At 62.7% G+C, this 48,463-nt stretch carries 36 protein-coding genes and 1 pseudogene (1 of these 37 running past the window's edge); 8 read left to right on the plus strand and 29 right to left on the minus strand.

Going from position 1 to position 48,463, the window contains the following annotated elements; all coding sequences use genetic code 11:
* The 3 genes in view from BLP99_RS20460 to BLP99_RS20470 are tightly spaced (each overlapping or abutting the next) and all read right to left on the minus strand, a layout consistent with a single transcriptional unit that may run on beyond the window.
* Positions 1–221, minus strand: partial view of an efflux RND transporter permease subunit gene (locus BLP99_RS20460; RefSeq protein ID WP_072397683.1) — the start only. The gene continues 2,860 nt to the left of window position 1, outside the view; 221 of the gene's 3,081 nt are visible here — the first part of the coding sequence; it begins with the start codon at positions 219–221; its stop codon lies off the left edge, out of view.
* Positions 218–1,282: an efflux RND transporter periplasmic adaptor subunit gene (locus tag BLP99_RS20465; protein WP_072397667.1), complete on the minus strand. Its 1,065-nt coding sequence runs from the start codon at positions 1,280–1,282 to the stop codon at positions 218–220. Before BLP99_RS20465 ends, BLP99_RS20460 begins: the two co-directional genes overlap by 4 nt.
* Positions 1,279–2,382 carry an efflux RND transporter periplasmic adaptor subunit gene (locus tag BLP99_RS20470; protein WP_072397665.1) on the minus strand — a complete coding sequence of 368 codons (1,104 nt, stop codon included), beginning with the start codon at positions 2,380–2,382 and terminating at the stop codon, positions 1,279–1,281. Before BLP99_RS20470 ends, BLP99_RS20465 begins: the two co-directional genes overlap by 4 nt.
* 182 nt (positions 2,383–2,564) lie before the next feature.
* On the opposite strand from BLP99_RS20470, the gene BLP99_RS20475 reads away from it, so the two are divergent.
* The gene (locus BLP99_RS20475; RefSeq protein ID WP_072397663.1) at positions 2,565–3,725 is read left to right on the plus strand and encodes an AAA family ATPase; all 1,161 of its coding nucleotides are present in this window, start codon (positions 2,565–2,567) and stop codon (positions 3,723–3,725) included.
* A 310-nt stretch (positions 3,726–4,035) separates the two neighbouring features.
* Here BLP99_RS20475 and BLP99_RS20480 read toward each other — a convergent pair whose 3' ends face one another.
* From BLP99_RS20480 to BLP99_RS20505, 6 genes and pseudogenes are all read right to left on the minus strand, one after another.
* Positions 4,036–4,818 (minus strand): MetQ/NlpA family ABC transporter substrate-binding protein, encoded by a 783-nt coding sequence (locus tag BLP99_RS20480; protein WP_072397661.1) that lies wholly within the window; start codon positions 4,816–4,818, stop codon positions 4,036–4,038.
* A gap of 176 nt (positions 4,819–4,994) precedes the next feature.
* Positions 4,995–9,731: an RHS repeat domain-containing protein gene (locus tag BLP99_RS20485; RefSeq protein WP_092181566.1), complete on the minus strand. Its 4,737-nt coding sequence runs from the start codon at positions 9,729–9,731 to the stop codon at positions 4,995–4,997.
* A 25-nt stretch (positions 9,732–9,756) separates the two neighbouring features.
* Positions 9,757–10,710, minus strand: coding sequence for a hypothetical protein (locus BLP99_RS20490; RefSeq protein WP_072397657.1), 954 nt, complete (start codon positions 10,708–10,710; stop codon positions 9,757–9,759).
* Positions 10,711–11,066: 356 nt separating this feature from the next.
* Positions 11,067–11,882: pseudogene (locus BLP99_RS20495) on the minus strand (sigma 54-interacting transcriptional regulator); the annotation flags it as partial.
* Between the two features lie 55 nt (positions 11,883–11,937).
* A complete protein-coding gene (locus tag BLP99_RS20500; protein ID WP_072397655.1) occupies positions 11,938–12,519 on the minus strand; it encodes an alpha/beta hydrolase in 582 nt (193 codons plus the stop codon).
* A gap of 151 nt (positions 12,520–12,670) precedes the next feature.
* Complete coding sequence (locus BLP99_RS20505) at positions 12,671–12,916, minus strand: DUF2789 domain-containing protein (protein WP_072397653.1); 246 nt, start codon at positions 12,914–12,916, stop codon at positions 12,671–12,673.
* A 223-nt stretch (positions 12,917–13,139) separates the two neighbouring features.
* On the opposite strand from BLP99_RS20505, the gene BLP99_RS20510 reads away from it, so the two are divergent.
* Together BLP99_RS20510 and BLP99_RS20515 are read left to right on the plus strand one after the other, a co-directional pair.
* A complete protein-coding gene (locus tag BLP99_RS20510; RefSeq protein ID WP_076405765.1) occupies positions 13,140–13,667 on the plus strand; it encodes an NfeD family protein in 528 nt (175 codons plus the stop codon).
* A gap of 1 nt (position 13,668) precedes the next feature.
* Positions 13,669–14,430, plus strand: coding sequence for a slipin family protein (locus BLP99_RS20515; RefSeq protein WP_072397649.1), 762 nt, complete (start codon positions 13,669–13,671; stop codon positions 14,428–14,430).
* Here BLP99_RS20515 and BLP99_RS20520 read toward each other — a convergent pair whose 3' ends face one another.
* The 5 genes from BLP99_RS20520 to BLP99_RS20540 are packed head-to-tail and all read right to left on the minus strand — an operon-like array spanning position 14,431 to position 24,935.
* Complete coding sequence (locus BLP99_RS20520) at positions 14,431–15,384, minus strand: sulfotransferase family protein (protein ID WP_072397647.1); 954 nt, start codon at positions 15,382–15,384, stop codon at positions 14,431–14,433.
* A complete protein-coding gene (locus BLP99_RS20525; RefSeq protein WP_072397645.1) occupies positions 15,372–16,157 on the minus strand; it encodes an aspartyl/asparaginyl beta-hydroxylase domain-containing protein in 786 nt (261 codons plus the stop codon). Before BLP99_RS20525 ends, BLP99_RS20520 begins: the two co-directional genes overlap by 13 nt.
* An 11-nt stretch (positions 16,158–16,168) precedes the next feature.
* Positions 16,169–17,680 (minus strand): TolC family protein, encoded by a 1,512-nt coding sequence (locus tag BLP99_RS20530; protein WP_072397643.1) that lies wholly within the window; start codon positions 17,678–17,680, stop codon positions 16,169–16,171.
* A gap of 42 nt (positions 17,681–17,722) precedes the next feature.
* Positions 17,723–24,046, minus strand: a complete 6,324-nt coding sequence (locus BLP99_RS20535; RefSeq protein ID WP_072397641.1) for an Ig-like domain-containing protein — start codon at positions 24,044–24,046, stop codon at positions 17,723–17,725.
* A gap of 52 nt (positions 24,047–24,098) precedes the next feature.
* A complete protein-coding gene (locus BLP99_RS20540; RefSeq protein ID WP_053148110.1) occupies positions 24,099–24,935 on the minus strand; it encodes a sulfotransferase family protein in 837 nt (278 codons plus the stop codon).
* A gap of 311 nt (positions 24,936–25,246) precedes the next feature.
* On the opposite strand from BLP99_RS20540, the gene BLP99_RS20545 reads away from it, so the two are divergent.
* Both BLP99_RS20545 and BLP99_RS20550 read left to right on the plus strand, forming a co-directional pair.
* Positions 25,247–25,834 (plus strand): phage tail protein, encoded by a 588-nt coding sequence (locus BLP99_RS20545; RefSeq protein WP_072397639.1) that lies wholly within the window; start codon positions 25,247–25,249, stop codon positions 25,832–25,834.
* Between the two features lie 46 nt (positions 25,835–25,880).
* A complete protein-coding gene (locus tag BLP99_RS20550; RefSeq protein ID WP_072397637.1) occupies positions 25,881–26,192 on the plus strand; it encodes a DUF6916 family protein in 312 nt (103 codons plus the stop codon).
* Between the two features lie 120 nt (positions 26,193–26,312).
* Here the strand turns inward: BLP99_RS20550 and BLP99_RS20555 are convergent, their stop codons facing one another.
* Genes BLP99_RS20555 through BLP99_RS20570 form a run of 4 tightly spaced genes read right to left on the minus strand, consistent with a single transcriptional unit; the run spans position 26,313 to position 31,039 of the window.
* Positions 26,313–26,804, minus strand: coding sequence for a GNAT family N-acetyltransferase (locus BLP99_RS20555; RefSeq protein ID WP_072397635.1), 492 nt, complete (start codon positions 26,802–26,804; stop codon positions 26,313–26,315).
* A 32-nt stretch (positions 26,805–26,836) separates the two neighbouring features.
* Complete coding sequence (locus BLP99_RS20560) at positions 26,837–28,942, minus strand: site-2 protease family protein (RefSeq protein WP_092181569.1); 2,106 nt, start codon at positions 28,940–28,942, stop codon at positions 26,837–26,839.
* A 1-nt stretch (position 28,943) separates the two neighbouring features.
* Positions 28,944–30,263 carry an efflux RND transporter periplasmic adaptor subunit gene (locus BLP99_RS20565; protein WP_072459142.1) on the minus strand — a complete coding sequence of 440 codons (1,320 nt, stop codon included), beginning with the start codon at positions 30,261–30,263 and terminating at the stop codon, positions 28,944–28,946.
* The gene (locus tag BLP99_RS20570) at positions 30,260–31,039 is read right to left on the minus strand and encodes an efflux RND transporter periplasmic adaptor subunit (protein ID WP_072397629.1); all 780 of its coding nucleotides are present in this window, start codon (positions 31,037–31,039) and stop codon (positions 30,260–30,262) included. The genes BLP99_RS20565 and BLP99_RS20570 overlap by 4 nt, the downstream gene beginning before the upstream one ends.
* A 479-nt stretch (positions 31,040–31,518) precedes the next feature.
* On the opposite strand from BLP99_RS20570, the gene BLP99_RS20575 reads away from it, so the two are divergent.
* Positions 31,519–32,208, plus strand: coding sequence for an NYN domain-containing protein (locus BLP99_RS20575; RefSeq protein WP_072459141.1), 690 nt, complete (start codon positions 31,519–31,521; stop codon positions 32,206–32,208).
* Here BLP99_RS20575 and BLP99_RS20580 read toward each other — a convergent pair.
* The 4 genes from BLP99_RS20580 to BLP99_RS20595 all read right to left on the minus strand — a co-directional run bounded on the left by BLP99_RS20580 (position 32,189) and on the right by BLP99_RS20595 (position 37,360).
* Complete coding sequence (locus BLP99_RS20580; RefSeq protein WP_256327882.1) at positions 32,189–33,664, minus strand: efflux transporter outer membrane subunit; 1,476 nt, start codon at positions 33,662–33,664, stop codon at positions 32,189–32,191. The two genes, BLP99_RS20575 and BLP99_RS20580, sit on opposite strands and share 20 nt — an antisense overlap.
* Positions 33,661–34,722: an HlyD family secretion protein gene (locus BLP99_RS20585; RefSeq protein WP_072459140.1), complete on the minus strand. Its 1,062-nt coding sequence runs from the start codon at positions 34,720–34,722 to the stop codon at positions 33,661–33,663. Before BLP99_RS20585 ends, BLP99_RS20580 begins: the two co-directional genes overlap by 4 nt.
* 12 nt (positions 34,723–34,734) lie before the next feature.
* A complete protein-coding gene (locus tag BLP99_RS20590) occupies positions 34,735–36,258 on the minus strand; it encodes an MFS transporter (RefSeq protein ID WP_092181573.1) in 1,524 nt (507 codons plus the stop codon).
* A gap of 181 nt (positions 36,259–36,439) precedes the next feature.
* Positions 36,440–37,360 carry a LysR family transcriptional regulator gene (locus BLP99_RS20595; protein WP_072397619.1) on the minus strand — a complete coding sequence of 307 codons (921 nt, stop codon included), beginning with the start codon at positions 37,358–37,360 and terminating at the stop codon, positions 36,440–36,442.
* 434 nt (positions 37,361–37,794) lie between these two features.
* Between BLP99_RS20595 and BLP99_RS20600 the strand changes: the two genes are divergently transcribed.
* Complete coding sequence (locus BLP99_RS20600) at positions 37,795–38,163, plus strand: DUF6124 family protein (protein WP_072397617.1); 369 nt, start codon at positions 37,795–37,797, stop codon at positions 38,161–38,163.
* Between the two features lie 125 nt (positions 38,164–38,288).
* On the opposite strand, the gene BLP99_RS20605 is transcribed toward BLP99_RS20600, so the two are convergent.
* The 7 genes from BLP99_RS20605 to BLP99_RS20635 form a co-directional block, all read right to left on the minus strand.
* Entirely contained in the window at positions 38,289–39,155 is an 867-nt protein-coding gene (locus BLP99_RS20605) for an ABC transporter permease (RefSeq protein ID WP_072431790.1), read from the minus strand.
* Positions 39,156–39,165: 10 nt separating this feature from the next.
* Positions 39,166–40,026, minus strand: a complete 861-nt coding sequence (locus BLP99_RS20610) for an ABC transporter ATP-binding protein (RefSeq protein ID WP_092181576.1) — start codon at positions 40,024–40,026, stop codon at positions 39,166–39,168.
* Positions 40,027–40,031: 5 nt separating this feature from the next.
* Positions 40,032–41,057: an ABC transporter substrate-binding protein gene (locus BLP99_RS20615; protein ID WP_092181579.1), complete on the minus strand. Its 1,026-nt coding sequence runs from the start codon at positions 41,055–41,057 to the stop codon at positions 40,032–40,034.
* Positions 41,058–41,094: 37 nt separating this feature from the next.
* Positions 41,095–42,006, minus strand: a complete 912-nt coding sequence (locus BLP99_RS20620) for a TauD/TfdA dioxygenase family protein (protein WP_092181582.1) — start codon at positions 42,004–42,006, stop codon at positions 41,095–41,097.
* 255 nt (positions 42,007–42,261) lie between these two features.
* Positions 42,262–43,629, minus strand: a complete 1,368-nt coding sequence (locus tag BLP99_RS20625) for an HlyD family type I secretion periplasmic adaptor subunit (RefSeq protein WP_072431791.1) — start codon at positions 43,627–43,629, stop codon at positions 42,262–42,264.
* Positions 43,619–45,775: a type I secretion system permease/ATPase gene (locus BLP99_RS20630; RefSeq protein WP_072397596.1), complete on the minus strand. Its 2,157-nt coding sequence runs from the start codon at positions 45,773–45,775 to the stop codon at positions 43,619–43,621. Before BLP99_RS20630 ends, BLP99_RS20625 begins: the two co-directional genes overlap by 11 nt.
* Before the next feature lie 38 nt (positions 45,776–45,813).
* Positions 45,814–47,163, minus strand: a complete 1,350-nt coding sequence (locus tag BLP99_RS20635; RefSeq protein WP_072397594.1) for a TolC family outer membrane protein — start codon at positions 47,161–47,163, stop codon at positions 45,814–45,816.
* A gap of 359 nt (positions 47,164–47,522) precedes the next feature.
* On the opposite strand from BLP99_RS20635, the gene BLP99_RS20640 reads away from it, so the two are divergent.
* Positions 47,523–48,463 (plus strand): retention module-containing protein (locus BLP99_RS20640; protein ID WP_092181585.1); only part of this gene is annotated, 941 nt, incomplete at its 3' end.

Genomic DNA, 48,463 nt, shown 5'->3' on the forward strand with positions numbered 1-48,463 from the left:
TTTTTTTCGATGCGGTCGGTGACCTGCCTGAGCGTTTCCTCCTGGGTCGCGCCGGGCCAGCGCGTCTGGATGATCATGGTCTTGATGGTGAACGAAGGATCCTCCTCGCGCCCCAGGTTCATGTACGAGAACACGCCCATCAGCAGCGCGACGAACATCAGGTACCAGACAAACGACTGATGCCGCAGGGCCCATTCGGAAAGATTGAAAGGCCCTTTCATCGTGCGTCCTCGTCGAGTTTCACTTTCTGCCCCGGTTGGAGGCTGTTCACACCGGCGCTGACCACGCGGTCGCCGGCCTTGATGCCATTGGCCACCAGCACCGCATCCGCCGAACGTTCGAGAATGCGCACGTCACGGGGAGAAACGGTCTGGCTTTGCGGGTCGACCAGCCAGATCCGTGCCTTGCCGTCGACCTCTTGCAGCGCGCTGAGCGGCAGCTCGATGCGCGGCTCGATGGCCGAGCTCAACGTCACGCCGATGGCCGTGCCCAGGCGCAGGCCCGGCGGCGTATCGGCCAGCGTCAGGCGGGCGCGACGGGTACGGGTAGCACTCTGGGCCTGGGGTTCGATCTCGCGTACGGTCGCGGTGGTGCGGGTGGCCGGGTCCAGTTGCGCAGACACTTCGAACACCACGTCCGGGGGCAGGCGCTCGGCCAGTCCGGCCGGCAGGTCGATCACCGCTTCCTTGATGTCCGGGCGCGCCAGGGTCACCACTTGCTGGCCGGCGGTGACCACTTGCCCGGCCTCGGCATGCCAGGCGGTGACAACCGCGTCGTGGTCGGTGCGCAGCTCGCTGTAGTTGAGCTGGTCACGGGCTTGTTCCACCGCAGCCCGGGCTTGCTCAAGGGATGCTCCGGTGGTCTTCAGGTCGGTCTGGGCGATGTCCAGCTGCGCCTGGGCACCGACACCGCGATCGAACAGCTGTTGCTGGCGACGGGCATTGGCCTGGGCATTGATGTATTGCGCCTCGATCCGCGCCAGGTCGCCCTGGGCGGCCCGCAACTGGTTCTGTTGGTCGGTGGGGTCGAGGGTGGCCAGCAGATCGCCTTTCTTCACCTCGGCGCCGACATCGACATTGCGGCGAGCGATACGCCCGGCTACGCGAAACCCCACATTGCTTTCGTAACGTGCCTGGATATTGCCGGCGAACCGCCCCAGGGCCTGCTGGTCCAGGGCCCGCACTTCGATGGACAGTACCGGGCGCACGGGCTCGGGCGGCGCTTCCTCCTTCGAACAGGCTGCCAGCGCCAGGCCGGCCAGGACCATCCACAAGCGCTTCATGGTTGGGCTCCTGTGGTTTTCTGTTCGGTGGGATGTTCAGCAATTTCAACATGCACGCCGGGGTGCAACAACTGGCCTCCCGCCGTGATGACTTTCTCGCCTCCCTTGAGCCCATCGCTGACGATCACCTTGCCGGTCAGGTAGCGGCCAACGGTGACGGTTCGCAATTGGGCCTTGCCTTCGTCGTCCACCAGCCATACGGCGGGCTCGCTGAGGTTCTTGGTCAAGGCCGACCACGGCAGCTCCACGGCGGTCTTGCCGGCGGACTTGGCGGTGGCGCTGACCACCGATCCCAGGCGCATGCCTTCGGGCAGGCTATCGAGGGCGACCTTGACCTGCACGGTACCGGTCTCGGCGGACACCGCGGGCGTGATCTCGCGCACCTTGCCGGAGGTCTGGATGGCCGGGTTGTCCAACAGGCTGATCACGATGGCCGGATCCGCGGACGGCTCGCTGAGCAGGGATTCGTAGATGTTGAACACCGCATCGCGCTCACCGTCCCGGGCGAGGCTGAAGATCGGCTCCGTGGCCTGCACCACCTGGCCAACCTCCGCCTGGCGCGCCGTGATGATGCCCGGCGCCTCGGCGATCAGCGCGGTATAGCTCAGTTGTTCGCGGGCATTGGCGAGCTGGGCCTGGGCGGCGCTCAATGCACTCTGGCTGCTGCGCAGTTGCGCCTGGGCCGCGTCATATTCGCTCTGGCTGGTGTAGCCCTTGGGCAAGAGTTTCTGCTGGCGCGTGAACGCTGCCGCGCTCTGCTTGACCCGCGCCTGCTCGGCGGCCACCTGGGCCTCGGCGGAATCGACATTGGTCTGCAAGTCCCGGGGGTCGAGCCGCGCCAGCACCTGCCGGGCCGAGACTCGATCGCCCACATCGACCTTGCGCTCGATGATCTTGCCGCTCACGCGAAACGACAGGTCAGTCTGCACGCGAGCCTGGACATCGCCGGTCAGGGTCACCGAAGCCGCGTATTCGCTGGGCGTGGCTTGCTGCACGAAAACCCGCGGCAGCGCTTTCTCCACGGCCTTTTCCTCACCGCATCCCGCCAACAACGCACATAAACCCAAGCCAACAACCAGTTCGATTCGGGGACCAGCCATGCAGACTCCTTTGCGTTGTACGGACGTGCCAGTGACGATACGACTGTGAGCTTAGAGCAGGGTTCAGTGCTTGCAACAGAATCACAATGCACACGCCGATCAGGCAAACTGCCCTTTTTGCACAGGCAACGGCAAGCCAAGCGAGTCGGCGCCTGCAAGTCCAGCCAGCAGGACAACCTCTCATGCTCAAGACCCTTGCGGTGGCCAACTACCGATCCATCAATGAACTGGTCATTCCCCTCGGCCGCCTGAACCTGATCACCGGCCCCAACGGCAGCGGAAAATCCAACCTGTACCGCGCCCTGCGGCTGTTGGCGGAAACGGCCCAAGGCGGGGTCGTCAACGCCCTGGCCCGTGAAGGCGGACTGGATTCGACCTTCTGGGCCGGGCCGGAGCACATCAGCCGACGCATGCGCAACGGCGAGGTACCCGTCCAGGGCAACGTGCGCCAGGCCAGAAAACGCCTGCGCCTGGGATTCGCCGCCGAAGATTTCTCCTATTCGATCGCCCTGGGCCTGCCGGAACCCAGTCTTTCCGCGTTTTCGCTGGATCCGCAGATCAAGCGCGAAACCATCTGGGCCGGGCCGGTCTTTCGTCCCGCCAGCCTGCTGGTGGACCGCAACGGGCCGATGGTGCGCGCCCGAGAGGGTCGCTCATGGGATGTCCTGGCCCAGCACACCCCCACCTTCGACAGCCTGTTCGACCAGGTGGGCAGCCTGCGTACGTCCCCGGAGGTCTTGCAGATGCGCGAGTTCATCCGTCGCTGGCGCTTCTACGATCATTTTCGCAGCGACGCCGAGGCCCCGGTGCGCCAGCCGCAACTGGGCACCCGCACGCCGGTGCTGCACCACGACGGCCGCGACCTGGCGGCCGCCCTGCAGACCATCCTTGAAATCGGCGACTTCCAGGCGCTGCATGCCGCCATCGGCGATGCATTTCCCGGCGCCCGCCTGGACATCGAAAAACTCCAGGGCGGACGTTTCGCCATCGCATTCCAGCAGCATGGCCTGCTGCGTCCGCTATCCGCCGCCGAGCTGTCGGACGGCACCCTGCGCTATCTGCTGCTGGTGGCCGCCCTGCTCACGCCGCGACCGCCCTCGCTGATGGTGCTCAACGAGCCGGAAACCAGCCTGCACCCGGACCTGTTGCCTGCCTTGGCGCGGTTGATCATCCGGGCTTCGGCCAATTGCCAGGTCTGGGTCGTATCCCACGCCACGCGCCTGATCGCCGCCTTGCAGCAGGACGATGATTGCAATTGCATCATGCTGGAGAAAGACCTGGGCCAGACCGGCGTAGTGGGCCAGGGCATGCTGGATGCCCCCGCGTGGAACTGGCCGGATTGACTGACGGTATTTGCAGAGGCCGAGTAAGAAGGCTATTTTCCTTTGCGCTGTAGGAAGGGTCTAATTTTCCAGCAACCTCTCCAAGGAACCGCAGCTCAAGGCCAGACTCCATGGCTTCCATCACAAGGACGATAAAAAATGGCTGACGTGAAAGCCCCGCAACCCCTCGACCCACAAGATATCGTCAAGCTGCTGGTGGCCCTGCGCCGGGCATTGAAGGCACGACCTGCGTAACGCAATGGCAGGCAATAAAAAACGCCGACGCTGGCCAAGCCGTCGGCGTTGAAAGTTTCAAGCACGCGTTGCTCGATCAGAACGCCGGCAGTACCGCACCGCTGTATTTCTGCTCGATGAAAGCCTTCACTTGCGGGCTGGTCAGGGCCTTGGCCAGCTTCTGCATGGCGGCGCTGTCCTTGTTGTCCGGGCGAGCCACCAGGAAGTTCACATAGGGCGAATCCGAACCTTCGATCACCAGGGCATCCTTGGCCGGGTTGAGACCCGCTTCCAGCGCATAGTTGGTGTTGATCATGTCCAGGTCCACCTGGTCCAGCACCCGCGGCAGCATGGCCGACTCCAGTTCCTTGAACTTGAAGTTGTGCGGGTTCCTGGCGATGTCCTTGGGCGTGGCCAGGGCGTTTTTCGGATCCTTGAGTTCGATCAGTCCAGCCTTCTGCAGCAGGATCAGGGCACGGCCGCTGTTGCTGCCTTCGTTGGGGATGGCGATGGTCGCGCCATCCTTGAGCTCGGCCAGGCTCTTGACCTTCTTCGAGTACCCGCCAAACGGTTCGACGTGTACGCCGATCACGGTCACCAGGTTGGTGCCCTTGCCCTCGTTGAAGCTCTTGAGGTACGGCAAGGTCTGGAAGTAGTTGGCGTCCAGACGCTTCTGATCGACCTGTACGTTGGGCTGGACGTAGTCGGTAAAGACCTTGATCTGCAGGTCCACGCCTTCCTTGGCCAGGGCTGGCTTGATCAGCTCGAGGATTTCAGCGTGGGGCACCGGCGTCGCCGCCACCACCAGTTTTTCCGCCGCCTGGGCCAGGCCCGAAGCCAGGGCTGCCGCCAATGCGGTGAACAACAGAACCTTTTTCATGCAGTGTCCTTATCGAATATCACTGTCGTCATGGACGACGGCCAACGTTGGGTGCCAGCGAAGTGCTATCGCTGGCGTGGTACGGAAGATACCGATATTTTTTATGCCTTAACAATATCTTTTATCTAAATGTATATATCGATAATTCATATATGAATAACCCTTTCGCGTGCCCTTCATGCGAATCGGATTTGCGCGCTTCGCTCCCTGATGTCTCCGTAGATATCGTCAGGTGCCTCGCCATGCCGGGGACCACTGGATCTTTCCCCTGCCAACCCCAGAAACCCTTGGGCTTTTTCGATGTACTTGTCCCTGTCGATGACGTAGGTGCCCCCCTTGAGCGGGTAATGGGCATAACTGGTCACGTCCTTGGCGGTCAGCACATCTCGAAGGTCGTTTTGCAAGGCAACGAGGTTGCGCCGCCCGCCGCCTCTGACCAGAGGGCTCGCCGCCCTGGCGTAGCCACCGATGCGTGTCCCGCGCAAGGCGTTGCTGCGGCCCAGCGTCACGGCGTCACCGAGGGACTCGACCGTATTGCGCAGGGCCACCGATGTCCCTCTGCCCAGCAGCTTCCCTGTCAGGGAAGCGCCGCCGGACACGACGCCCAAGGCCAGGCTGGCATAGCTCAGCACCTGGGTCGCGACGGCGTCCGGAGCCGCCTCCTCCAGCACGATGGACGCGATCGAGGCCGTACCTGACACCACCTCCAGCGTCAAGGCCGTTGCCGCCGAAAACGAGATGCCTATCAAGGGCGCGGATGCCCCCAGGGTCGCCAGGGTGAACGCAACGGAGGCGATGGCGAAAGCAGCGGTAATGCCAATCTTGATCCAGCCCCAGGTAGAGATATGGCCGGTGGGATCGCTCAGATTGATGGGGTCGCCCAGGCAATAGGCATAAGGATTGAGACCTCCCCCATCGAACGGACTCCAGTCGTCTGGCCGGTGAAATCGCATCAGTACCGGATCGTAGGCCCGATAGCCGTTGCCCAGCAGATAACAGCCGGTCAGCGGATCCTGCGGCTCGCCACCGAGACCGAACAGACTGCCCGGTCCCTCTGCCGCCGCGCGTTGCCCATAGGGCGAATAGTCATGCCGGAGACTGTCGCCGCCGGAAAGAGCCTGCAGGACATTGCCACAACCATCCGTCCTGTACAGCACCGTTTCCTGGCCCTGGGACAACGCCAGCAGCTGCCGCTCTTCATGCATGAAGCTGCGGCTATCCTGCCCCGCGACTTCGCTGCACAACTGCTCGTCGCGGTAGAAGCGCCGACAGGGCTTGTGTCCTGCCAGCTCAACGGCATGAAGGCGGTCAGAGGCATCGTACCGATAACGCGCCAATATCGACTTCGAGTCAGCCGAAGCCACACTTTCCAACCGCCCCAGTTCGTCGTAGATCAACTGATGCCCACGGCAATCGTTGAGCAGATTGCCGTCGGCGTCGTAGCGAAAGGTCGAATCGGCGGATGCATAGTCGGGGTGACTGTGGCTGACGCCGCTGAGTTGGGTTTTATCGACCAGGTCATACCGATACGTTGCCGTGTTCACGCCGCCTGGGAAATGCGTGACGACCTGGCGGATGTTGTCCAGCGCGTCATAGGTGAAGTCCTGCGAGACGATGGCCTTGCCCTGGGCATCCACTGGCGCCTGCGGTCCTTGGCAGGCGTAACGCGTCAATCGACCCCGCAGGTCATAGGCAAACGTCTCGACACGCACGGCTGCGTTGGACTTGAGCGTACGCTGGCTGAGCCTGTCGCCCGGGCCGAACGACTGGCTCACCTCGACGACATCATTTCCCTGGGAGGAGCGCCGGAGGATTTCGCGACCAAATTCGTCGTAGTCCAGTTCGGTGACCAGCGAAAGGCCCGATCGGGGATCGGTGACGGTGATGCACTTGACTTGCTCCCGGGCGTCGTAGGAGTACGTTGCACTGATGCGCTCCTGAACAGGGAGAGCAGCAGGGCCTTGGGTGATGCCCACCAGGCGTCCGGTCGGATCATAGAGGCAGGTGCGAACCGTGCCGCTGACGTCCGTGTAGCCAATCGGCTTGCCCATCAGCGAACAGGTTTGCCCGCTGTCGAACCGGTCGAGGGCCGTGACCCACGATTCCCGGCTGAGACGGCCGGAGGGACAATACTCCATGCGCCGCTGTACCAACGAGTTGGCCGATTCCTGGAGCAAACCTGTACGGGGGTCGAACCGATGGCTGGCAGCGACGGACGCCTGGCTGCCGGAGCGACTGGTGACGTCATCGGCGAGCAACGGATCGAGGGTGAACCGCAAGGTTTTTCCAGACGCGGTGCTCTTTTGCGTGGGGTTCCTGCCGGAACCCTCGTAGACCATCCGTTCGGTACGACCACCCGCCTGGTTGTGGGTCACGCGCATCAGCCCGTCGTAGGTGCGGGTTCCCAGTGCATAGCCGTTGGCGCTGATCTGTGTGGGGTAGTCCCCCTGGCTCTGGGCGGCATATTTCTTCTCGACCAGGGTACCGTCGGGCAAGGTGGTATTCAGCACGCGGCCGGCCAGATCGTAGGTGTAGCAGGTCACCCCTCCGTCGGCGGCTGTCTGCTGGATGCACCGTCTCAGGCCATCGTATTCGTAAAGGGTCACCTCTCCCACGACGCCGGAACGGTCCACGCGCTCGACCCGCGATGGCTTTTCCAGGGCGTTAATGAAGGTACGGGTCTTGCCGCCGCCCTCCTTCCACTCGGTACGGGTGCGCGCCACCGGATCGATCTCGTCATGAGTGACTTCGCGCCCGCGGCGGATGGTGCGGTTCTGATGGCCCCACTCGTCATATTCGTAGTGGGTGTCGAGGGTTTTCGGCTCGCCGTCGAACCAGTCGGTCTGTGCATCCGCCTGCAGGCGTCCCAGGCCATCGTAACTGGCCTCGTAGATCACGCGCATGGGTGCGCCGGGCATGTCGACGTCCTGCTTCTCGACCTTCACGGTACGACCCAGCCCGTCGCTGCGGGTGACGGTCAGGACGCCGCGGGCATCCTTGACGGTGACGCTGGCAAGGCCATCATCGGAGGCAGCACCGGCCTGGTAGGTGAACTGGCGCGACGCCGCATGGCCCGTGTCGGGCATCACGGTTTCACGGGTCAGTTGCCCCAGTGAGTCATATTCCATGCTGACGGTATTGCCCCCGCAATCGCAGGTCTTGACCAGCCACCCGCACACATCATGCCACTCCTGCCTCAGGTGGCTCAGCCCTTCGGCGCGGAAGGTCTGGTCGGTGCGAACGTTTTCGTCTTCATGCCGGTACGCATAGTGATGCTTGCGGCGCACGCCGCCTACGGTTTCTACCTTGCTTTGCAGACGTCCATGAAAGGCGTCCTTGACGTTGTTCACATACTTCAATCGACACGCCACCCGAGGCTCGGCGACGCCCTCCTCGCAGAGCGTCTCGCTGGCGAGCCGGACACAGCGGTGACCCGCCAGCAGCGACGGCAATTGGCTGTAGGTGTAGCGCACCACGGTGGTCGGCGCTGCGGCGAACTCGGCCGAGGCGATGATCCACTTCTGTTTCAGAAAACAAGGCACGCCTATGGGGCTGGCAGGGCAATCCGCGCTCCCTTGCGCCGGAAAATACTCATAGACTTCCCGTACGCCACCCGGGCTGGTTTTTTCCAGCAGATTGCCATGTTCGTCGTAGGAGGTATGGGTGGTCTCGACCCGACTTTTTACGGGAGTCGCGCGAGTATCGAAGAAGCTGTCGCGCACGATGCGCTGCATCTGGAACTGCGCAGGCTGATCCCTGAAAGCCCGATTGGGCACATCGTAGTATACGATTTCCCGCAACTGCATCTTGCTGCCACTGATCGTCCGTTGGGAAATCATCGAGTGGAAGCGATTGTAGGTACGTATGACCCGGGAAGACTCACGCGGCCCGCCTTTACCAGGGGCCATCTGAATCTGGGTGCAGGAGTATTCGTAATGACCGCTGACGTCATACAGCACATCACGCTCGGCAGACCAGCGTACCCCCGCGCCATGCCCTAGGAAATTACTCACGGAATATTCATACAAGGTGATGATCGCTGGCTGGCCCCCGCCAGGGGCCATGATGGATTGAGATACAACAGGCAGGTAGGGCACCGGTGCCCCGGCGGGAAGCCTGTGACCCTCGGCCTGGTACCGAAGCGTCTGCCGGGCCCCGCTTGGCTGGCTGATTTCGGTCATCAGCAGAAAACCATTGATACGCGCGTAGTCGAAGGTCCAGGTCAATGGAAGTTTTTCGGCAGTGATCAGCCTGATGTGTTGGAGCGTTCCGTTGCGCAGGACAAACAGGTACTGGAGTTTCCTTGAAGGTACGTCCGGCCACAGGGTGATGGTCGTTGCCGTCGACCTGGCTCGGGCGTAGTCGACTTTCAGGATGCGGCGATCCTGCCGGTAAACCGCCACCAGTTGCAGGCGGCCCGCGACAGGACGGTACTCGTAAAGCGTTTCCTTGCCCTCGGGGCTGTACTCCCGTGCAAGCAGCCATTCGTGGAATGTCGCACCGGGGCGCGACAGCACGTCGACTCTTCCATCGATGTACTCGATGAAAAGTTCATTGCCTTGCATCGTGACGCGCAAGTTATCGAGTTTCTTATCCTGGAAAGCCACCTGGTTTCCATCGGTGTAGAGCTGGTAGGTTTCTCCGCTCGTCAGCGTCAACTTTCGTCGGCGCTGGTCATAACTGCAGGTGCGCAAGGCCCAACCGGCGCCGAAACCCAGGTCCTGATCATTGAAGCAATCGTATGCCAGGGTCGCTGATACGCTAGATCCGACGGCGGCGTCATCCGGCGCCGCGTCCAGCGCCACGCTGCAATTGCAGCTACCCGTGCGCGGGTCCACGCCCGAACGAACAAAACTGTCGAACTTGAAGGCCGCCGAGGTCAACTGACCTTGGAGGGGTGAAGAGGTATTCATCGGTTCTTCCTTGAACGAAATGACTTTAGATTCTGGTCACGCGAACCGTCAGCGGATCATCAGACATCTCCACGCGTAAAGCATGAGGATTTCCGTACATGTCGGTCAGTTCCAGCGAAGTGCTCTTGAGAGAGCTTCTCACCCAGACCGGTCCGAGCTTCCCGTAGGCCAGAACCAATGCGACACGCCCGTTTTCGCTATGATGCCTTCCCATTGCATCCGGCCGCTCCCAAGGCACTTGAGCATTTGTATGTATAGGTCGACCATTCCCGTAGCCAATAAGGTAGTAACCCGAATAGCGCTTATCCGAACTTCCCATTCGCAATTGATAGTTCATCCAAAAACCGTCATAGAACCTCATTAGCTGTTGATCAACTACCAGATCCAACATCAGAACCTCGACCTTCTCGATATCTCCCTTCGCGCTGTAGTAGTCGAATTTGGTTCGACTAATCGAATACTGCTCGGACCTATAGACCGCCGGTTGAAGTGGGACCAACGTAAGCGTGCCCAACTCATCCTGCTTTCTGGATAGAAAGGTTTCGCCGTCTGCCCGGGTGATGCGCAACTGCAGTTCGATCGGTTTATCGGAGCTGGACGTAACGTAGAAATCCTTGGTATAGACAAACTCCCCAGACGGTACCGAGCCCCGCACGGGCAGGTTGGGAGGAAGCTGGCGGAAGCGGGCATCCTGCTGGTCGGTGTATTTCCATGCGCCGACATCACCACGATTCCTGTCCTTGATGAGCTCGGACCCTGTATGCCCATCAACCAGGACAATGGAATCGATTTCAGACTGGGTCAGGGGAAGGCTGCTGGCCAGCCAACTCTGAACCTGGACAAATACCCTTACCATCAATTGTTGATTACCGTTGCTATATAACTGGTTGCCCCCCGTCACGGAAAAAACTCCAAAATTCTCCAACCTGTGCCATCCCGATGGTTGCGTCGCGACAGGCGTATTGGTTTCGTACTTCATTTAAATCCTCATCACTCAAGTTAATTGATTCACGACCAGCACAACTCGACTGACCGCGTTGCTTTCGCCCATTCAATTAACAATTTCGAGGCATCTGCAATCAAGCGCTAAAACCACACAAATTATTTGTACAAGACACTTAAAATTCGCACATACAAAAGCAATATCTGAAAAGACGGATTTAATGCTCACATAACAAAAACCCCGACAACTCGAAAGTCGTCAGGGCAAAATATCCGGAAACTTTTTTATATGCTAAAACCGAGACCTGCAAAACACTCCAATCAATCGCCCGTTTACCCCGCTCGATAAACTTGTAGCTCTTTATCTAGTCCTTATTGAACATGCGTTAAACGCGGCAGATTAAGATGCTCCGGCAGGATGTAATCGCCTACGCTCACCAGCAATGCGAAATGAATGACGTTCTCCAGCTCCCGGGTATTGCCCGGCCAGCTGTGCTGTTCCAGCGCACGCTGTGCCGCTTCGCTGATCAGTGGCACCGCCAGGCCGAGGCGTTGGCTGTAGATGCCCAGGAAGTATTCGGCCAGAGACAGGATATCGCCCACCCGTTCGCGCAAGGGCGGCAACTCGAGCCGGCCCTCACCGAGGTAGTGATACAACCGGTCATGAAATTTCCCGGCGGCCACCGCCTGCGCCAGATCGATGCTGGTGGCCGCCACCAAGCGCACGTCCACGGGGCTGGGCTGGTGGGCGCCGACGCGGGTGACTTCGTGATTTTCCAGGGCAGCCAGCAACTTGACCTGGATCGGCAGCGGCAGGTCCCCAATCTCATCCAGGTACAGCGTGCCGCCATTGGCCGAGCCGAACCAACCGGCCCGGCTGCTGGCTGAACCGCTATGGTTGCCGGCGGCGTAACCGAACAATTCGGCATCGGCATAGGTCGGGCTGATGGCGCCGCAATTGACCGAGACGAACAACCCACCGCGATTGCTCTCGCGATGGATGTGACGGGCCAGCAATTCCTTGCCGGTGCCGGTTTCACCGCGAATCAGCACCGCGACCGAGCGCGGTGCCAGCGCTTCCAGCTCCTGGCGCAACTGTCGCGACCGTGGATCGACAAACACCAGCGCCTTGGCGCGGATGCTCAGGGGGCTTTTTTCCGCATCGGGAAAGGTCAGCAACGACTGACCGAAATGTTCATGCGAACTCATGACGACTCCCACCCTGCACCGCCGGTAAGACGCAAGGGCACTGACAAAAGGTGATTCAGGCGCGACGCAGTGCGTGATGCTGCATTCGGCTTTGCAGGCGATAGAGATACGCGAACCCCTGCTCCCAACGCTGGTGGCCGGACTTCACATTGATATGCCCCGCCCCGGCCAGGATTCCGGCCTCGGCGCCCCAGTGGCGCGCCAGCTCCAAGGCACGCGGCGCGCTCACCGCCTCGTCGTTGTCGGAACCGACTACCTGGCTTGGGAACGGCAACAGTCCGCGGGGAATCGGCGCGAAATTGCGCAATGCCGGCGCGCAGCTCGGGCGCTCCACATCCGCCGGTGCCACCAGCAATGCACCACGCACCTGCCGCAGCAATTGCAACGGCGCAGTGGCGGCCCAATGGGCAACGGTGATGCAACCCAGGCTGTGGGCGATGAGGATCACCGGTGTGCTATCGGCGGCAATGGCCTCGGCCAGGGCGGCGACCCAGTCTTCGCGCCGCGGTGTCAGCCAGTCGGCCTGCTCGACCCGGGCACTGTTGGGCAAGCTGTTGTGCCAGTGAGTCTGCCAATGATTTTCCGGCGATCCTTGCCAGCCTGGCACGATCAGGTAGCGAATCGATTCGTTGCGCATGGGTGCTCTCCTGCGTGTCTGTTCACGGAGGAGTATAGGGAGGAGTGTTATATAAGCTAAGGAATAAGAAGCTATTTATTAATTCTATTTTGAAATAACGCACGCGCTCAGCCACGCCAACCTAAGCCGGCCAGAGGGCCAACACGCCGCATCATTCGTTTCGTCCTTTGCGCAGAAACACATCCAGTTGATCCACCACCACCGCCCAATCCGCGTCTTCGAGGATTTCGTCCCGCAGCAGCTGCCGCTGGCCCTCGCTCCAGAAAAAGGCGTCCGCCAGATGCAGGCCAGGCTTGAGGGGCGAATGGCTGGCGATGAATTTATCGATGCTCTCGGCATCATCCGGCAGGCCCAGTTGCTTGAACAGCGCCGGAAGGGTGTGGATCGGGTTTTCCATGGGGGCTCCTGGCGTAGGCGGATGGCTGGGTTTCTACAGTCTAGGCGCTGTACGAAAAGCCTTGATACTCGTTCATGTTGCGTTGAAAACGTGCCTCACGTTTCAAGACTTTCCGTACAGAGTCTAGCCCGTTGCATCACCGTCGAACTGATCAAAATTCATTCAGCCCCCGGCTCGACTAGACTCAAGGTAACGTCACCACGCATGCAATGCGGAGGTTCCAGTGAACATTCGCGGCTTGACGGTCGCACTGCTACTGACCCTGGGCGGTCCGGCCCTCGCAAGCGAAGGCTTTACGCTAGCCGCTGCCGACACCTTGGGTTTCTGGCTGATTGCCCTGGGCGTGGGATTGCTGATCGCCGAGGCAGCCTTGCCCAACTACGGCGTCGCCGGGCTGGGCGGCATCATTTTGTGTGTCGTCGGCGCAATCATCCTGACCGATACCCATGTGCCTGCTCCCTTGATGATCGGACTGGGCCTGGCCAGCGGCTTGTTGCTGGTCGCCCTGCTGATTCGCGCCTTGAAAACCCGGCCGCGCCGGGCCGTCAGCGGCGATGCCGCCTTGTTGGGGAGCGTCACCACGATCACCGGGCTCCAGGCCGGCAACCCTCACCATGGCTGGGTCTGGCTGGAAGGCGAGCGCTGGCAGGTGGCATGCGCGACACCGATGCGAGCTGGGCAAGCCGTGCGGGTGACCGCCCGCAAGGGCCTGTTGCTGGAAGTGGCCCCCGCTGATTCACAAGGAGCATGAGATGGGTATGCAAATCGGTTTTGCACTACTGCTGCTGATACTGATCGCACTGGCGGCGTCGACATTCCGGATCCTGCGTGAGTATGAACGCGCGGTGGTGTTCCAGCTCGGGCGCTTCTGGCAGGTCAAGGGACCGGGGCTGATCCTGCTGATCCCGGTGGTACAGCAGATGATTCGTGTCGACCTGCGCACCATCGTGCTCGACGTACCGCCCCAGGACGTGATCACCCGCGACAACGTCTCGGTGAAGGTCAATGCGGTGTTGTATTTCCGCGTCCTCGACCCGCAGAAGGCAATCATCCAGGTGGAAAACTACCTCATGGCCACCAGTCAATTGGCGCAGACCACCCTGCGCGCCGTCCTCGGCAAGCACGACCTGGACCAGCTGCTGGCCGAACGCGAGCAATTGAACGGCGACATCCAGCAAGTGCTGGACGCCCAGACCGATGCCTGGGGCATCAAGGTGGCGAACGTCGAGATCAAGCATGTGGACCTCAACGAATCGATGATCCGCGCCATCGCCCGGCAGGCCGAGGCCGAACGGGAGCGACGAGCCAAGGTGATCCACGCCGAAGGCGAACTGCAGGCGTCGGAGAAGCTCATGCAGGCCGCTGAAATGCTCGGGCGCCAGCCAGGCGCCATGCAACTGCGCTACATGCAGACGCTCAGTTCCATTGCCGGAGACAAAAGCTCCACCATCGTTTTTCCGTTGCCCATCGAATTGCTCAAGGGAATGGCGGATTTGTCGCCGACCAAACCCTGATCAGTCTGTCCGTTGGCTGCGCAGCGCTTCCAGGGCTTCATACGGCCCATGGGCCCATTGCAGCACACGTTCACGCAGCATCGGCGAAGCCTCCCGGCGCTTGTCCTCGCTGTCGCCGGTAAATGCCTGCACCGGCTGCTTGGCATGCCGCCCCGCCGCGCTGAACGCTTGCCGGGACTGGGCCTCATCGAGGCAAAAAAGCGTCGCCAGCCTGCCCGCCATCGCCTCGGGCAGCTCGCTGTAGTTGACCGGTCTGCCGGAAAAGGCCTGGCAATGCTCCAGCCCCGCTTGCAATAGCCGTCCCAGCCGACGCGAAACGAAGTCCTCGGAGCCTGCGAAGGGCCGCCCATCGTCCAGCACGCTGGCGCCGATCATCCCCGGGACCATGTGCATGCCGGGACGACGCAGATGGGAGACGGCGATCTCCACGGGATCGCGGTACACGAACAGCCAAGGCGTATCGGCGAAGCACTGGCGCAACAACGGCAACTCACCGATATTCCAGGCGTCGAGCTTGATCACCAGGCGTCGCTCGACACCTCGGCGGCGTTGTCCATAAGCCGAAAGCAGCCCCTTGAGTGCCGCACAGCGTTCGGTGTGGGGCAAGTCGCTACGCAGCAGGCTGTCCAGGGGCGGCGCTTCGCAGATGACGATATGGTCGTCCAGTTGCGCCAGCATCTGGCTGATCAAAGTCGAGCCACAGCGCGAGGCATGGAAAATGAACACGTCGGGTTCAAGGCCAGGGCTTTGCCGTTGCCAATGCTCAAGGCTGCCCAAGGGCGTCTGGCGACGAAACGCCTGGTTGAAGGGCAGGCGCAGGGCATCTTCCACCGCGTCGCCGAAAAACGGTTGCGACAACCGTCGGTCACCGAACCAGCACCAATCGACCCGCCACTGCCCGCCCTCCTGCCACACGCGGATCGGCAGCCAACCCTCCAGGTTCAAGCCTTCCATTGCTCACTCCATTGGCGACGTCCGTCGCGCATGGCCGTGCGCAGTTCCTCGCGAGTGAAATGCAGCCCCTGCCGGGCCCCCGCCTCCAAGGCGCAGTCGATGAAGGCCTCCACCTCCTGCAGGCCCTGCAAGGTACGGGCGAGTTGGGGATCGGCTTCCACTTGCCGTTGAAAACGCATGAAATCGCTCTGCCCGCCGCGAGCGGCCGGCGTGGTGGGCAGCCCTTCGCATATCAGCTGTTCCAGCCAGGGGCCAGGCCGGCAGTCGAGTACCAGATGAACGCGTGGCAGCGTATCTCGATTGTCGACGCGATGGGGTCGTGACAAATCGAGATACCAGCACTCACCGGCGGTCATGGGGATACGTTGTCCATCCAGCCAGAAGTCCACTTCAGGCGGACTGAGCAACGGCACGTGCAGGCGCAGGTCGCCGTCCGGCCCACCCAGATCGTAGTCACGGTGTTCATGGATCTGTGCGCCGGGCCCCAGGCGCAACAGCCGGGCCGCGGCGATGTCCAGGGGCCAGTCACGCAACGCCTCCTGCCAGCGTCCATCCCTTGACCAAGGCAGGCGACACAAGGGCTGGCCACGGCCGGGCGCCAGTTCGGTCAGGGCATCGGCCGCTGAAATCAGCGCCACGCCGCTCCAGTCACCCTTGTAATAGGCGCTGTTGAAATGCCCCTGCCAGCGCTCTTCCTCAATGGCCGCCAACGCTTGCAACAGCAAGGGCAGGTTCACGGCCACCGGCAGCCGGGAAAAAGCCGGGCGCGCCATGACGCTACCTGTCAGTGCGCTGCCGCCGTCCTTGGCACCGTGATATCGCCCTGGGCCCAGGCCGCTTCACGGTTGGCCAGCGCCGTGGCGATCGACTGCACCTGGGTCGACTGTACTTCGTCAGGCAACGGGTCGAGACCGGCACTGGCGAAGATCTGGCCATAGGCGTTGCGCAGATCGGCATAGGACAGGTCCCGCCGCAGATCGGCCTGCAAGGTGTTGAGCTCACCCTGGATCAGGTCCAGCTCGCCGATGCCGGCGGCCTGATGACGGCTGCGCAACTGCCCGACGATTTGTCCATCGATATCCGACAGTTGCTGGTTGGTCTTGAACTGACGCAGTGCATCGCGGTAGTTGGCATTGGCGACATACAGTTGCGCCAGCACGGCGATCGACATGGCCTGACGCCGCGCCGCCGCCACTTCTTCACCGGCCTTGGCCACATCGATGGCCGCCGGGGCGGAGATCACATTGAACAGGTTCCAGGTGACCTTCACGCCATAGTCTGCCCAGCCCTGCTCCACCAGAAACGAGTTGCTGTCGTAGTGCCCGCCCGCGGAGAACTCCAGCCCCGGCAACAGGCGCAGCATGGCCTTGCGGGTCTCGGCAGCGGTAATGCGCGTCTGGTAATCCTGCTCGCGCAGTTCAGGACGGCTGGCCAGGGCTTCCTGTTCCAGCCGGGCCATGTCGACCTTGAGTTCGGGGATCTCGTACTGATCCGGAGTTGCCAGGGTCAGTTCGGTGCCCAGCGGCAGATTGATCAGGGTCGCCAGTTCGGTCTTGGCCAGGGACAACGCCCGCCGTTGTTCTTCGAGCTGGCGAGTCGCCTGGATCAGCGAACGCTGGTACCCCAGGGCCTGCACCGGGTCACCGATGCGCTGTTCGCTCATGCTCTGGCTGTTGTTGCGCGCAGCCTCCACCCGAGCCATCAGGCTGTCGATCTGCTTGAGCAGGCGCTCGGCAGCCATGGCGCGCCAATAGGCCGAACGCACGTCCTGGACGATGGTGTTGATCACCTTGCGCCGGCGCTCCTGCACGATCAGGCGCTGGTCGCCGGCCTGCTTGGCGCTGATGTAGCTGACGCCAAAATCGAGCACGTTCCAGACCATGGTGAGGTCGGCCACTTCGCGATCGCGGTCCTGGGAAGTCGACGGCTCCAGGGACTGGGTACCGGTCTCCACGCTCTGGCTGCTGGAGGCGTTGACGTTATTGCGCCCTACGTAGCCGGCGTCCAGGGCCATGCGCGGCAGCATGTCGAAACTGGCCAGGTCCAGCTGTCGCTTGGCCAGGGCTTCCTCCATGACCTTCAATCGGCCTTCCAGGTTGTACTTCACCGCCCGGGCCATGGCCTGGTGCAAGGTCAACGGGCCGTTGAGAGGCTCCTGATCCTTGTACATATTCTGCCGATCGGTCCTGGCGCGTTCCTCGCTGACACTGCGATCGATCGGCTCGCTGGTCACCGCACACCCGCTGACCACCAATGCCAGCAGACTCATACCGAATAACTTCTGACTTCTATTCATTCCCTGGATTGCCCCTGGCTGCCGCTCATTTTTTTAAGTTGTTCAGGCCGGTACCTGGCTGATGCCGACCTGTTGCAAAGCCTTCGCCAGGCTGTCGACCTGACGCTGTTCAGTGTCTTTGATCTGCTGCAGCTGCTGACCCAGGGTCGGAGCGCCAAATACCCCTCGCACGCCCTGGGACACATCACCGCCCTGCATGGAGCGGTCGTCGAAGGCGTCCATCGACTCGCCTTCGGCCCCCGAATCCTGGTTGAACAGGCTCGACAGGGTGCTGCTGCCAAAGACTCCGCCATCCCCTCCGCCAAAACCGAGGAAGCCCTGGCCCGAACCGTCACCCGTAGCATCGTTGCCGAAGACCTGGGCGATGTAGCTTGGCGCCAGCGCCCCACGGTTGATGAAGATATCGCCGATGGGCCGCAGGCCGCCGCCCACGTCCCGTTGTTCGAACAAAGGCGGGAAGCCCAGCGGCGAACCCAGGTCCCCCGTTGGCGGTGTGAAGACTATCGGCTGCAACGGCACCTCGGAGACCGGGATGACCGTCACGGGATCCGTCGTCAGGAATTCCGGCGGCGGCTTCACGTCGTTGGGCACCACGGTGTCGATGGCATAGTTGTTGGACACCGCCACGCTGGATCCGGCGTTACCCGCCAGGTCGGTGACGTTGCTGGTGTCCAGGGCGATGAAGTTGCTCGGATCGGTCAGGTTCACCGTCGGGGTGAACGTCGCGGTCCAGGTCCTGCCACCGTCGGTGGTGGTCAGGTTGCTCAGTTCACCGTTGGTGACGCTGAGGTCCGACAGGTCGAAATCGGTCACCGCCTCGCTGAAGGTGAAGGTCACCTGGGTAGTCTGGCCAACACCCAGGCTCGGGTTGGCAACGACGATGGTCGCGGTCGGCCGGGTGGCGTCGAGTGCGTAGTTGCCGGAGATGGCAATGCCAACCCCCGCGTTGCCAGCGACATCCTGCACGGTGCTGGCGTCCAGCAGGATCAGGTTGGTGGTGTCGCTGACACCCGCCGTCGGCGTCAGGGTCGCGGTCCAGGTCAGGCCGCCATCGCTGCTGGCCAGGTTGGACAGCACACCGTTGGCGACGCTGAGGTCCGACAGATCGAACCCGGTCACCGCCTCGGTGAAGCTGATGGTCACGGTGGTGGTCTGGCCGATGCCCAGGGTGCTGTCGCTCACCACGATGGTCGCGCCCGGACGCACGGTGTCGATCGCATAGTTATTGGAGTCCACCACGCCAGCACCACTGTTGCCCGACACGTTGGTCACGCCGCTGGTGTCCAGGCTGATGAGGTTGCTGGTGTCGCTGACATTGGTGCCCGGCGTGAAGGTGGCCGTCCAGGTCACGCCGCCGTCGGTCGATGACACGTTGCTCAAGGTGCCGTTGCTCACGCTCAGGTCGCTGTTGTCGAAACCGCTCACCGCCTCCGAGAACGTGATGGTCACCAACGACGTCTCCCCGGCCTTGAGGGCATTGTCAGCCACGACGACCGTAGCGGTAGGCAGTCGGGTCTCGACTGCATAGTTGGCCGAATTGGTCGTACCGGCCCCGGCGTTGCCGGCGGCGTCGCTCACCCCGCTGTTGTCCAGGGTGATGAGGTTGGTGGCATCGCTCACACCCACCGTCGGTGTGAAGGTAGCCGTCCAGGTCAGACCGCCGTCGCTGCTGCTGACGGCACTCAGGGTACCGTTGGCAACGCTCAGGTCGTCATTGCTCAAGCCCGTCACCGCCTCACTGAAGGTGATAGTCACCTGGGCGGTTTCCCCGGGCCTCAGCGTCGAGTCGCTCAGCACGACAGTGGCCGTGGGGCGAAGGCTGTCGACACTGTAGCTGTTGGAATTGGTCGTGCCGCTGCCGACGTTGCCCGCCAGGTCGGCAATGCCGCCATTGGCGAGGGTGATGATGTTGCTGGTGTCGGTGACCCCGTTGGTGGGTGTGAAGGTGGCGGTCCAGGTAATGCCGCCATCGCTGGTGCTCAGCCCGGTGAGCGTGCCGTTGGCGACTGTCAGGTCGGCGCTGGTGAAGCCGGCCACCGCCTCGCTGAAGGTGATGGTCACCAGCGAGGTTTCGCCAGCGGCGATGGCCGTGTCGGCCACCACGATGGTCGCGGTGGGACGCACGGTATCGACCGCATAGTTGTTGGAGTCGGTGGTGCCCACGCCGGCGTTGTTCGCGCCATTGCGCACCCCGGTGTTGTCCAGGGTGATGACGTTGCTGGTATCGGAGATACCGACACTCGGGGTGAATGTCGCCGTCCAGGTAACGCCTCCATCGATGGACGAGACATTGCTCAGCGTCCCGTTGCGGATCGTCAGGTCGCTGTTGTCGAACCCATTCACCGCTTCATTGAAGGTGATGGTCACCGTCGTGGTTTCACCGATGCTCAGCGACGAGTCGGCGATGACCACGGTCGCCGTCGGCACGTTGGTGTCGACCTGGTAGTTGTTCGAATTGGTGGTACCGGTACCGGTGTTGCCCGCCGCGTCGCTGACGCCGGTATTGGCCAGTACGATGACGTTGCTGGCGTCGACGACCCCGAGGGCGGGCGTGAAGGTGGCGGTCCAGGTGATGCCGCCGTCGCTGCTGCTGACCGCGCTCAGGGTACCGTTGGTCACGGTCAGGTCCGAATTGTCGAAGCCGCTTACCGCCTCGCTGAAGGTGATGGTCACCAGCGAGGTTTCGCCGACACTCAGCGAGGTGTCCGCAACCACGATGGTGGCGGTGGGACGCAGCGTATCGACGACGTAGTTGTTGGAATCGGTGCTGCCGCTGCCGGCGTTGCCCGCCACGTCCGTGACGCCGGAGTTGCCCAAGGTAATCAGGTTGCTGGCGTCGGAAACACCGACCGACGGTGTGAAAGTGGCGGTATAGGTGATGTTGTCGCTGGTGCTCAGCCCGCTCAGGCTGCCGTTGGCAACGGTCAGGTCCGCCAGGGTGAAACCGGTCACCGCCTCGCTGAACGTGATGGTGACCACCGAGGTTTCGCCCGCGCCCAGGGTGTTGTCGGCCACCACGATGCTTGCGGTGGGTCGCTGGGTGTCGATGGCGTAGTTGTTGGAGTCGGTGGTTCCGCTGCCGGCGTTGCCCGCCGCATCGCTCACACCGGTGTTGTCCAGGGTGATGAGGTTGGAGGTGTCCGTGATGTTGGTCGCCGGCGTGAAGGTCGCGGTCCAGGTAATGCCGCCATCGCCGCTGCTCAAGCCGATGAGCGTGCCGTTGGTGACCGTCAGGTCGGCGGCGGTGAAGCCGGTCACGGCTTCGTTGAAGGTGATGGTCACCAGGGAGGTTTCGCCGATCCTCAAGGCGTTGTCGGCCACGACGATGGTAGCGGTCGGACGCTGGGTGTCGACGGCATAGTTGTTGGAGCTGGTGGTACCGGTGCCGGCGTTGCCTGCCAGGTCCAGCACCCCGGTATTGGCCAGCACGACCAGGTTGGTCGCGTCGCTGATACTGGAGCTCGGCGTCAGGGTAGCGGTCCAGGTGATGCCGCCATCGCTGCTGCTCAGGCCACTCAGGGAGCCGTTGGCAACGGTCAGGTCCGCCAGGGTGAAACCGGTCACGGCCTCGCTGAAGGTGATGGTCACCAGGGACGTTTCGCCGGCGCTCAGCGCCGTATCGGCCACCACGATGGTAGCCGTCGGGCGCAGCGTATCGATCGCATAGTTGTTGGAATCGGTCGTGCCGGTATTCACGTTTCCGGACAGGTCGGCAATGCTGCCACTGTTCAACGAGACCAGGTTAGTGGTGTCGCTGATGCTGGCGCTCGGGGTCAATGTCCCGGTCCAGGTGATGCCGCCATCGCTGCTGCTCAGGCCGGTTATCGTGCCGTTGGCGACGGTCAGGTCGGCGGTGGTGAAGCCGGTCACGGCCTCGCTGAAGGTAATGGTCACCAGGGAAGTTTCACCGACGCTCAGCGCTGTATCCGTCACCACGATAGTGGCGGTTGGACGGGCGGTGTCGATGGCATAGTTGTTCGAGTTGGTCGTTCCCGTACCCGCGTTGCCGGACAGGTCGGCAACGCCGGTATTGTCCAGGGTCACCAGGTTGCTGGTGTCGGTGACGCTGGCGTCCGGGGTCAGGGTGGCCGTCCAGGTGATACCGCCGTCGGCACTGCTCAGGCCGGTGAGCGTGCCGTTGGCGACCGTCAGGTCGGCCGTGGTGAGACCGGTTACCGCTTCGCTGAAGGTGATGGTCACCAGGGAGGTTTCACCGGCCCTGAGTGCGGTGTCGGACACCACGATGGAAGCGGTGGGAAGCACGGTGTCGTTGACCGCGTAGTTGTTCGAATCGGTGGTGCCCACGCCGGCGTTGCCGGCCAGGTCCGAGACCCCGGTGTTGTTCAGGGTGATGAGGTTGGTGGTATCGGTGATGTTGCTGGCCGCGGTCAGGGTGCCGGTCCAGGTGACACCGCCGTCGCCGCTGGTCAGCGTACCGATGGTGCCGTTCTGCACCGTCAGGTCCGAGGCGCTCAGGCCCGTCACGGCTTCGGAGAAGGTGATGGTCACCAGCGACGTGGCGCCGGAGTTCAAGCTGGTGTTAGCGACCACGATGGTCGCGGTAGGTGGGGTTTCGTCCGGTACATAGTTGGTATTGATGGTACCGCCGTCGCCATAGACATTGGCCACCGACGCCGGAGTGACACCGGCCGTGCCGGCACTCGTCCCGCCAATGCCGCTGCCGCCGGCGTTGCCGCTCATCGCCGCGAAGTTGGCAGCGGTGATCAGCACCGCCCCCCTGTTCCAGATCGCGCCGACACCGACGCCGCCCGCGCCGCCCGCCTGGGTGTAGCCCCCGCCGGCACCACCACCGCCACCACCGCCGCCTGCGCCGACGTTGTTGGAGATGACCGAGTTGCCGATGATCCGCAGGGTCGCGCCGGTGTCGTTGTAGATACCGCCGACCGCGCCACCGCCGGCACCGCCGATGTCGTTATAACCGTCGCCGCCGCCACCACCACCAATGGACAACCCGGCGCTGGAGGCCGAGCCACCGGCAGAACCGGTGCTGTAGCCGGGATAGGCAGCGCCGCCGGCACCGCCGGTAGAAGAGCCGCCACGGCCGCCGATATTGAAGAAGCCACCACCGGCACCGCCCTGGTTGGTCGAGCCAAGGGAGCCCGAGGAATTGAGCGTATCGCCACCGCGACCGCCGATCCCTCCGCCGACCGCGCCGCCGCCACCGCCGCCGCCACCGGCGTATTCCGGCGTCACACCGCCACCGCCACCGCCGCCTGCCGCCACGTTGGCAGTGACCGTGACGTTACGCAGGGTCAAGGTGCCGGCGTTGTAGATCCCGCCGCCCTTGGCCACCAGCGCATCGTCGCCGCCATTACCACCATTGCCCGAGACGATGCCACGGGTAATCACCAGGCCGTCGAGGGTGGCCGTGGTACCAGACGTCACGCTGATGACCTGGGTACGGAACTGGCCATCCAGGGTGACATCGGCAACGTTGTCATTGTTGAGGTCGCCATCGATGGTGACGTTCCTGTTCACCACCAGTACCTGGGTCAGGGCGACGGTCATGCTGCTGTTGAAGGTGACGATGTCGCCGTTCTGCGCAGAACCCAAGGCCGCGCGCAAGGAGCCCACGCCGGAATTGGCGTTGTTGGTGGCGGTCCAGGTGGCCAGGCCCCACTGGTATTCGCTCATGGCCTTGGCCGACAGCACATTGGCGCTTTCGATGTTGCCGGTGGCGATTTCCAGGTCCCAGTCACCGCCCAGGCCCGTGCGGTCGTTGGATGCCGCCACGTCGCGGCCGGTCAACTGCGCCAGGGAATCCACCAGGCTCAGGCCGCGATCACCTTCGGCGGTGTAGCAGCCATAGATCAGGATATCGCCGCCAACATTCATGTCCTGGCCGATCTGCGCCAGCACTTCGCTGCGGGCCTGGACGTTATCCGCCGACAGGTAGCTGTTGCCCAGCCACAAGTCCCCGGCATTACCGTGGGCGATGATCTGCACCGAGCTGATGCCCTGGTGGGTGTCCAGGTAATCGGCGATCTGTTGCAGGCCATCCTTGCCGGCATCCAGCTGCACCACCTGGGTGCCGGGCGCCACGCCTTGCAGCAGGTTGGCGGCATCCTTGACCCGAGAATCGACAAACACCACTGACTTGCCCGGAACGGCGGCCTGGGTGGCATCCACCTGGCCCTGGGGCGCATGGCTGCTATCGGCCGACTGGTCGGCGGTGGGCGTCTTGGCGGCTTCGGCCGTGGGCTGGGCGTCCGGCTGCGCCGCGTCGGCCACGGTGGCGGCCACCGCGCCGTCGAACAGCATTCGCGGCTCCAGGGACATGATCATTGGCGATGCCAGGGCCTGTGCACCCTCGGTTACCCGCGATTTACCTTTGCTCCACCACATGACGATCACCTGGACTCGAACTTCTTGAATACGCGAATGAAGAAAACCGCGATCAGCTGATCGCGGCGTCGGTTTTCACACGAATGACATTGGCAGCGCTGGCGGACCCGTCGCGCCAGAACGACAACTCGGCATACTTTTCAAACAGATCCGGCGGCAGCAGCGTACGCCGGGCCTGCGGCGCGACCCTGGGCTTGACCTTGTGCAGCCCGGCCACGCCCAGGGCCTGGTCGAAGGCCGGCGCGTCGTAGGTCAAGTGGTTGAAATCGTGCTCGAACCACGGCTCGCCGATGAATTCGTAGACCAGCCGCATCACCCGCTCGGGGGCCTGGCTCAGCAGGTCGTAATCGACGATCAGCAGCGATTCGGCGTTTTCCCCGTAATAGGCTTCCTTGAGCGCTGTCCAGGCAAACCCCACCAGGCGATTACGCTGGGCCAGGGTTTCGCAGCGGCTGTAGACGGTGTTGCGCTCGTCATCGTCGTTGAACAGCTTGGTGTTCTCGAACGGGTTGGCGCGATAGAGCCGCTCCAGGCTGTCGAGAATCCAGGCGACATTGCGCACGCACGCGATGGTCTTGGCCTGAGGGAAAAGATCCTGCAGGGCCGGCAGCCGGGCGCACCAATGGCGGTTGGTATCGAAGATGACAGGCTTGTCGGCCTTGTCGGCGTAGTACGAGTCGAACAGTCCACGCAACAGACGCCGACGCTGCTCGGTGTCGATCACCGAACCAAACTCACTGCCAGCGCTGCATTGCTGCAGGACGCCACTGAACAGTGAACCGACGGGACTGGTCATGCCGGCATGAAAACGCGGATTCTGCAGCAGAATCGCGGAGAGGAGGGTCGAGCCCGAGCGTGGCAGGCCGGAGATAAAGTGAAACTGCGACAAATCCCTTCACCATTTGTAGTCCCTTTGTAGCGCAAAGCGTAGCCGAGGAAACAAATGCCGCCTAGTAGTACTTTGATATCAAATTCACCTGAAACCGTAAAAAAGATGGACGGTAGGGAACGCTGGCAAACCTGAATCGTTTAAGCCGCACGGCCGCTTTTTTCAGCGCCTTGCTCCGGCAGAACGAAACATCCCCGTCTACGCTCAGCCGTGCGTGACCAGGCCTGGAAGTGAGGAGTCGGACTGATCGCATCTTACTCGTCGTATCCGCCAGGTACCGCCAGACCAATAACCTGAGGGATGAGGATTTTATGGAAGTATTCATGGGCACCATCCAGCCGTTCGCCTTTAATTTCGCCCCCCGTGGCTGGGCGCTGTGCAACGGGCAGACCATCGGCATCGCGCAAAACTCGGCGCTGTTTTCCTTGCTTGGCGTGACTTACGGGGGCAACGGCCAGACCACCTTCATGCTGCCCAACCTGCAAGGGCGCATGCTCATGGGCATGGGCAACGGCCTGGGCCTGACTCCCCGTGTGATCGGTGAGGTCTCCGGCACCGAAAACGTCACCCCGACGCTGAACAACCTGCCTGCCCACACCCACGCACTCACCGGCCTTACCGCCTCGACCACCCTGCAACTGGCGAACCCGGCCAGCAATCCGGTAAACACACCCACGGCCACCAACTCATTCATCGGCACCTCGGGTACAGGGCCAGGTTCGGCGGCGATCTATTCCGACCAGATAGGCGCCTCGCCGGTGCCGCTGCAGGGCGTGAGCACGACCGTCAGCGGTACGGTTTCTCCCGCCGGGGCCGGCTTGCCCCTGCCGATCATGAACCCATTCCTGGCGATCAACTTCAGCATCGCCCTCGAAGGTATCTTCCCGTCCCGCAACTGACGACCCACCGGAGGGCCACGGCCCTCCGGCCTTGTGGAGTGACGACATGCTGCAAAAGGTTCATAGCCACCATTTCCAGCCGCTGCTGGGCCAGACCCGAAGTCTGGTCCTGCCGGACGGCAGTCGCTTGCCGGTGCGGATCGAACATCTGCAAGAAACACCCCGGGCCAGGATGCCGAACGCCGAACGGATGCCGTTCAACGTGGAACTCAACAGTCTGGAAAGCACCGAGTTCGTGGATGGACTCTGTGACCTGGAGATGCCCGGGCTGGGCACGCTCGAAGGGGTGTTCGTGTCGAGGGTACCCGCTGCAGGTCGGGATCCGACGGTGGGCTACTTCCACATCGCATTCAACTGAACGAGGCTGATGCCCTGCGGGAGCGAACATGCCCGCGATGGCGGAGGGTCAGTTTGCATCCATGTCCAACGGCCCACCCTCATCACCGGCAGGCTCGCCCCCGCAGTCGACAGCAACTGCTCAGCTGCCTTTCGGATACCAGACCAAACGCTCTGCCGCCAGGTTGCTTTCCTGGACTTCGAAACCCAGTGCCAGGTAATGCCGACGGGCGTGGGGATTATTGGTCCAGACCACCGTCGCCACGGGACAGCGGATCTGTTGCGCGGCTTTCTGCACCCCCTGCAGCACCGCACGACCGTAACCCTGGCCGCGAGCCTGGGGGATGAAAGCCAGGTACAGCACTCGGATCTCGTTGGGCCCGAAATCGGTGCTCAAGGCGCCGATGGCGGTACCGAGCTTTTCCACCACGTAATGCATGGCATCGGGGAAATGCTCTCCCAGCCCCTGCTCCTGTACCTGGTACTGCTGGGCGATCACCTGCTGCACCTGCTCGGCCTCGCCATCGATCCACTGCAGGTCCGGTCGCGCCGCCTGGTACAACGCCTGTAGAAACGGCCCATCGCTGACCCGCGACGGCCGTACCACCAGTCCTTCTGCCGCTACTGACTCCATGCCCGCTCCTTTCAAGACTTTTCGCACAGCCCCTAGAATCCACTTTCCCTGACCCCCAGCGCCGCCAACCGACGCCAGGCCGCACCCAGCACCGACTCGCCTTGCCCCTGCAACACCGCCACTCCGCGCAGGGGTTGTACCGGTGCGCTCGTATCCTCGATGGCACTCATGCGTACGCCGTATTGCGCCTGCACCGGCTCGGCCCGCTGTTGCGAGTCTCGCCGCACGGCGATCGGTCCGTGATGGTCGGACGTCAAAGCCTGTTGTTCGACCCAGGCCGCACCGTTGGTGTCGATTTCATCCAGGCGCACGGCAATCGACCCATGCATTGGATCGTCGGCGATGAACCGCCCCGTGGCGCCACTCTCGACCCGCCAGAGCTCGGCTTCGGTCAGGTATCCGCGCAATCGAGAATCGGTCTGCACCACTCGCGCCAGCGCCTGGGTGGGCGCCAGCCAGCGGCCCACCGTCAATTGCGGCAGTAGATCGCGGACCTGGCCGGCATGGGGCGCCCGCAACGACAGGCGCTCACGCTGAGCGACCAGGCCCCGGTATTCGGCCACCGCCTCGGCCAGTTGCTGCTCGACGATGCCGGCATCGGCGGCGGTTTCGCTGCGCCCGGCCTGGCGGCGCATCTGCAGTTGCTGGATTTCGATTTCCCGACGCACGATGGTCAGGCGCGAGGCCATGTCGGGCGACTCCAGCTCAATCAGGACATCGCCTTGGGCAACCGTCTGGCCATCGCGCACATTCACTTGCCTGACCCGCGCCGCAACCGGGGCATGCAACGCACTGGTGCGACCGGCCTCCAGCATGGCCGGCACTTCCACGGCGCTGCGCCATGGCAACAACAGCAGCAGGACCACCCCCGCCAACACCAGGCCGGTCAGCAGCACCCGTGGACCATGGGCCTGTTCGCGACGGCTCCACCATTGTCGCCATTCATTCACGATGGGCATAAAAATGAACCACACCAATTCCACCATCATCAGGAAAATGCCCAGCACCTTGAAGAACAGGTGATAGACCGCCAGGGCGATACCCAGGAACAACGCCGCCCGCCACAACCAGGCGCCGTACCCCCACACCAGCAAGCGACGACGCATCTTCGGCGACCAGGGTTCCGGCGCCGACGCTCCGTAACCGAACAAGGCTTCGCGCAGACGCCAGCGGCACAGGGCGAACGCACGGCCCTGGAGGTTATCCACAGCCCAGAAATCACTGAGCAGGAAATAACCGTCGAAACGCATGAACGGGTTCAGGTTGATGAGAAGCGTGGTGATCCAGGTGGCACTGGCCAGCATGAACGCCGCCGTACGCGCCGGCCCGTCGGGCAACAGCGACCAGGCCAGCAATGCGATGCACGCCAGTAACAACTCCGCCAGGACCCCGCCGGCACCGATCAGCAAGCGGGCCCGGCGGTCATTGATCCGCCAGGCATCGCTGACGTCGGTATAGAACATCGGCAGCAGCACCATGAATGCCACGCCCATGCTTTGCACGCGACACCCGGCTCGCTTGGCCATGAAGGCATGGCCGAACTCATGGCACAGCTTGGCGAACAACAACGCTACGCCGAATGCCAGCGCACCACCGAGGCTGAACAGATGCGGGAAGGTCGCCACGAACCGCTGCCAGTCCCGCGAGACCAGGAAAATGCCCAGCCCCAGGGTCAGGGGCAGGCCATAACGCAGCAAGCCAGGACCGAATCGCGCGAGCCACGGCCAGGCCCGATTGAGAAAGGCATCCGGGCGCCACAGTGGGATGCGGAAAAACAGGTACTGATGCAGCAGGATCTGCCAGAGGCTCTGGCGCTGGGCGACCTGCTTGAACAGGTAGCTGTCGCGCTGTTGCGGATCCATCGCACTGATCAGGTCGTGCCCGCGCAGAAAACCCAGCAGTTGCTCCAGCGACTCCTGGGTAAGCGGCAGGCCCGGCTCCCGATTCGCCGCGTGCAGCACCTGCTCCGGATCGCCCAGGGACCAATGCCGCAACATGCGCATCGCTGCCGCGCCGAGCTTGAAATAACGACCGCGCACCGGATCGGCCAAGGTCCATTGAGGGGACCCGTCCGGGTCCGGAGCCGCCGGGGACAGCTGCAGGTCCGGCCGCAGGCTCGGCAGGCTCGGCAGGCTCATGCTACAGGCCTACGCTCTGGCGCAGGCCGGCCAGGGGCCGCCGCAACAGGTACAGCGCCAGGGGCGCGCGGTCACCGAAGATCTTCGCCGTGCCCCGCAGGCCGATACGCGGCGCCGTCGCATCGAAACGCGCATCCAGGCGATACGCCAGTTGCCCGGCGGCGGTGGGTTGCGCTTCGTACGCCGAGCGTTCCAGCCAGGCCAGGTGCCGCTGCAACGGATCGCTGTCGAGAAACAGCGCCACCTGCGCACCGGGGGTCAATTCAATCGCATCGCCCACCGCCAGTTCGATACGCAACTCGGCCTGGTTCGGGTCGGCAATCTCCATCAACCGCTCACCGGTCTGCACGGGCTTGCCAAGCCAGCGCTCGGCATCGGGAAAGACCGCAATGCCGTCACGTCCGGCACGCACTTCGCTGCGCTTGAGCAACTCGACCGCATAGTTGCGCTCGGCGCGTTTCTGTTCGACGCGGGCGGCCAGCAGATCGATCTTGGAGCTCGATTCGGCATCGGCGAATGAGCGTTGGGAATTGGCCTTGAGCTCTGCCTCGGCCACGCCCAGGGCACGCTCGGCCACATCGGCCTGGGCCTTGAGGCTGGTGCTTTCAAAGCGCAGCAGCAACTCGCCGTTCTTGACGGTCTGGTTGGGCTTGACCAGGAACTCGGCGATCACGCCATCCAGCGGCGCCGCCACCACCTGTCCACCCAGAGGCACCACCTCGGCCGGCGCCAATACCGACTGGCGCACCGGAATCAGCAACCCCAGCAACAGCACCGCCGCCAATGCGACCTGGCGCTTGCGCGTCCAACGCAGGCGCCAGGGTTTGCGCGGTTGCAACGCGAGCCAGGCATGGCTGTAGGTATCGCCCAGCTGGGACAGCAATACCTGTTCGGGGGGAGTCCATGGCAGGTCACGGGCCAGCCACAATCCGCCGAAGACCTGGCCCTGATGATCGATCAATGGCAACCAGAACACCTGTCCGGCCGACAGGCTTGCCCAGTCCGCCCGGACGGCTTCGCTCACCCCATCGGCGGCGATCACCCGGGACTGGTCCAGCAGGCCCTGCTTGAACAACTGCGCCACCGCCTGCTCGACAAACGCCACGAACGGCGCGTTGGGCTCCACGGCGCTGACACCCGTCACCGCCTGCACCTTGCCCGCGATCAATAGCGCGGCATGACGAAACCCGAACAGCGCCTGGCCATCGTTGACCAGGCTGTAGCTCAATTGCGCCGCAGTACGCGCGGCTCGCGTCTGGCGCTCCAGGTCGAGAAAGCGGGCGAACACCTGCTCGGCGCTGCCCATCATCGGCGCGTTCACTTGAGCTCCGCGAAACGCGCCGTGCCGCTCATGCCGGACAACAGCCCGCTGGCATCGGGCAGGCTGGCCACCAGCAGCAAGGTCTGGCTGCCCTCGTCGATGCGCGCCCCCAGGCGCTTGACCGTCGCTTGCAGCGGCTGGCCGGTTTCATCGGGAACGAAGGTGAACGACTGGCCAGGCTTGAGCCTGCCCATCCAGCGCGACGGAATCAGCAGATGGATTTCCAGGGTGCGGTTGTCGACCACATCCAGCAACGGCGCACCGGCCGCCACGCTTTCGTAACGCTGCACCTTGCGCGACACCACCTGGCCATCGAACGGCGCGATCACGCTGCAGCGCTTGACCTGGACCTGATACACCTGGGACTGCGCCTGAGCCTCGCTGACCCGGGCTTCAGCCCGCGACACTTCGAAACGCCCCACCGATTTCAGCGCCGCCAGTTGCCGGTTATGCGCCAGTTCCTCACTGGCTCCCCGGCTCGCCGCCTGGGCCGCATTGAGCTGGGCCTGATAGGCCGAACAATCGAAACGCGCCAGGGTATCGCCCTTCTTGAACGACTCACCCTCACTGAACGGCAGTTCGACAATACGCCCGGCCAGTTCGCTGGCCAGTACCGCCTGGTCCCGCGCCCGAAGCACCCCCCGCGCCTCGCTGCCACCCGGTGCACTCGCGGTGACGTTGTTCTCCAGCAGCGGATCGTCCGCTGCAGGCGTCTGCGCCTGGACGCCACACGCTACGAAGGCCAATCCCATTACCCAACTACCCAAACGCAACATAACCGCTACTCCCTGACGGATGGGCGGAGTCTACGACAGCAGTGGGAAGCGTCAAGGGAATCGCGGCAGGAGGTTTGAAATCTCTCGTATCAAAAAGGCCACGACTAGAGACAGAAGATTCCCAATTTGTATCTGATATTGGCCGGTAATAAATCCTACGAAAACAAAGGGAGATCCGTTCATTCAAATCGGCAATAGACGATGGCTTGTCCAAGTTTCTACGCAGAGACACCTCCGAAGGACAGCAACCGCAATACGTCCTGACAAATTGGTTCAAGAAAATATTGACCCTTCGCCGTAACACCACACAAAACTCAGTCAGCCGGTCAATGGGCCTTTCCATTCGGGGTTGACGCTAGGTCTTGCTCAGGACTAGGATTTGCCCACTGCTCAACCTCGTACGCAGAGATTAAGTTCTCTGGCCGTTGGGGTGAAAACACCGGCTTCGGCCGGTTTTTTCGTTTCTGGGGGTTGAGTTTGTGCGTACCGCTTTTTTCGTTGATGGCTATAACGTCTTTTATGGATTGCTCGCCGGCACAGCCTACAAATGGCTGAACCTGGCGCAGCTACTGGCTCACATAGCCCGGATCGAGAACCCTCGAAGCTCACTTGCCTCCGTCGATTACTTCACTTCCTCTGTCAAGCCGGAACTGGCGACGCGTGGAATCGCCTCCAAGGAGGCGCAAGATGCCTATATTCGTGCTTTAAGGGCAAACAGGGTCAACGTTCATTACGGACGCCATCAACTCGAACGCGCTAATGCCCCCCGTTTTATCAGTAGAAAGGTCAGTGCCTCACGCCAGGATACGGTCGCTATCTGGAAGCTTGAAGAGAAGGAAACGGACGTCCATATAGCAATCAGCATGTATCGAACCGCTTCAAGGCAAGAAACGTTGCCGTGGGAAAAACGAATCGAGCAACTGGTGCTGGTTTCCGGCGATACCGATATGGCTCCGGCGCTCAGCGCCATCCGAGACGATTTTCCGCATTTGCGAATCGGCGTGATACTTCCCTACCGGACCGGCTCCAAACGGCTCGCGCCAGGCTCCCTGAAACAATACGCCCACTGGATGCGCCGGGTCGTCACCTGCGACGAGCTCCAATCCCATCAATTTCCCAATCGGGTTCCCACCCACAAGGCCCCCGCCGTCAAGCCGGATTATTGGTAGCGACACTCGCCGCCGGATACACCGATTCCCAACCACCGCCCAGCGCCTTGTACAACCCCACCATGGCCAGGGAAACGCCAGTTGAGCTTTCCACCAGTTGTTCCTGGGTGGCCAGCAACGCGCCTTGCACCGTGAGGACGGTGACAAAGTCCACCACGCCTTCCACGTATTGTTGTTGTGCGGTACGCAGGGCGATCCGGTTCTGGCGCACGGCTTCGGCCAGGCTGTCGCGGCGCAGTTGACTGGCGTTGTAGGCGCTCAGTTGATCGTCGATTTCATGCCAGGCCTTGAGCACGGTCTGCTGATAGGCGATCGCCGCTTCCTGTTGCTGGGCCTCACGCAGTTCAAGCATGCCCCGCAGGCGACCACCATCGAACAGCGGCAGGCTGAACTGCGGGCCGATGCCGAATGCTCGCGAACCCCACGAGCCGAAATCGCCGAGTTGCAAAGCCTGGGAGCCCACGTTGCCCGATAAGGTAATACGCGGATAGAAGTCGCCCTTGGCCACGCCGATGCTGGCCGTGGCCGCGTGCAGCCGGGCTTCGGCCTGGCGGATGTCCGGGCGACGCTCGGCGAGTTGGGACGGCAGGCCAATGGCGACCTGCCGAGGCGCCTGGGGCATGGGGGCGTCGGCTGACAGTTCGGCCTGCAATGCCTGCGGTGGCTGCCCCAGCAACAGGCTCAACGCATTGACCAGCTGTGACTGACGCTGCTGCAGGGCAGGCAAGCGCGCCTCGATGGTCGCGACCTGGGCCGCCGCTTCAGCCACATCCAGGTCCGTGGCAACGCCATCGGCCAGGCGCAGCTGCGTAAGTTCCAGGCTGTGGCGCGCCACCCCGAGGTTCTGCTCGGTGACGGCACGGGTGCTTTGCACGCCGCGCAACTGCAGATAGTCCTGGGCGGTCTCGGCGAGCACCGCCAGCAAGACTGCGCGACGGTCATTCTCCGCAACTTCCAGGTTCGCCTGCGCCGCTTCGGCTTCACGGCGCACCCGGCCCCACAGGTCCAGCTCCCATGACGCGGAAAACCCTGCTTCCCACAAGTTATACGCCGAATCACCGTCATTGCCCGAGGGGTCATTCAGCCCCTGCCCGCTGTTGCGCTTGCGGCCATAACCTGCGGTGGCGGCACTGTTCGGGTATTGCGCCGAGGTGATCACCTGACGGGCGGCGCGGCTCTGTTGCAAGCGACTGCCAGCCAGCTTGAGATCAAGGTTTTCGGCCACGGCGCGACGGGTCAGCGCGGACAGGGTCGGGTCGTTGAAGACCTCCCACCAGCGTTCGTTCATCTGCGCGGGCACCGCCTGGCTGGCGGCCGCGTTGACGGGTTTCGACCATTGGGCCATTTGCAGCGCCTCGGGGCGCTGGAAATCCGGACCGACGCTGCAGGCAGACAGCGCAGCCGCCAGCACGACCAGCATGCACCGATGACGCGGCGTGGGGGTGCTCGCCTTCATCGCTGCGTCACCTCACGCCCTTCGTTCGTCGTACTGGCCGTATCGATATTCGCCTCGACCGACATCCCCACCCGCAACCGCTCGGCCAAGGGCTGGCCCGGGTCCAGGACAATCTTCACGGGTATGCGCTGCACGACCTTGGTGAAATTACCGGTGGCATTGTCCGGCTTGACCGAAGCGAAGGTCACACCGGTCGCCGGGGCGATGCTCTGCACGCGTCCCTGCAGCGTTTCACCGCCGAAGCTGTCGACCCGCACGTCCACACGCTGGCCCGGCCGGACATTGGCGAGTTGGGTTTCCTGGAAATTGCCCACCACATAGGCCTGGGCCAGCGGCACCACCGCCAGCAGCTTGCTGCCTGGGGTCACATACGCACCGACCCGAACCGCCCGCTCACCCACCATGCCATCCTGGGGCGCGACGATGCGGGTATAGGACAGCTCGAAACTGGCGATTTCCAGGGCAGCCAGCGCCCGCTTCAACCCACCTTCGGCGGCGTCACGCCGGGCGGTGAGAACTTCCACCTGCTTACGCTCGGCCGCCAGCACCGCCGTGGCATTGGCCAGCCGAGCCGTGGCCTGGTCGATCCGGGTCTGGGCCTGCTGGGCGTTCTGCACAGTACCGGCACCCACGCCCGCCAGATGCTGGTAACGGTTGCGTTCATGCTCGGCAAAGGCCATTTGCGCCTTGGCGGCGACCACCGAGGCCTGGGCCTGGGCGATCACCGAGGCCTGGCGCTCCAGGGTCGCCCGGGCATTGTCCAACTCGGCGCGGGCAACCTGGGTCTGGGCGTCGGCGGCCTGGGCCGCGGCACGCAGGTCACGGTCGTCGATCAGCGCAAGCAATTGCCCGGCCTTGACCTGCTCGTTGTCTTCCACCAGCACTTGCTTGATGAATCCCGCCACGCGCGGCACCACCAGGGTGTAGTCCGCCGAAACGAACGCGTCGTTGGTGCTCTGCTGCGCGGGCTTGCCAGGCGTCAGCAGGTAGATCAGCGCACCGAGCGCCACAGTCGCCGCAACGGCGAGCGCAACCGGTTTCTTGCCTTGAATTGTCATGAGGACCTCGGTTCAGCGTGGCGCGCGAGGCGGGTAGATCCGCGTCGGCAGCCAGAAAACAAGCAGGATCAGGACGAGCGCGACGCCCGCCATGCACAGATACAGATCGGAGGAAGTCAGCACCACAGCCTGCTGGTGCAGGCGATGGGCGAGCCCGGCGGAATTGGCGTCCATCAGGGGTGAATTGCCGAGACTGTCCACCAGCATCGTGGAATGGAAATGCAGGCGCGATGTGGTCAGCGCGTCCAGCACGCCGGTGGCGATCACCGCGGCCAGGCCCTTCACCGTATTGAACCAGGCCGAGGCGAACGGCCCCTCCATCGGCGAAATGCTGCCGGTCGAGAGCATCAACAACGGCAGCACCGCCATCGGCTGACCGAAAATCTGCAACAGTTGCCAGCCATAGAAATCGTCGCGGATCCAGGCCGAGGTCAACTGCGACCCGCCGATGCAGGACAGCGCCAGCATGCCCAGGCCGATCCCCAGCACCCAACGGCAATCGACCCAGCGCACATTGCACAACGCCGCCACCAGCGGCAGCGCCAGCAATTGCGGCAAAGCCATCAGCAGCATGACGGGCGCGGTCTGCGCCGGTCGATAACCCTGGACCTGGGCCAGGTAGCTGGACGGAATGATGATCACCGCCAGCAATACCACCAACACACCGGCCAGCGTCACCAGGGCAAACGTCAGGTTGCGTATGCCCAGCATCTGCAACTTGAAGAACGGCACCGGCTGCGACCATTCGTTGAGCATGACCAGCACCAGCAACCCCAACCCGCCCCCCAGCAAGGTGCAGATCAGGTTCGATTCGAACCAATCGAGCCGGTTGCCTTGCAGCACGCCGATCACCAACATGCAGATCGCCGGAAAACCCAGCAGCAGGCCACGCCAGTTGAACTGCCTGAGGCGCTCCAGGCGCGACGGGTCCTGGGGCAGGCCGTAGGCCACCGCCACCATGGCGACCAGGCAAGGCACGATGATTTGCCAGAACGTCCATTGCCAGCCGAAAAATTCGGTCCACAGGCCGGCCAGGGGCGTGCCCAGTCCGGGACCGAACGTGGCGGTCAGGGCATAGCCGGCCAGGCCATAGAGCTTCACACCGGGCGGCAGGAAACGCAGGGCGACGGTCATCAGCATCGGCGGCAATGCACCGCCCGCCAGGCCCTGCAACGTGCGCAGCACCAACAGGCTTTCATAGTCCGGCGCGAAGGGGCACAGCACGCCCAGGAGAGCGAACAGGCCGATGGCCCACAGGGTGAAGCGGCGCAGTGAAAAAGTCACCGAACACCACGGGGCGAACGCCATGGCCGCCACCGACGTGGCGGCGTAGCACGCCACCAGCCAGGTGCCCTCGTCGTACCCGATGGCCATCGCCCCACGGATATCGGCCAGGGCGACCTTGGTCACCATTTCATTCAGGCCCGAGACCAGCACCGCCAGCAGTACACCCACCAGGCCGATGACGATTCGCGGGCCGAACGCCGACGGCACGGCTGGCGCCGCGGGTATCGCCGTGGTCGTGAGGGATGTCATGAAGCGTGGGCACTCTGGAATGAAATTGCGAAGCAGTTTAAAAAGTGCGATGACTGACAAAAAGTGACTTATCGGAAACTTATAAGTGCACCGGACGCAACCATCAGACGCCTCGCCCCCGAAGGTCCCTTTGCTCAGCACAACACCGCCCAGACCGGCCCGCACGCAGGCCCGTCACGGGCTAGGCAGGCTGCGCCTCCAGCCAGGTTTCCTCGCAACAGGCCTTGAGGGTTTCCCGAAGCCAACGGTGGGCGGGGTCGTTGTCGTAGCGAGGATGCCAGGCCTGGGTGAGCATCAGGGTGGGCAACGGAATCGGCAGGGTAAACGAACGCAGGCGCAGGCCCAGGCGCTTGATGCTCAGCAGGGCTTCCTTGGGCACCGGCAGGATCAGGTCGGAATCGGGCAAGGCGAACATCGCGGCATGGAAACTCGGCGCGATGACCGCCACCCGGCGTTCCAGGCCCAAGGCATTGAGCGCCGTGTCGATAGGCCCCCGGGCGATACCGCGCCGGGACATGCTGATATGGGAAAAGCCGGCGAATCGTTCGGCCGTGATCTCGCCGTCGAGCAGTGGATGATCTTCACGCACCAGGCCGACGAAGTGCGTGGAAAACAGGTTCTGCACTTTCACCTCAGGCATGACTGGCCGGGTGTTGCTGATGTTCAGGTCGATGCGACCTTCGCGCAGGGCTTCGTCGTCGCCATCGCCTTCGGGCACATAGCGCAACTCGCAATGGGGCGCCTGACGCTCGAGGGTATCGAACAGCCTGCCGCCATATACACCGACGAAGAAGTCATTGGCCCGGATGCTGAAGCGCCGCCGCAGGGTGCCCAGGTCCACGGCATCGGCCGAGCGAAACACCAGGGCCGCCTGCTCCACCACGTCGCGCACCTGCTCACGCAACGCCAGCGCCTTGGGCGTGGGCACCAGGCCCCGGCCGGCGCGCACCAGGATCGGGTCGCCGATGGCCTCGCGGATCCGCGTCAGGGTACGGCTCATGGCGGCGGGGCTGAGGTTCATCCGCCGCGCGGCCCCGACCACACTGCCCTCATCGAGCAAGGCATCGAGGGCGACCAACAGGTTCATGTCCGGAAGCTGCATTCTGCGCACTCACATCTGACGGGAGTTGAGCCAGACGCAATGCTAGCAGAACCAGGCTTCGCCGGCTCTTTCGCTGCACCTCGTCAGCCAATCGCTCAGGTTCGACGCTGCATGGGCACAACTGGTCCTAGGAGATTTCCCTCAAGTTGTAGCGATATCGGTGAACTTGTCCGGCTTGGAGCCCATCGCTAGTCTGGGTTTGTCACTGAAAAAACGGTGACACGGACGTGCAAGTCCGGGTAAAAGACGTCGCACATCGCTATCAGTCTTGATCAAAGCTTCTTTATGGCGGTTGTGCGTGGGAGATTTTTTCGCAAGGAGAAATCTGCCGGGGTTCCGTCTGCCCGGTCTTGCACACCTACGTACAACTGCCACCTCATTTGCGTGCAAGCGAAAGAGTGTCAGTTCCAACAGCACAGACGGAGCTACACGACATGTTCAAAGTGACACCTAACCCGCCAGAAGATCCTGGCTTCCTCTCCGACAACGCCGCGAAAACCAAAAAACTCGACGAAGCCGCCGAGCGCGCCCTCGACTACTACCTCAATCCCAAAACGGCCGAAGAAGCCGCGGGCAAAACCCAAGCCGCCCACCTTTTCATGGTCGCCCCGCACATCGACACCGAAACCCTGCTGGCCAATGCCTCCGAAGACCTGCTGTCCATCAGCGCCATCGCCGCCAATCTGGCGGATGACGTTGAAGGCAGTCGCCGCAGCGTCGTCCTGGCGATCAGCCGCATGGCCGAGGGGGTGCATCTGTTGGTGGAGCGGGCGATGGATCGGCTTGAAGCGCAGCCGTCGTGACGTTCCTGCGGTGAATTGAGGGCCGCTATCGCGAGCCCAGGCACGCCAGATACCTGTGGCGAGGCAGTTTGCTCCGCAGGCCAGGGGAGCAGGTTGCCTCGCCACAGGGTTTATCCACCCACCGATCAACGCTGCATCCCCCAGCGCTTCACCGTCACCCGCTCCAGGCTGTCGAACACCAGGTTCTCCACCAGCAGGCCGATCAGAATCACCACCGCCAACCCGGCAAACACCTTATCGGTGTACAGCTCGTTGCGGTTCTGGAAGATGTACCAACCCAGGCCGCCCTTGCCGCTGGTGGCGCCAAATACCAGTTCGGCGGCGATCAGGGTGCGCCAGGCGAAGGCCCAGCCGATTTTCAGCCCGGCGAGGATCGATGGCAGCGCCGCCGGGATCAGGATGTACAGCACGAAACGCAGGCCCTTGAGCCCGTAGTTGCGCCCGGCCATGCGCAGCGTGTCGGACACGCCGAGAAACCCCGCGTACATGTTCAAGGCCAGGGCCCACAGCACCGAATGCACCAGCACGAAAATCAGGCTGTTCTGCCCCAGGCCGAACCACAGCAAGGCCAATGGCAACAGGGCGATGGCGGGCAGCGGGTTGAACATCGAGGTCAGGGTGCTGAGCAGATCGCGCCCCAGTTGTGTCGACACCGCCAGCGTGGTCAGGCCGAACGCCAGGACGATGCCCAGCAGGTAGCCCTTGATCAGCACTACCAGGGAAAGCCACACCTTGCTCAACAGCTCGCCGCTGAGCAGACCGTCGTACAGCGCGTCGGCGGTTTGCAGGAAGCCTGGCAGCAGCAGGTCGTTGCTCTGATAACGGGCCACACCCTCCCACACCACCGCCAGCAGCAACAGGATCAGGCTTTTACGCAGCCAGCCCTGCTGCCAGAGCCGCTGCCCCAAGGGCAACTCCCGTTCCAGCGGCACGTGGGTCAACGGCTGCAGATCGATTTCGTACTCTTCGCGCGCAGGCGCTGAATGGCTCATGCAAAGCTCCTCAATAGGCGATACGGATGTCGGCGAAATCCAGGTCACGTTCGATCTGTACCGCCGGGCCGTCGTTGAACAACACCCCATGGATACGCCGCGCCGTATGCTGGAGCGCTTCGCCGCCGAGGCTGTGCAAGCCATATTGATGGCTGTGAACCTCCGCCCGCACCCGTCCCGGATGCGGTGACAGCAAGAGGATGCGATTGCCCACCACCAGGGCCTCTTCAATGGAGTGGGTGACGAACAGCAGCGTGAAGCGCACCTCTTCCCAGAGCAGCAGCAGTTCTTCCTGCATCTTGCGGCGGGTCAGGGCATCGAGGGCGGCGAAGGGCTCGTCCATCAACAGGATCTTCGGCTGCATCGCCAGCGCCCGGGCAATGGCAACCCGGGCCTTCATACCGCCGGACAAGGTGTGGGGGTAGGCATCGGCAAACGCTGCCAAACCGACCTTGTCCAGATAATGCAGGGCCCGCTCCTCGGCCTCACGACGCTTCAGGGTGCCTGACGCCAACAGCGCGAACATCACGTTCTGCTTGACGGTTTTCCACGGCGGCAGCTGATCGAACTCCTGGAACACCACGATCCGGTCCGGCCCCGGCGCGCTGACGGTTTGGCCCTGCAAGCGAATCTCGCCTTCGCACGGCGCGATGAAACCGCCAACGGCCTTGAGCAAGGTGGACTTGCCGCAGCCGGACGGCCCGAGCAGGACAAACCGGTCCCCCGGATCGACTTCGAAACTCACTTGATGGGTGGCCCGCACCACGCGCTGCGGGGTGCGATATTCCAGGCTGACGTTGTCCACCGACAACAGTGCTGTGCCAGTGGAAACGGGAGTGCTGGCCGCGTGGCCTTGCAACAACGCGTTCATGGCTATCAGCTCCCCTGCAGCGGCTTGGCGTCCTGGAAGAAGTAGTCTTCCCACGACGCGGGCTTGTTCTTGATCGCACCGACACGGAACAGGAATTCGGCCAGCGGATAGGTATTCTTCGGATTGACGGTGAATTCGATCTGCGGGTTGTCGATGATCTTCAGCAAGGCCGCCCGGTCGATCTTGGCCTTGGTCACCCTCAGGTACGTATCCGCCGCCGCGCCCTTGTCCTTCTGGGCAAACTCCGCCGCCTCGGTCAGCGCCTGGACGAATGCCCGATAGGTTTTCGGATTTTCATCACGGAATTTTTCGGTGGCGAACAGCACCGTGGGCGAATTCGGCCCAAGTACGTCATAGGAATTGAGCACCACATGGACGCCAGGGTTTTGCAGGGCCTGGTCCTGGAACGGCGGGTTGGAAAAATGCCCGGTCAACTCCGTGCCGCCGGCAATCAGCGCCGCCGTTGCGTCCGGGTGCGGCACCGCCAGGGTGTATTTGTCGAGGCGGTTGAATTCCTTGTCGCCCCATTGCTTCGCGGCGGCGTACTGCAGGATCCGCGACTGCACCGACACCCCCACCGCAGGGACCGCGATGCGGTCTTGCTCGGTGAAGTCGGCGATGGTCTTGACCTTGGGATTGTTGCTCAACAGGTAATAGGGAAAGTTGCCCAGGGAAGCCACGGCCTTGACGTTCTGCTTGCCACGGGTGCGGTCCCAGATGGTCAGCAGAGGCCCGAGGCCGGCTCCGGCAATGTCGATGGAACCCGACAACAACGCGTCATTGACTGCCGCGCCGCCGGACAACTGGGTCCAGTCGACCTTGATGTCGATCCCTTGCTGCTTGCCATACTTCTCGATCAGTTGCTGATCGCGAACCACGTTCAGCAGCAAGTAAACGATCCCGAACTGTTCGGCGATCCGAATCTCGCCCTCGGCATGGGCTCGGGCGGGGGAGACCAGGCTGGCGGCCAGCAAACTGAACCCCAGGCCGATGGCTGCGGCCAGCGGTGCGAAAGCGATACGTTTGGACATGATGATTCTCCAGCTTCTTTGCGCCAGGCGCAGCCGATCAGAAAGGGGCGTCGCCCTGGATGGTGGTGCGATACAGCTTGCGGCGCAGATGACTGGGGCAACCGGCGGCCAGGTGGATCAGCGAGCGGTTGTCCCAGAACACCAGGTCGTGGGGCTGCCATTGATGGCGATAGACGTTTTGCGGCAGCACGCTATGGGCATACAGCTCGGCCAGCAGCGCCTTGCTCTCATCCTCCGGCAAACCGACGATGCGGGTGGTGAAGCCTTCGCTGACGAACAGCGCCTTGCGCCCGGTTTCCGGGTGGGTACGGACGATGGGATGCACGACTTCGGCGACCTGGGCCAGTTGCTCCGGTGTCAGCGAGGGCCGCCAGTTGCCTTCGAATCTGGTTTCGCTGTAGCGCGCCGTGTAGGAGTGCGCCGCCGAGCGTCCTTGCACTGCCTTGCGCAACGCCTCGGGCAGGCCTTCCCAGGCCTTGTGCATATCCGCGAACAGTGTGTCGCCGCCTTCGCTTGGCAGCTCCTGGGCGTGCAGCATCGAGCCCAGGCTGGGGAGCGCTTTATAGGAGAGGTCCGAATGCCAGAATTTGCCGGCATCCCCGAGGCCGATGGATTGGCCGTTTTCGATGATGTTGGAAACGATGAGGATTTCCGGATGCCCGGCCAGGAGGAACTGCTTGAGCACATGGATCTGCAGCACGCCAAACCGACGGCTGAAAGCGATGTGTTGTTCGGGGGTGATGTGCTGGTCGCGAAACACCACCACATGATGGTCCAGGTGGGCACGATGGATACGGGCAAAGTCCTGGTCGTTGATCGGCCGGGACAGGTCCAGCCCGATGATTTCGGCGCCGACGGCTTCGATGAATGGACGAATTTCGAAGGTCTGCGACGCGATGCTCGCGGCGACTGGTGTAGGGGAATCCGAAGAATAGGAAACGGCTGGCATACATCACTCCCACGCACGGCGCGCTCGAACAGGCGCGCACTCGATCAAAACTCACGGCGTTACCGTGTTGGTTTGTGTCGTGCGGCGCGCCGATTGGTCGGCAGGTACGCAGGTGGATGACTTTAAAGCTATAAGAATTTAAATTTAAATACCGTTAATGAATAACGATATGGCTTAGAGTTTTCACTGCCCTGCCTGTGGCGAGGGGATGAGTTCCTCGCCACACAGATAGCGCCGGCCCGAGTCATTGGGTTTCTACCGCTCGTGCAGCGCCTCGGACCGGGCCTTGATAATCGGCTTGAGCAGGTAGCTGAGCACGGTTTTCTTGCCGGTGATGATGTCCACCGAAGCCACCATCCCAGGGATGATCAGCAAGGGTTTTTCAGGTGTGCCCAGGTGGCTGCGTTCGGTGCGCAGCTTGATGATGTAGTAGGTGGTTTTCTTGTCTTCATCGGTGATGGTGTCGGCGCCGATCTGCTCCAGCTTGGCTTTCAGCCCACCGTAGATGGTGTAGTCGTACGCGGTGAATTTCACGGTGGCGTCCTGGCCCGGATGCAGGAAGGCAATGTCCTGGGGACGGATTTTCGCTTCCACCAGAATGGTGTCGTCCAGCGGCACGATCTCCACCAGGTCGCTGCCGGGCTGGATGACCCCGCCGATGGTGTTCACCAGCATTTTGTTGACGATACCCCGCACCGGCGAGGTGACCAGGGTGCGGCTCACCCGGTCTTCCAGGGCCTTGCCGGTGGCCTGGGCCTTGTTCAGGTCGGTGCGCGCCTCGTTGAGCTGGGTCAGGGCTTCGCTACGGAATTTGCCGCGAGTCTCGTCGATCTTGCGCTGCACTTCCTTGATCGCCGATTCGGCACGGGGAATCGCCAGCGTCGTGGCGTCCAGTTGTCCACGGGTTTCGACTTCGGCGCGCTTGAGTCGCAGCACTTCCACCGGCGACACCGCACCCTGGGCCACCAGCGGCTCGGACATGTTGATTTCCTGGCGCTGCAAGGCCAGGGCGGAACGGTACTGCGCCTGCTTGGAAATGAACTCGCGCAATTCCTGCTGGCGCTGGACCAACTGTTCCTGCAAACCGCCAATTTCATCGTGCAATTGCTGGCGCCGACTGATGTACAGCGATTCCTCGCTGGCGGCCTGGCCCGGCACGGCCTTGAGCACGTCGGGCGGGAAGTTCAGCGGCCGATCGTCGACCTCGGCGCTCAGGCGCTCGACCCGCAACAGCATGGACAGCCGATCGGCCTCGGTTTCGCCCACGTTGGAGACGAACCGCGTGTCATCCAGGCGAATCAGAGGCGCACCGGCCTCGACGATCTGACCTTCCTTGACGAACAGCTCGGCGACGATACCGCCTTCCAGGTTCTGGATTTTCTGGATCTTGGACGACGGGATCGCCTTGCCGTCGCCTTTGGTCACTTCGTCGACCACGGCGAAGTTGGCCCACAGCACCAGGAACACGAAGAAGCCGATGATGCCCCAGATCGTCAGACGCACCACCCGCGGGGCGTCCTCGATCAGGGCCTTGTTCACTTCCGGCAGGGGCTGGCCGTGCAGCGAGGCGGAGCCTTTGAAATAGCGGCCCACGGAATCCTTGAAACCTGACTTAAGCAACACTGATCTGCCCCTTCTTCAACGCTTCCATCACGGCAGCTTTCGGGCCGTCGGCCAGGATCTGGCCGCGGTCGACCACCAGCAGGCGATCCACCAGCGACAGCAGGGATGCCCGGTGCGTCACCAGCAGCACCGTCTTGTTTTCCACCACGGCGGCCAGGCGCTGTTTCAAGCGTTCTTCGCCGGTGTTGTCCATGGCACTGGTGGGTTCGTCCAGCAGCAGGATGGGAGGGTTGAGCAGCAGCGCGCGAGCCAGGGCGACGTTCTGGCGCTGGCCACCGGAGAGGTTCTGGCCGCGCTCACCCACTTGCAGTTCATAGCCCTGTGGATGCAGGCGTGCGAACTCGTGCACACCCGCCAGCTCGGCGGCCTGGAGCACCAGTTCGTCCTCGACGTAACGGGCGCCGGACGTCAGGTTGTCCCGCAGGGTACCGGCCAGCAGCTGGATATCCTGGGGCACGTAGCCGACGTTGTAGCGCAACTCGCTGACATCGATCTGGCGAATGTCCACGCCGTCCACCAGCAGAGCGCCGTCGTCCGGCTGGTAAAGGCCCACGAGCAACTTGGCCAGGGAGCTCTTGCCCGAGCCGCTGCGACCGATGATGCCGATTTTCTCGCCGGGCTTGATCACCAGGTTGATGTTCTTCAGCGCGGCGTTCTGCTGGTTGGGGTAGGTGAAATTCAACTGGCGGCATTCGATGGCCCCCTGCAGGACCTTGCGGCTGAGCGGACGCTCGTCGAAGTTGCGCTCCTGGGGCAGTTCCATCATCTGGTCGACGGATGTCATGGTCACCCGCGCCTGCTGGTAGCGGGTCAGCAGGCCCGACAGCGAAGCCAACGGACTGAGTGCGCGACCGCTGAGCATGTAGCAGGCGACCAGCCCACCCATGCTCAGGTTGCCGGCGATGATCAGGTAGACGCCGAAGACGATCATGACCACGCCGGCCAGTTGCTGGATCAGCAAGGTGATATTCATCGCCAGCCCGGACAGCATCTTCACGCGCAGCTCGAGGCGACTGAGGGTACCGATGGTCTGCTCCCACTGGTACTGGCGCTCGCTCTCGGCGTTGTTGACCTTCACCGCATCCAGGCCGGCCAGGGTTTCGATCAGACTGGACTGCCGCTCGGCGCCCAGGGCCATGGTCCGCTCCATGGTCGCCACCAGGGGCTTCTGCAAGGCGTAGCCGATCAACAGGGCCAGCGGGAACGCCACGACCGGAATCCACACCAGGTGTCCACCGATGATCGCGATGACCATCAGGATCAACAGGGTGAACGGCAGGTCGATCAGGCTGGTGAGGGTCAGCGACGCGAGGAAGTCCCGCAGGCTCTGGAACTCGTGGATGTTCTGGGCGAAGCTGCCGACCCGTGCCGGGCGGTATTTCATCGCCATGCCGACGATGCGCTCGAACAGCGTTGCCGAAATGATCAGGTCGGTTTTCTTGCCGGCCAGGTCCAGGCACAGGCTGCGCAGCATTTTCAGGATCAGGTCGAACACGTAGGCGCCGGTGATACCGATAGCCAGTACCCACAGGGTCGCCTCGGCCTGGTTCGGCACCACCCGGTCATAGACGTTCATGACGAACAACGGCGCCGCCATGGCGATGATGTTGATCAGCAGGCTGGCGGCGATGGCATCGGCATACAGCCAGCGGGAACGCTTGAGGGTGTCGCGGAACCACGAACGCGCCCGAGGGATGAGGGTGCCGTGGTTCACGTCAAATTTATGTTGGGGTTGGGCAAAGAAGACCTTGCCGCTGTAGTCGTCGGCCAGCAGTTCACGGCTGACCGCCACTTCGCCACCGTCGCTTTCGCTGAGCAGCAGTCGCGCCTGGTCATCCTCCGTCCAGCCCAGCAGCACGGCGCTGCGCCCTTCCTTGAGCAGCAGGAGCGCCGGCATGGCAATGGTCGGGATCTGTTCGAGCCGGCGCTGCAGCACCCGGCCCTGCAAACCGGCACGGGCCGCCGCACGCGACAATAATTCGACGCTCAACCGCTGCTTGGGCAACGGCAGGCCGGTGGTGAGCATCGCCGCGCTGGCGGGTTTCTGATGCAGCATGCAGAGCGCCAACAATCCGTCCAGCAAGGGGTCGTCATGCAGCGCGCGTGGATCGTGGATGAGTTCGACTCGACTGACTTCTGATTCCACGCTGGGCACTCTTTACTGATCGAAACGGAAAGGAAGACTCAATTCATCCCAGGCAACTGAACCTTGGGTTTCATGTCGGTTTGCACAACCGATGCCAACGGCGCGACCACCCCCTGACTTTTCAGCAACTGGCCCATGGTGGCCTTGATGCGGTACTGGGTGAACAGCTGGACGTTCTTGATCTCTGCCAACCGGCGCGAGGCGCTGAACAGCTCGTTTTCGCTGTCCAGCAGATCGAGCAGGGTCCGCTCGCCGAGGCTGAACTGCTTCTGGTAGGCAGTGCGCACGGCCGTGCTGCGGTCCACGTATTGCTGGGCGATCGGCACCTGGGCGTTGGCATTGTTCAGCGCGTTCCAGGCCAGGCCCAACTCTTCATTCAGTTGGCGCAGCGCGTTGTTGCGGATATCCAGGGCCTGGTTGGACAGATAGGACTTGGACTCCAGGTCCGCCTTGTTGCTGCCGCCGGCGTACAGGTTGAAGCGCATGCGCAGCATGGCCTGCCACTCGTTGTTATGGCCGTTCTGGCCGTCCAGGTCATTGTCGGCGGTGCGGCCCAGTTCGGCGTCGAAGCGTGGGTAGAAGCTCGACTTGGCGGCTTCGTACTGCTTCTCGGCAGCGGCGATATCCGCTTCGGCGGAACGCAGCACCGGGCTGTTTTCCAGCATCTGGGCACGGGCTTCGGTCAGGTCGGCCGGCAACAGCGCCAGAAAGTCGGCAGGGCGCTCCAGCTGGTCCGGCAGTTGGCCCACGGCGCTGAGGTAGTTGGTCTCGGCATCCGCCAGGTTGGTCTGTTCGGTGATCAGGTTGTTGCGAGCCTGGGCCATGCGCGCTTCGGCCTGGTCCAGGTCGGCACCGCTGCCCACGCCACGGGAGGTGCGCAATTTGATCTGGTCGAAGATCCGCTCGTGGCTCTTGAGGTTTTCCTCGGCCAGGCGCACGAACTCGCGACGGGTCAGCACATCCAGGTAGACCTGGGCCACGGTCAACCCGGTGCGCTCGGAAGCGTCCAGCAGGGAATAGGCACGGGAGTTGACGTTGGCTTGTTGACGCCCCACTTCGCTGGACGTCGCAAAACCGTCAAAAACCATTTGCGTCAGGCGCAGGCTCGACTCACTGCGGTTGAGCGTTTCCCAATGATTGGAGCTGCCGGAGCGGGTCGTGACGCTGTCGGTACCTTCACGGCCATAACCGGCTGCCAGGTCCACCCGAGGCAGGTAACCGCCCTTGGCCGCCTTGAGCTGGTAGTCCGCCGCAAGCCGACTATTAACACCGGCCTGGATTTCAGGATGGACATCCAGCGCCTGTTGCATGGCCTGCGGCAAGGTTTGTGCTTGTACGAAACTGGCGGCGAGGGCGAAAGGTAAAGCCTTGAGCAGATGCGAACGCATGGTTGGAAATTTCCCGAAACTCTTGTCGTGGATCACAGCGAAACGTGGCGCTGCATCGGATGATGGCAACCGGAATGACCGTATGTCGGAAAGTTCGAAACAGGTACTGAATCTTGCACCGAAAGAACAGGCCGCCGCTTAAATATCAATGTGACATTACTGGATTGATTGTTTAGGATGGCCCGCAGAAGGTCAATAGTTTGGCATGAACAAATAAAATGAAAAAACAAGCCAAGATATTGACGATTTAACGCGTCAAAATATTTCTTCTACTGAATCGAAAAAACGTCCAGACCACTTCAGCCACAAGCTGCCGGGTCCATGGAAGTCTACACAGCGTGGCACCCGGAGAGTCTTCAATGAGCAGTGTTGTTGCCGTCGTCAAAAGCATTGTTGGTCAGGTTTTCGCCGTATCCCCCGAGGGCATCCGGCGTGTACTCATTGAAGGTGATCGCCTGTACACCGGCGACCAGTTGGGCACAGGCCCTGCCGGGGCCGTCACATTGGACCTGGCCGACGGCCGCACCCTGGACCTGGGCCGCGACACTCAGTGGAGCGCCAATGCGCCGGATTCCTCCACCGACCTGGCTCAAGCCACAGCCCAGGCCGCGCCTTCTGTAGAAGAGTTGCAACAAGCCATCGCCGCAGGTGTCGACCCCACGACTGCCCTCGAAGCGACCGCGGCCGGCGCCGGCGAAGCGAGCGCTGGCGGCAGTGCCGGCGGCAGTCACAGCTTCGTGGTGCTGGATGCCACGGCTGGCAGCGTCGACCCAACCGTAGGCTTCCCGACCGAAGGCTTGAGCGCTGCCGCCGCCGCGGACAATGACACCACCGGTATCGACACCAGCGCTGACACCACCGCCAATACACTGCTCGATTCGACCCTGACCCTCAGCGCCACGCCGACCTTGACCGAAGCCGGCGGCGTACTGGTCTACACCGCGACCGTTACCCAGGCTCCGCAGACCGACCTGACCATCACGCTCTCCAACGGCTCGGTCATCATCATCGCCGCCGGCCAGACCACCGGTAGCGTCAACGTTCCACTGGCGCCCAATGACACCGTCTACAACGACCCCAGCCAGATCAGCGTAACCGTCACCGGCACCACCGGCGGCAGCGGCATCGCCGTGACCCTGCCGACCACCCCGGCCGTGACCCAGATCACCGACACGGTCGACACCACCACGGTGACATTGACCGCAGGCAATACCGTTACCGAAGGCGGCCAGATCACCTATACCGCTACGCTGACCAACCCGGCCCAAACACCAGTCACCGTCACTTTGAGCAACGGCGC

The sequence above is a fragment of the Pseudomonas sp. NFACC32-1 genome (assembly GCF_900101215.1).
Lineage (GTDB): Bacteria > Pseudomonadota > Gammaproteobacteria > Pseudomonadales > Pseudomonadaceae > Aquipseudomonas.

Bases quoted from the DNA above. Each gene is read 5' to 3' on its own strand.
- BLP99_RS20465 (WP_072397667.1), bottom strand. From the start codon at position 1,282: ATGAAGCGCTTGTGGATGGTCCTGGCCGGCCTGGCGCTGGCAGCCTGT.
- BLP99_RS20470 (WP_072397665.1), bottom strand. From the start codon at position 2,382: ATGGCTGGTCCCCGAATCGAACTGGTTGTTGGCTTGGGTTTATGTGCG.
- BLP99_RS20475 (WP_072397663.1), top strand. From the start codon at position 2,565: ATGCTCAAGACCCTTGCGGTGGCCAACTACCGATCCATCAATGAACTG.
- BLP99_RS20480 (WP_072397661.1), bottom strand. From the start codon at position 4,818: ATGAAAAAGGTTCTGTTGTTCACCGCATTGGCGGCAGCCCTGGCTTCG.
- BLP99_RS20485 (WP_092181566.1), bottom strand. From the start codon at position 9,731: ATGAATACCTCTTCACCCCTCCAAGGTCAGTTGACCTCGGCGGCCTTC.
- BLP99_RS20490 (WP_072397657.1), bottom strand. From the start codon at position 10,710: ATGAAGTACGAAACCAATACGCCTGTCGCGACGCAACCATCGGGATGG.
- BLP99_RS20500 (WP_072397655.1), bottom strand. From the start codon at position 12,519: ATGCGCAACGAATCGATTCGCTACCTGATCGTGCCAGGCTGGCAAGGA.
- BLP99_RS20505 (WP_072397653.1), bottom strand. From the start codon at position 12,916: ATGGAAAACCCGATCCACACCCTTCCGGCGCTGTTCAAGCAACTGGGC.
- BLP99_RS20515 (WP_072397649.1), top strand. From the start codon at position 13,669: ATGGGTATGCAAATCGGTTTTGCACTACTGCTGCTGATACTGATCGCA.
- BLP99_RS20520 (WP_072397647.1), bottom strand. From the start codon at position 15,384: ATGGAAGGCTTGAACCTGGAGGGTTGGCTGCCGATCCGCGTGTGGCAG.
- BLP99_RS20525 (WP_072397645.1), bottom strand. From the start codon at position 16,157: ATGGCGCGCCCGGCTTTTTCCCGGCTGCCGGTGGCCGTGAACCTGCCC.
- BLP99_RS20530 (WP_072397643.1), bottom strand. From the start codon at position 17,680: ATGAATAGAAGTCAGAAGTTATTCGGTATGAGTCTGCTGGCATTGGTG.
- BLP99_RS20535 (WP_072397641.1), bottom strand. From the start codon at position 24,046: ATGTGGTGGAGCAAAGGTAAATCGCGGGTAACCGAGGGTGCACAGGCC.
- BLP99_RS20545 (WP_072397639.1), top strand. From the start codon at position 25,247: ATGGAAGTATTCATGGGCACCATCCAGCCGTTCGCCTTTAATTTCGCC.
- BLP99_RS20550 (WP_072397637.1), top strand. From the start codon at position 25,881: ATGCTGCAAAAGGTTCATAGCCACCATTTCCAGCCGCTGCTGGGCCAG.
- BLP99_RS20555 (WP_072397635.1), bottom strand. From the start codon at position 26,804: ATGGAGTCAGTAGCGGCAGAAGGACTGGTGGTACGGCCGTCGCGGGTC.
- BLP99_RS20560 (WP_092181569.1), bottom strand. From the start codon at position 28,942: ATGAGCCTGCCGAGCCTGCCGAGCCTGCGGCCGGACCTGCAGCTGTCC.
- BLP99_RS20570 (WP_072397629.1), bottom strand. From the start codon at position 31,039: ATGTTGCGTTTGGGTAGTTGGGTAATGGGATTGGCCTTCGTAGCGTGT.
- BLP99_RS20580 (WP_256327882.1), bottom strand. From the start codon at position 33,664: ATGAAGGCGAGCACCCCCACGCCGCGTCATCGGTGCATGCTGGTCGTG.
- BLP99_RS20585 (WP_072459140.1), bottom strand. From the start codon at position 34,722: ATGACAATTCAAGGCAAGAAACCGGTTGCGCTCGCCGTTGCGGCGACT.
- BLP99_RS20590 (WP_092181573.1), bottom strand. From the start codon at position 36,258: ATGACATCCCTCACGACCACGGCGATACCCGCGGCGCCAGCCGTGCCG.
- BLP99_RS20595 (WP_072397619.1), bottom strand. From the start codon at position 37,360: ATGCAGCTTCCGGACATGAACCTGTTGGTCGCCCTCGATGCCTTGCTC.
- BLP99_RS20600 (WP_072397617.1), top strand. From the start codon at position 37,795: ATGTTCAAAGTGACACCTAACCCGCCAGAAGATCCTGGCTTCCTCTCC.
- BLP99_RS20605 (WP_072431790.1), bottom strand. From the start codon at position 39,155: ATGAGCCATTCAGCGCCTGCGCGCGAAGAGTACGAAATCGATCTGCAG.
- BLP99_RS20610 (WP_092181576.1), bottom strand. From the start codon at position 40,026: ATGAACGCGTTGTTGCAAGGCCACGCGGCCAGCACTCCCGTTTCCACT.
- BLP99_RS20615 (WP_092181579.1), bottom strand. From the start codon at position 41,057: ATGTCCAAACGTATCGCTTTCGCACCGCTGGCCGCAGCCATCGGCCTG.
- BLP99_RS20620 (WP_092181582.1), bottom strand. From the start codon at position 42,006: ATGCCAGCCGTTTCCTATTCTTCGGATTCCCCTACACCAGTCGCCGCG.
- BLP99_RS20635 (WP_072397594.1), bottom strand. From the start codon at position 47,163: ATGCGTTCGCATCTGCTCAAGGCTTTACCTTTCGCCCTCGCCGCCAGT.